The sequence below is a fragment of the Desulfosporosinus burensis genome, assembly GCF_054657535.1.
The window spans coordinates 173,015-230,685 of sequence record NZ_BAAHYN010000011.1 but is presented as its reverse complement, the minus strand read 5'-3'; the positions used below and the strand labels follow the sequence as shown (position 1 = coordinate 230,685).

Annotated in this window: 57 protein-coding genes (2 of these 57 running past the window's edge); 46 read left to right on the top strand and 11 right to left on the bottom strand. The window is 44.3% G+C overall.

Going from position 1 to position 57,671, the window contains the following annotated elements:
• A protein-coding gene (gene hprK, locus ACYQ3Q_RS19855) for an HPr(Ser) kinase/phosphatase (RefSeq protein ID WP_459930235.1) crosses the window boundary here: on the top strand, window positions 1-876 show its 3' portion. It extends 21 nt beyond the left edge of the window; only the last 876 of its 897 coding nucleotides appear in the window; the start codon falls outside the window, past its left edge; it ends in the stop codon at window positions 874-876.
• Complete coding sequence (locus ACYQ3Q_RS19850; RefSeq protein WP_459930234.1) at window positions 877-1,056, top strand: hypothetical protein; 180 nt, start codon at window positions 877-879, stop codon at window positions 1,054-1,056. It begins immediately after the preceding gene.
• A 79-nt stretch (window positions 1,057-1,135) separates the two neighbouring features.
• Here the strand turns inward: ACYQ3Q_RS19850 and ACYQ3Q_RS19845 are convergent, their stop codons facing one another.
• Window positions 1,136-1,852: a C40 family peptidase gene (locus ACYQ3Q_RS19845; protein ID WP_459930233.1), complete on the bottom strand. Its 717-nt coding sequence runs from the start codon at window positions 1,850-1,852 to the stop codon at window positions 1,136-1,138.
• 572 nt (window positions 1,853-2,424) lie between these two features.
• Here ACYQ3Q_RS19845 and ACYQ3Q_RS19840 point away from each other — a divergent pair.
• The 3 genes from ACYQ3Q_RS19840 (at window position 2,425) to splB (ending at window position 5,709) form a co-directional block, all read left to right on the top strand.
• On the top strand, window positions 2,425-2,733 hold the full coding sequence (locus ACYQ3Q_RS19840) for a phasin family protein (RefSeq protein WP_459930232.1): 309 nt from the start codon (window positions 2,425-2,427) through the stop codon (window positions 2,731-2,733).
• Window positions 2,734-2,948: 215 nt separating this feature from the next.
• Window positions 2,949-4,625 (top strand): 2-polyprenylphenol 6-hydroxylase, encoded by a 1,677-nt coding sequence (ubiB, locus tag ACYQ3Q_RS19835; protein ID WP_459930231.1) that lies wholly within the window; start codon window positions 2,949-2,951, stop codon window positions 4,623-4,625.
• 40 nt (window positions 4,626-4,665) lie between these two features.
• Window positions 4,666-5,709, top strand: coding sequence for a spore photoproduct lyase (gene splB, locus ACYQ3Q_RS19830; protein ID WP_459930230.1), 1,044 nt, complete (start codon window positions 4,666-4,668; stop codon window positions 5,707-5,709).
• Here the strand turns inward: splB and ACYQ3Q_RS19825 are convergent.
• The 4 genes from ACYQ3Q_RS19825 to ACYQ3Q_RS19810 form a co-directional block, all read right to left on the bottom strand.
• Complete coding sequence (locus tag ACYQ3Q_RS19825) at window positions 5,706-6,395, bottom strand: LutC/YkgG family protein (RefSeq protein ID WP_459930229.1); 690 nt, start codon at window positions 6,393-6,395, stop codon at window positions 5,706-5,708. The two genes, splB and ACYQ3Q_RS19825, sit on opposite strands and share 4 nt — an antisense overlap.
• A 30-nt stretch (window positions 6,396-6,425) precedes the next feature.
• Window positions 6,426-7,853 carry a LutB/LldF family L-lactate oxidation iron-sulfur protein gene (locus tag ACYQ3Q_RS19820; protein WP_459930228.1) on the bottom strand — a complete coding sequence of 476 codons (1,428 nt, stop codon included), beginning with the start codon at window positions 7,851-7,853 and terminating at the stop codon, window positions 6,426-6,428.
• On the bottom strand, window positions 7,850-8,578 hold the full coding sequence (locus tag ACYQ3Q_RS19815) for a (Fe-S)-binding protein (protein WP_459930227.1): 729 nt from the start codon (window positions 8,576-8,578) through the stop codon (window positions 7,850-7,852). Before ACYQ3Q_RS19815 ends, ACYQ3Q_RS19820 begins: the two co-directional genes overlap by 4 nt.
• Window positions 8,579-9,015: 437 nt before the next feature.
• Window positions 9,016-9,186: a hypothetical protein gene (locus ACYQ3Q_RS19810; protein WP_459930226.1), complete on the bottom strand. Its 171-nt coding sequence runs from the start codon at window positions 9,184-9,186 to the stop codon at window positions 9,016-9,018.
• A 281-nt stretch (window positions 9,187-9,467) separates the two neighbouring features.
• On the opposite strand from ACYQ3Q_RS19810, the gene fadR reads away from it, so the two are divergent.
• The 4 genes from fadR (at window position 9,468) to ACYQ3Q_RS19790 (ending at window position 16,146) form a co-directional block, all read left to right on the top strand.
• Window positions 9,468-10,121: a fatty acid metabolism transcriptional regulator FadR gene (fadR, locus tag ACYQ3Q_RS19805; RefSeq protein WP_459930225.1), complete on the top strand. Its 654-nt coding sequence runs from the start codon at window positions 9,468-9,470 to the stop codon at window positions 10,119-10,121.
• Complete coding sequence (locus tag ACYQ3Q_RS19800) at window positions 10,108-12,495, top strand: 3-hydroxyacyl-CoA dehydrogenase/enoyl-CoA hydratase family protein (RefSeq protein ID WP_459930224.1); 2,388 nt, start codon at window positions 10,108-10,110, stop codon at window positions 12,493-12,495. The genes fadR and ACYQ3Q_RS19800 overlap by 14 nt, the downstream gene beginning before the upstream one ends.
• A 13-nt stretch (window positions 12,496-12,508) precedes the next feature.
• Window positions 12,509-13,666, top strand: coding sequence for a thiolase family protein (locus ACYQ3Q_RS19795; RefSeq protein ID WP_459930223.1), 1,158 nt, complete (start codon window positions 12,509-12,511; stop codon window positions 13,664-13,666).
• Window positions 13,667-14,373: 707 nt separating this feature from the next.
• Window positions 14,374-16,146 (top strand): acyl-CoA dehydrogenase family protein, encoded by a 1,773-nt coding sequence (locus ACYQ3Q_RS19790; RefSeq protein WP_459930222.1) that lies wholly within the window; start codon window positions 14,374-14,376, stop codon window positions 16,144-16,146.
• Between the two features lie 331 nt (window positions 16,147-16,477).
• Here ACYQ3Q_RS19790 and ACYQ3Q_RS19785 read toward each other — a convergent pair whose 3' ends face one another.
• Complete coding sequence (locus tag ACYQ3Q_RS19785; RefSeq protein ID WP_459930221.1) at window positions 16,478-16,657, bottom strand: hypothetical protein; 180 nt, start codon at window positions 16,655-16,657, stop codon at window positions 16,478-16,480.
• Window positions 16,658-16,777: 120 nt separating this feature from the next.
• Here ACYQ3Q_RS19785 and ACYQ3Q_RS19780 point away from each other — a divergent pair, with 120 nt between their 5' ends.
• Both ACYQ3Q_RS19780 and ACYQ3Q_RS19775 read left to right on the top strand, forming a co-directional pair.
• The gene (locus tag ACYQ3Q_RS19780; RefSeq protein ID WP_459930220.1) at window positions 16,778-17,680 is read left to right on the top strand and encodes an MBL fold metallo-hydrolase; all 903 of its coding nucleotides are present in this window, start codon (window positions 16,778-16,780) and stop codon (window positions 17,678-17,680) included.
• A gap of 35 nt (window positions 17,681-17,715) precedes the next feature.
• Entirely contained in the window at window positions 17,716-19,032 is a 1,317-nt protein-coding gene (locus ACYQ3Q_RS19775) for a methyl-accepting chemotaxis protein (RefSeq protein WP_459930219.1), read from the top strand.
• Window positions 19,033-19,129: 97 nt separating this feature from the next.
• Here ACYQ3Q_RS19775 and buk read toward each other — a convergent pair whose 3' ends face one another.
• The 4 genes from buk to ACYQ3Q_RS19755 form a co-directional block, all read right to left on the bottom strand.
• Window positions 19,130-20,221: a butyrate kinase gene (gene buk, locus ACYQ3Q_RS19770; protein ID WP_459930218.1), complete on the bottom strand. Its 1,092-nt coding sequence runs from the start codon at window positions 20,219-20,221 to the stop codon at window positions 19,130-19,132.
• Window positions 20,222-20,722: 501 nt separating this feature from the next.
• Window positions 20,723-21,448, bottom strand: a complete 726-nt coding sequence (locus ACYQ3Q_RS19765; protein ID WP_459930217.1) for an MIP/aquaporin family protein — start codon at window positions 21,446-21,448, stop codon at window positions 20,723-20,725.
• A 406-nt stretch (window positions 21,449-21,854) separates the two neighbouring features.
• Window positions 21,855-22,805, bottom strand: a complete 951-nt coding sequence (locus ACYQ3Q_RS19760) for a magnesium transporter CorA family protein (RefSeq protein ID WP_459930216.1) — start codon at window positions 22,803-22,805, stop codon at window positions 21,855-21,857.
• A gap of 40 nt (window positions 22,806-22,845) precedes the next feature.
• Entirely contained in the window at window positions 22,846-23,148 is a 303-nt protein-coding gene (locus ACYQ3Q_RS19755; RefSeq protein ID WP_459930215.1) for a EutN/CcmL family microcompartment protein, read from the bottom strand.
• Between the two features lie 444 nt (window positions 23,149-23,592).
• Here ACYQ3Q_RS19755 and ACYQ3Q_RS19750 point away from each other — a divergent pair, with 444 nt between their 5' ends.
• The 27 genes from ACYQ3Q_RS19750 (at window position 23,593) to ACYQ3Q_RS19620 (ending at window position 48,747) form a co-directional block, all read left to right on the top strand.
• On the top strand, window positions 23,593-24,822 hold the full coding sequence (locus ACYQ3Q_RS19750) for a sensor histidine kinase (protein ID WP_459930214.1): 1,230 nt from the start codon (window positions 23,593-23,595) through the stop codon (window positions 24,820-24,822).
• Window positions 24,823-24,845: 23 nt separating this feature from the next.
• Entirely contained in the window at window positions 24,846-26,483 is a 1,638-nt protein-coding gene (locus ACYQ3Q_RS19745; protein WP_459930213.1) for a response regulator transcription factor, read from the top strand.
• A gap of 455 nt (window positions 26,484-26,938) precedes the next feature.
• The gene (gene eutM, locus ACYQ3Q_RS19740; protein WP_459930248.1) at window positions 26,939-27,217 is read left to right on the top strand and encodes an ethanolamine utilization microcompartment protein EutM; all 279 of its coding nucleotides are present in this window, start codon (window positions 26,939-26,941) and stop codon (window positions 27,215-27,217) included.
• 26 nt (window positions 27,218-27,243) lie between these two features.
• Window positions 27,244-28,032 (top strand): propanediol utilization microcompartment protein PduB, encoded by a 789-nt coding sequence (gene pduB / locus ACYQ3Q_RS19735; RefSeq protein ID WP_459930212.1) that lies wholly within the window; start codon window positions 27,244-27,246, stop codon window positions 28,030-28,032.
• A gap of 20 nt (window positions 28,033-28,052) precedes the next feature.
• Window positions 28,053-29,723 carry a propanediol/glycerol family dehydratase large subunit gene (locus tag ACYQ3Q_RS19730; protein WP_459930211.1) on the top strand — a complete coding sequence of 557 codons (1,671 nt, stop codon included), beginning with the start codon at window positions 28,053-28,055 and terminating at the stop codon, window positions 29,721-29,723.
• Window positions 29,724-29,746: 23 nt separating this feature from the next.
• A complete protein-coding gene (locus tag ACYQ3Q_RS19725; protein WP_459930210.1) occupies window positions 29,747-30,397 on the top strand; it encodes a propanediol/glycerol family dehydratase medium subunit in 651 nt (216 codons plus the stop codon).
• 15 nt (window positions 30,398-30,412) lie between these two features.
• Window positions 30,413-30,928: a diol dehydratase small subunit gene (locus ACYQ3Q_RS19720; protein WP_459930209.1), complete on the top strand. Its 516-nt coding sequence runs from the start codon at window positions 30,413-30,415 to the stop codon at window positions 30,926-30,928.
• Between the two features lie 12 nt (window positions 30,929-30,940).
• A complete protein-coding gene (locus tag ACYQ3Q_RS19715) occupies window positions 30,941-32,764 on the top strand; it encodes a diol dehydratase reactivase subunit alpha (RefSeq protein ID WP_459930208.1) in 1,824 nt (607 codons plus the stop codon).
• Window positions 32,765-32,769: 5 nt separating this feature from the next.
• Window positions 32,770-33,267: a glycerol dehydratase reactivase beta/small subunit family protein gene (locus ACYQ3Q_RS19710; RefSeq protein ID WP_459930247.1), complete on the top strand. Its 498-nt coding sequence runs from the start codon at window positions 32,770-32,772 to the stop codon at window positions 33,265-33,267.
• Window positions 33,239-33,838 (top strand): BMC domain-containing protein, encoded by a 600-nt coding sequence (locus ACYQ3Q_RS19705; RefSeq protein WP_459930207.1) that lies wholly within the window; start codon window positions 33,239-33,241, stop codon window positions 33,836-33,838. Before ACYQ3Q_RS19710 ends, ACYQ3Q_RS19705 begins: the two co-directional genes overlap by 29 nt.
• Before the next feature lie 2 nt (window positions 33,839-33,840).
• Window positions 33,841-34,125: an ethanolamine utilization microcompartment protein EutM gene (eutM, locus tag ACYQ3Q_RS19700; protein ID WP_009624796.1), complete on the top strand. Its 285-nt coding sequence runs from the start codon at window positions 33,841-33,843 to the stop codon at window positions 34,123-34,125.
• 42 nt (window positions 34,126-34,167) lie between these two features.
• A complete protein-coding gene (gene pduL / locus ACYQ3Q_RS19695) occupies window positions 34,168-34,827 on the top strand; it encodes a phosphate propanoyltransferase (RefSeq protein WP_459930206.1) in 660 nt (219 codons plus the stop codon).
• A gap of 1 nt (window position 34,828) precedes the next feature.
• Window positions 34,829-35,632, top strand: coding sequence for a flavoprotein (locus tag ACYQ3Q_RS19690; protein WP_459930205.1), 804 nt, complete (start codon window positions 34,829-34,831; stop codon window positions 35,630-35,632).
• A gap of 23 nt (window positions 35,633-35,655) precedes the next feature.
• Complete coding sequence (locus ACYQ3Q_RS19685) at window positions 35,656-35,940, top strand: EutN/CcmL family microcompartment protein (protein WP_459930204.1); 285 nt, start codon at window positions 35,656-35,658, stop codon at window positions 35,938-35,940.
• Between the two features lie 7 nt (window positions 35,941-35,947).
• Window positions 35,948-36,922, top strand: a complete 975-nt coding sequence (locus ACYQ3Q_RS19680) for a cob(I)yrinic acid a,c-diamide adenosyltransferase (protein WP_459930203.1) — start codon at window positions 35,948-35,950, stop codon at window positions 36,920-36,922.
• A 34-nt stretch (window positions 36,923-36,956) separates the two neighbouring features.
• Window positions 36,957-38,393: an aldehyde dehydrogenase family protein gene (locus ACYQ3Q_RS19675; RefSeq protein WP_459930202.1), complete on the top strand. Its 1,437-nt coding sequence runs from the start codon at window positions 36,957-36,959 to the stop codon at window positions 38,391-38,393.
• A 35-nt stretch (window positions 38,394-38,428) separates the two neighbouring features.
• Entirely contained in the window at window positions 38,429-39,763 is a 1,335-nt protein-coding gene (locus tag ACYQ3Q_RS19670; protein WP_459930201.1) for a 4Fe-4S dicluster domain-containing protein, read from the top strand.
• A 23-nt stretch (window positions 39,764-39,786) separates the two neighbouring features.
• Window positions 39,787-40,338, top strand: coding sequence for a BMC domain-containing protein (locus tag ACYQ3Q_RS19665; RefSeq protein WP_459930200.1), 552 nt, complete (start codon window positions 39,787-39,789; stop codon window positions 40,336-40,338).
• Between the two features lie 93 nt (window positions 40,339-40,431).
• Entirely contained in the window at window positions 40,432-40,662 is a 231-nt protein-coding gene (locus ACYQ3Q_RS19660) for a hypothetical protein (RefSeq protein WP_459930199.1), read from the top strand.
• A 31-nt stretch (window positions 40,663-40,693) separates the two neighbouring features.
• A complete protein-coding gene (gene sucC / locus ACYQ3Q_RS19655; RefSeq protein ID WP_459930198.1) occupies window positions 40,694-41,830 on the top strand; it encodes an ADP-forming succinate--CoA ligase subunit beta in 1,137 nt (378 codons plus the stop codon).
• Window positions 41,811-42,701 carry a succinate--CoA ligase subunit alpha gene (gene sucD, locus ACYQ3Q_RS19650; protein WP_459930197.1) on the top strand — a complete coding sequence of 297 codons (891 nt, stop codon included), beginning with the start codon at window positions 41,811-41,813 and terminating at the stop codon, window positions 42,699-42,701. Before sucC ends, sucD begins: the two co-directional genes overlap by 20 nt.
• 16 nt (window positions 42,702-42,717) lie before the next feature.
• Window positions 42,718-44,391, top strand: coding sequence for an acyl-CoA mutase large subunit family protein (locus ACYQ3Q_RS19645; protein ID WP_459930246.1), 1,674 nt, complete (start codon window positions 42,718-42,720; stop codon window positions 44,389-44,391).
• Between the two features lie 15 nt (window positions 44,392-44,406).
• Window positions 44,407-44,799 (top strand): cobalamin B12-binding domain-containing protein, encoded by a 393-nt coding sequence (locus ACYQ3Q_RS19640; protein WP_459930196.1) that lies wholly within the window; start codon window positions 44,407-44,409, stop codon window positions 44,797-44,799.
• An 88-nt stretch (window positions 44,800-44,887) separates the two neighbouring features.
• Window positions 44,888-45,295 (top strand): methylmalonyl-CoA epimerase, encoded by a 408-nt coding sequence (gene mce, locus ACYQ3Q_RS19635; RefSeq protein WP_459930195.1) that lies wholly within the window; start codon window positions 44,888-44,890, stop codon window positions 45,293-45,295.
• A gap of 19 nt (window positions 45,296-45,314) precedes the next feature.
• Window positions 45,315-46,862: an acyl-CoA carboxylase subunit beta gene (locus tag ACYQ3Q_RS19630; protein ID WP_459930194.1), complete on the top strand. Its 1,548-nt coding sequence runs from the start codon at window positions 45,315-45,317 to the stop codon at window positions 46,860-46,862.
• Between the two features lie 11 nt (window positions 46,863-46,873).
• Window positions 46,874-48,409 carry an acetyl-CoA carboxylase biotin carboxylase subunit gene (gene accC / locus ACYQ3Q_RS19625; protein WP_459930193.1) on the top strand — a complete coding sequence of 512 codons (1,536 nt, stop codon included), beginning with the start codon at window positions 46,874-46,876 and terminating at the stop codon, window positions 48,407-48,409.
• Window positions 48,406-48,747, top strand: a complete 342-nt coding sequence (locus ACYQ3Q_RS19620) for a biotin/lipoyl-containing protein (RefSeq protein ID WP_459930192.1) — start codon at window positions 48,406-48,408, stop codon at window positions 48,745-48,747. Before accC ends, ACYQ3Q_RS19620 begins: the two co-directional genes overlap by 4 nt.
• Before the next feature lie 36 nt (window positions 48,748-48,783).
• Here ACYQ3Q_RS19620 and ACYQ3Q_RS19615 read toward each other — a convergent pair whose 3' ends face one another.
• Window positions 48,784-48,942, bottom strand: a complete 159-nt coding sequence (locus ACYQ3Q_RS19615) for a hypothetical protein (protein WP_459930191.1) — start codon at window positions 48,940-48,942, stop codon at window positions 48,784-48,786.
• 141 nt (window positions 48,943-49,083) lie between these two features.
• On the opposite strand from ACYQ3Q_RS19615, the gene meaB reads away from it, so the two are divergent.
• The 8 genes from meaB to ACYQ3Q_RS19575 form a co-directional block, all read left to right on the top strand.
• Window positions 49,084-50,037, top strand: coding sequence for a methylmalonyl Co-A mutase-associated GTPase MeaB (gene meaB, locus ACYQ3Q_RS19610; RefSeq protein WP_459930190.1), 954 nt, complete (start codon window positions 49,084-49,086; stop codon window positions 50,035-50,037).
• Between the two features lie 117 nt (window positions 50,038-50,154).
• Window positions 50,155-50,616: a spore coat protein gene (locus ACYQ3Q_RS19605; RefSeq protein WP_459930245.1), complete on the top strand. Its 462-nt coding sequence runs from the start codon at window positions 50,155-50,157 to the stop codon at window positions 50,614-50,616.
• Window positions 50,617-50,804: 188 nt separating this feature from the next.
• Complete coding sequence (locus ACYQ3Q_RS19600; RefSeq protein WP_459930189.1) at window positions 50,805-51,221, top strand: ArsR/SmtB family transcription factor; 417 nt, start codon at window positions 50,805-50,807, stop codon at window positions 51,219-51,221.
• A 212-nt stretch (window positions 51,222-51,433) separates the two neighbouring features.
• Window positions 51,434-53,632: a heavy metal translocating P-type ATPase gene (locus tag ACYQ3Q_RS19595; protein ID WP_459930244.1), complete on the top strand. Its 2,199-nt coding sequence runs from the start codon at window positions 51,434-51,436 to the stop codon at window positions 53,630-53,632.
• A 126-nt stretch (window positions 53,633-53,758) separates the two neighbouring features.
• The gene (hutP, locus tag ACYQ3Q_RS19590; RefSeq protein ID WP_459930188.1) at window positions 53,759-54,199 is read left to right on the top strand and encodes a histidine utilization transcription antiterminator HutP; all 441 of its coding nucleotides are present in this window, start codon (window positions 53,759-53,761) and stop codon (window positions 54,197-54,199) included.
• A 158-nt stretch (window positions 54,200-54,357) separates the two neighbouring features.
• On the top strand, window positions 54,358-55,908 hold the full coding sequence (hutH, locus tag ACYQ3Q_RS19585; RefSeq protein WP_459930187.1) for a histidine ammonia-lyase: 1,551 nt from the start codon (window positions 54,358-54,360) through the stop codon (window positions 55,906-55,908).
• Window positions 55,909-56,197: 289 nt separating this feature from the next.
• Complete coding sequence (locus ACYQ3Q_RS19580; RefSeq protein ID WP_459930186.1) at window positions 56,198-56,560, top strand: metal-sensitive transcriptional regulator; 363 nt, start codon at window positions 56,198-56,200, stop codon at window positions 56,558-56,560.
• A 32-nt stretch (window positions 56,561-56,592) separates the two neighbouring features.
• Window positions 56,593-57,671, top strand: the 5' portion of a protein-coding gene (locus ACYQ3Q_RS19575; RefSeq protein WP_459930185.1) for a heavy metal translocating P-type ATPase. It continues 1,681 nt past the right edge of the window; 1,079 of the gene's 2,760 nt are visible here — the first part of the coding sequence; the start codon lies at window positions 56,593-56,595; its stop codon lies off the right edge, out of view.

Below are 57,671 nucleotides of genomic sequence, written 5' to 3'. Positions count from 1 at the left end.
GTTGAGGAATTTAATTTTGAGGTTCTAGCTGGGCATGTGGGGTTAGACAAAGAAATCACTGAATATAGCTTAAAACGTCCGAGTGCCGAATTAGCTGGCTATTTAAAGCATTTGACTCCTAAGCGCATTCAAGTTTACGGTCGGACTGAATTAGGGTTACTCCAGCAATATGATGATTCGGTGCGTCGCTCAAAGATTGCCCAAGTCATGATTGCAGAAGTACCTTGTGTAATTATTACTCGGAGTTTAGCGCTTCCCTTGGAATTTATCGAATTAGCCAGTGAACGGAAAATTCCTCTTTTGACCACTCATCGCTCTGCCACGCAACTTTTTTATCTCTTAATACGTTACCTCATTAACCAGTTAGCTCCCAGTACGGTTGCTAATGGAGTGTTAGTCGATGTCTATGGAGTAGGGGTTTTGATCACTGGTGAAAGTGGAATTGGTAAAAGCGAGGCGGCTTTAGAACTTATTAAAAACGGGCATTTGTTGGTTGCCGATGATGTTGTGAAAGTTCGCCGGGTTGATGAAGAGAGATTGCTAGGCACCGCTCCAGCACGAATTCGGCATTTGCTTGAGTTGCGTGGTTTAGGAATTCTGGATGTGACGACTCTGTTTGGAGCAGGTTCCGTAAGGGATGAAAAAGTTATTCAGTTAATTGTTCAATTGGAGGAATGGCAGCAAGAAAAAACCTACGATCATATAGGAATTGATCCGCCAAAAACACGAGAGATCCTAGGGATTTCAATTCCTGAGATCACGGTTCCAGTCCGCCCAGGGCGTAATCTTGCTACGATTATTGAGGTAGCCGTTATGCAAAATAGGACTAGGTCTGCTAAGAGCAAGACGCGCCTCCATCTTAGAGACATGAGATGAATGAACATAAAGCAGATTATTGAGGAAAGAGAAGAAACGTGTCCAATCGTTAGTAAGCTTGTTAAGCCCAAGATTTTCCGTAATCGAGTAGAGGGTGGCTCTAAGTATAAAGGGGAAATCGTCGGTTTTGAATGCGGCTCATCGGTGCAAATTGTTTATCAAAATGTCATTATCAGATGATGATGAGTGATTTTTAAAAAGGGTGTAACACGCTTGGAAAACAAGCTTGTTACACCCTGGTCGATGAAAATTTTGTGAGTTATATCACACGTTTGGCACCGAGATAAGCGGATTGCCAATAAGGTCCGAGCGTATAGATGGTCACACCTTTAGAACTTGCAGAGTTGATGAATTCTCCATTACCAATATAGATGCCATCATGATCAACCACTCCATTTTTCGCTAAGGAGAAGAAGACTAAATCGCCTGGCTGAAGATTGCTAAAGGAGACGGAAGTCCCTACTTTGTATTGATCACGCGACACTCTAGGAAGGCTAATGCCGTTTTTAGCAAAAACGTACTGGACGAAGCCAGAACAATCGAAGCCAGCGGGGGTCGTTCCACCGTAGAGATAGTTTACGCCGATATATTGTTTACCGGTCGCAATAATTGCACTTGCCTTCCCTAATTGAGAGGTGGTTTTAGGAGGGGTCGCACTGGTCGAAGCGCTAATGGACCTCGATGGTTGGGGCTGTGCCTTTTTGGCTGGGGCTGTTGGTGTGCTTGTCTTAGCCGAAGCGGGCTGAGGAGTGGGTACTGGGTTCGGGTCTTGGGTATTAGTGGGGATTTCTGGAGCTGGTGTTTCTGGAACATTGGTTACCACTTCTGGCGAAACAGCAGCTGTTTGAATTTCTTTTGTGTTTAGATCGCCCGTCACAGTGGTTGGGTTTGCTGTGATTATTGTCACAAATAAGAATGCAGAAATGATCTGTGCAAGGATATTGGTTTTACTGTACATCTTAGTCATGTTCTTCATCCTTTCGTTCTATTGTTTTTATTAACTTATCAAGATACTGGGGCTTAGTTCGACTTGCAACTAACAACGGAGCTTGTTTCTTGAAGTTGTTTCCTAGTATAACGGATAATACAAGGTTTGTCCTTGGTATATAATGGATGTGAGAAAAACAGATATAGTAAACTTACTTCAGATGGAGTTTTAACTCTAATTGAAGTATTAGTTGAACTTATCCAAGGCTTAGGCCGCCGGCTAAGACTCGAACAAGGATGTTCGAGATTAGAGCGCCGCCAAGGATGGCAAGGCGCCGTGATGGCCAAGTGTCCCTGTAACCAAGGATGGCAAGAAGGGACCAACTTATCTCAACTTAAAAAGTAGGAATTTTGTGGCAGTTAGCTGTCGAATAAATAAGTTTTGCTATTTTTGTAAACAATCATTAGTGTAATCTAGAAAAGTCTGACCGGGTTAATTTTCGAAGTTTGATTTTCGAAAACGAAATGGAAATACGAAATATGAGACTTATCAAAATTCGTACTTCGAACCATGAACTTCGAATTTTTCATATGAACAAAGCTAAAGGAGGAGAGATCGGCATGAAAGACCTTATTAAAAAGGGTTTGGCCCTAGGCTTGGGATTGGCTGTGGTTAGCAAGGAACAGATCGAGAAACTGGTAGATGAATTAGTTAAAAAAGGAGAAGTAACTACTGCAGAGTCGAAGGATCTTGTTCAGGAGTTGTTTGAGAAGGGGGAAACTGAGCGGAAACAAATTAATGAGCGTTTTCGAGGACAGTTTGCTCAGCTCCTCAAGGACCTTAATATACCCACTAAGACAGATCTAGATCATTTGGAACAACGGATAGCGGCTTTAGAAAAAGAAAAAGAGGAATCACTGCCAGAATAATCCCAGCATAAATTTGCGAATAATTATTTGATCAGACTAAAGGTCTGCTAATCTCATTGTTCGAAGTAAGTAGTTCGTGGTTCTTCGAGAGTTGAGGTTTCTGCAAAAAAATACTGTAATAAAATACTAACTCATCTCATGAACGAACCGCGAACTACGAACCTCGTATTTTGTATCTCGTACCACGAACCTCGAATAGAAGGGGACGTTTTCTGATGATTGGGAAAAGAATACGCCATATTAAACGTTATAGAGACGTCGCTAAAGTCCTAGCTCGCCACGGGTTTGGTTATGTAGTGGAAGAGATGGGACTTTTACATATGTTGTCCCTACCCAAACGGCTTTTCACAGACACAGAAGAGATTGATCGATTATCAATGGGGGAACGGATACGCCAGGTAATAGAGGAGTTAGGTCCAACCTATGTCAAAATTGGGCAGATTGCCAGTACCCGAGCAGATATTATCCCGGAAGATATTCTTCAGGAGTTGGAAAGCCTTCAGGATAATGTGCCCTCCTTTTCCTTCGAGGAAGTCGCTCGAATTATCGAACAAGAACTAGGTTCCCCGATCGAGGTGATTTTCTCTTCATTTGACGAGAAAGCGATCGCAGCAGCGTCCATAGGTCAGGTTCATCGTGCTCAGTTACGGACGGGAGAACGGGTAGCTGTCAAGGTGCAACGCCCTCATATTAAGGCGTTAATTGAAACAGACCTGGAAATCCTTTTAGATTTAGCGACGCTGGCCGAACACCGTATGCCTAAGATGGAACGTCTCCAATTGCGTGAGGTGGTAGAGGAGTTTTCGAAATCCCTTCGTAATGAGCTGGATTATACCATCGAAGCCAGAAACGCTGAGAAAATCGCTAAACAATTTAAAGAGGATCGTACGGTTCACATACCATCCATTTATTGGGATTATTCCACGCGTACTGTTCTGACAATGGAGTTTGTGGAAGGGTTAAAGCTTAATCAGTTTGAGATGATAGAAAAGCAGGGATTTGACCGAAAAGCCGTGTCAGAACAGCTGGTTCGTGCTCTCTTCCATCAGGTTTTAATTGAAGGCTTTTTTCATGCTGACCCACACCCCGGAAACATCTTTCTTTTAAGCGATGGTACGATTTCGTTGATTGATTTTGGGATGGTCGGAAGGCTCACCAAAGATATGAAGCATAATTTTGCCTCGATGGTGATCGCTATGATGCGTCAGAATACTGAGAGTTTGATTCAAGCCGTCTTGCGGATTGGGATTGTGCCCGATGAGGTGAACCTTCCGCTTCTGACCCATGAAGTAGATGAGTTGCGGGAAAAGTATTTGGATGTTCCCATGAGTCAAATCAGCTTGGGTGAGGCGATTAGCGACCTTTTTAAGGTCGCCTTTCGTCATCGAATCCGTATTCCTTCAGATTTTACGTTGCTGGCTAAGTGCTTGCTGATTCTTGAAGGGATCGTAGAAAAATTGGATCCAGAGCTTAGCATTTTTGATATGGCGGAGCCGTTTGGACTTCAGCTTCTTAAGGAGCGCTACCGACCCAGCACGATTGCGGGCAGGCTATGGCATAACATTTCGGATTATGGTGATCTTCTAGTAAGTCTTCCGAAACAAATGAAAGATCTCATGCGGGATTTGTTGCGAGGGCGTATTCACTTAGAAGTCAGTGTTCCGGAACTGGATAGTTTCTTGAGGAAATTAGATCGCATCTCAAACCGAATTTCGTTTAGTATTGTCTTACTTTCCTTCAGTATTGTCATGGCGGGTCTGATTATTGCTTCTGCTTTGGCGCCCCAACCCATTTTGCTCTGGCAGATCCCCGCTATTGAAATAGGCTTTATCTTGGCAGGGATAATGATGCTTTGGTTGTTTGTGTCAATTTTTAGATCCGGGAAGTTTTAGAATTCCACCCGTGGGGTAACCTACTTCTGAGGTGAAAAAGGTGACAAAACAATTCGTACCTTCCCGTGTTTTTTATGAACCCGGTGCTCTTAATTATCCTTTAGGGGAAACTTTAGTCGATCGTTTTCGGAAGCTGGGAATTCCAGTGAGTCCCACGGCCTCTCACAATCGGGTGACGGGTATCCCCGGTAAAAGCTCCACTGAAATGTACCGAGAGGCCAAGCGAACCTTAGTGATCGGCGTGCGTCGCAGTGCGACGTTTCAATCCTGTAAACCGTCTGCTCATTATCAGTTACCCTTAGTCACAAGTTGCCCAGGGATGTGCGAATATTGCTACTTGGCAACAACTTTGGGAAAAAAACCCTATGTAAGGGTTTATGTTAATCTGGATGAAATCTTTAAGATAGCCTCCGACTTAATAGAACAACGGCTTCCGGACGTCACCTCCTTTGAAGGTGCGGCTACCTCAGATCCACTTCCTGTGGAAGGGTATACAGGTGCTTTAAAGCAGACCATCGAATTCTTCGGACAAACGGTATATGGCCGTTTTCGATTTGTCACGAAGTATACGGAAGTCGAAGGCCTGCTCGATGCCAAACATGAAGGGCATACTCGTTTTCGCTTTAGCTTAAATTGTGCAGAGGTCGTAGCTAAGTATGAACATTTGACCCCTCCCCCAGAAGCAAGGATTATAGCAGCGGGTAAAGTGTTAGCGGCAAAGTATCCTCTAGGTTTTATTATCGCTCCTATATTCCACTTCCCAGGGTGGCAAGAGGCTTATCAGAGACTGTTGGAGAGGTCTGCCGATGAATTAGCAAAAAATGCTCCGTCCGGTTGGTCTTCAGAGCAATTGACTCTTGAATTCATCTCTCATCGCTTCACGTCTAAAGCCAAAGCCACTATTTTGGAGGTTTTTCCAAACTCCGTCTTACCCATGGCAGAGGAGCAAAGAAAGTTCAAATATGGACAGTTTGGCTACGGAAAATATGTCTACCATCCGGAAGAAATGCTGGAGATGAAGGAGTTTTTCCAAGAACAAGCAAAGTGCTACTTTCCTAAGGCGCAGGTGGAGTATTTTGTCTAGACGTCAATGACAATCACATAAACTTCGATAGGTCCATGAACTCCAATCGATAAATCCATTTCGATGTCGGAGGTTCGGCTGGGACCAGAGATCATCTCGATGGCTGACGGGGGGCTGCCTAAGGCTGAAATCTCTTCCAGAACCTCATGGAGGTTGTCCCTAAGTTTTGATGCTTCAATAAAGCAGAGATGTCGGGGCGGGAGTAGGCTTACAGCGCGCCCTCGTTGGGGGCTGCTATTGGTGATCACTGTTCCAGAAAGTGCGATTCCCCAATCAGCCCCTGTGATGCCAAGCTCAGCTTGGGCAGCGACTGAATAACGATCTCGAGGGTCCGGGGCTGACATAGTATAGCGGGCTAGGGTCCAGTCTAGAGTCGAAAAGACTGATTCCGCTAACGGTGGCAAACTATCCCACGCTAAGAGGGCTAACGGATTGCTTTTGACCCAGGTCAACGGGAGGTCCCCGAACCATTCTTTAAGACATGTCAAGGCTTCGTCTTCTGTTTTGACGATGGCCCCTTTGCCCCCAAGGGCCTGCCAATTGTGGAGGAAGATGGTGGTACGCTCTCCGGGATTCGATAACCGATATTGGGGTACTTGGAAATCAACTGCGGGTGGTAGATCAGTGGGGGTGGGACGTCCTAATTTGGACGCTAGTTGGCTGATGAAATCGTTAACGTGTGACATTGCTCTCACCTCTCATCTCAATTAAGGGACTTAATGTGGCGATTTACGGCTAGCCTTTGAGTCGGCCCAAATTTGCATGAAGGATTTTGGGGCGACCATCGGAAGAGTGCGGCTTTTAGTCCAGTTGGAAAGGGGTGGGGGGCCGCTCGTGATGCGCCCATTCCGAACGAATGGCCATTGTAGATGAGAACCAAGACTAAGTGCCCTGCGTAGGGTCTTTTCACGAGTGAAAAAGTAACGGTATAAGCGAAAAATTTTCTGCTCCATTTTAGGGGTATGTCCACTGTGAGTTTTGCGAGCTCGATGGTGTACTAACAGATCATGGAGTGGAATGTGTACTGGGCAAGCTTCGCTACAAGCTCCACAAAGTGTAGAGAAGAAGGGGAGGTGTCCCCACTTTTCCCAATCTTTTTCCAAAAGTGGCGTGATCACTGAGCCGATCGGGCCTGAATAAACAGAGCCGTAAGCGTGCCCTCCAATTTGACGGTAGACGGGACATACATTAAAGCAGGCCCCGCAGCGAATGCAATTCAAAGCAGGTCGGAAGGTTTTATCTCCCAGAATTTCAGAACGGTTATGATCGAGTATCACGAGATGGAACTCCTCAGGGCCGTCCGAATCGGCGGTTTGCTTGGGGGGGGTGAGGATAGTGGTGTAGCTGGAGAGCCTCTGCCCCGTTGCGCTCCGAGCTAGGAGATTGAGCATCACGTCTAGTTCGCGAAATGAGGGAACGATGCGCTCCATGCCCATGAGCGTGATTTGAACTCGTGGCAGAGTACTAACCATCCTCCCGTTTCCTTCATTGGTTACCATGACGATGCTTCCCGTATTAGCGACGGCGAAGTTGCAGCCTGTGATACCGATATCACCGTGGAGAAATTGTTCACGCATTTTGATACGGACGAAGCGCGTTAGCGTGGGGGTGTCAGAGCTTAAGGCCTGGCCAGCGATGGGTTCGAATAAATCGGCCACTTGCTGGCGAGTCTTATGCATCGCTGGCACTATGATGTGCGAGGGGGGCTCTCCGGCTATTTGGATGATGTATTCTCCAAGGTCTGTCTCCACACTAAGGACACCATCTGTTTCCAAAGCATGATTAAGGTGGATTTCTTCAGAGATCATAGATTTTGACTTAATGACGTTCTTAGCGTTATGCTTACGTACAATATCGCGGACAACGGCGACTGCATCCTCTGGAGTTTTGGCAAGATGAACCTGCACGCCTCGTTTTTCTGTTTGCTGGATCAGCTGTTGTAAGTAATAATCGAGATTTTCAATCACATGCTTACGGATGCTTGCTCCTGCTGTACGCCACTCTTCCCAAGATCCCAGTTCATCAGCAGCTTTATATTTGTTATGTCGCAATCGGTCTGTGGCCCTGCGTGTAGCTTGTCGCAAGAAGTCATCAGCGAGGGCCTTATCCACGCGTTGATCAACGGTAGGATTGTACATGGTCATGACTTCATTCCCTCCCCCAGCAACTGAATAATATGCATAGTTTTGACTGGCTTCTTGATTTTTTCCAAGTAACCGGATATGTTCATAAGACAACCCATATCGATTCCTAGAAGTAAATCCGCACCTGATGCAAGAACGTGTTGGGCTTTTTCAGCGACCATCGCTTCTGAGATTTTAGGCATTTTGACGGAGAATGTCCCACCAAACCCGCAACAAAGTTGGGCTTCGGGTAAGGGGAGAAGCTCTAAGCCTTGAACATGGGCGAGGAGTTTTAGGGGTGCTTCGTCCACTCCCAAGAGTCGGGTTGCGTGGCAGGATGGATGATAGGTTGCTTTGACAGGATACTTCGCTCCCAAATCTGGCTGTTTCAAGACGTCAACTACAAACTGAGTAAATTCGTAGCTTTTTTTAATGAGATCTTGGGCTTTTTTAAGGTAAGCCGGTTCTTTTTCAAAAAGAAACGGGTAATAGTGATGAATCATCGCAACGCATGAACCACTGGGGCTGACCACGGTCTCACTGCGTTCAAAGGAGTCAATAAGAGTACGGGCGACTTCTCGAGCATCATCGATATAACCTGAATTAAACGCAATTTGACCACAACAGGCTTGTCCGTCAGGCACGTCGATGGTATGTCCCAAACGGGTTAGGATTTTGGCCATCGTCAGATCTACGTCTGGATAGAAGGCATTTGTGAGGCAGGTCGCAAAAAGGGAAACCTTCATAATGCGTTTGGCGAGGAAACCACTATCCCTTTAGGGTAGTGGAGGAATCGCCAACCTCCTTTGCATTTTAATAACAACACGCTTCTTATGAAGCGACAAAAGGTAGGAGATTTAATCAATCGTTTGGACTACTGGTTAGTTACAAGCCACTATCCCTTTAGGGTAGTTGGCATTTGACAAAACACCATCCCTTCGTAATTGATGAGTCTCAAGGTAGTATGAATAGTATTTCCTATTAAAGGGGATTTTGATGCGAGAAGTGCAATTTTCCCACATTAAGAAAGAGAAGCTATCGCTTTATTTAAGCCATAGCTTCTCTTTTGAATTTATGGTTGGCCAGCGCTCTAATCTCGAACATCCTTGGTCGAGTCATGTCTCTATTCGAACATCGAACTTCGATCCTCGATCCTCGATCCTCGATATATATGCCAACGGCCTTAGCCAAGAATTGGTACATTGGGTTCGTTGTACCAAAGGGAGATGACAGTAGAAGTTCCTGTGCTCTGGGTGAGGTTGATCACTGTAATCCAACTATTATCCTCGATCCACTGATTGACTTCCTTTTCTAAGATTCGAGGATCCGGTGAACTGAAAATTTTAACCTTCATCGTGCTCGTCCTTTCCATGACTTTCGCTAAGAGAGAGGTATTCTTATCGATTAAGAATTTACATACATCTATCATACGATTGACATCTTGGATGTCAAGTCGTTCACTTCAAGCTATTCTAAAACTCAAAGTTCAAAACTTAAAATTTTATACGAAAAACCAATAAAAGTTCTGAAAAATCTATTTATTTTTTGGAAAGGCTATGTTATCATAGACATAATGAATGACCATTCAGTTGAAAAAACTCATAATTAAGATGTAAGAGGTGAGGTGTAGATTCAATGGATGTGCAGCGCGAGGAAAAATTCCAAAGGATTCTCGATGCTGCTATAAAAGCCATTTCAGAATCAGGATACCATCAATGCCAAGTAACCAAAATTGCTCGTCTAGCTGGAGTTGCCGATGGCACAATCTACTTATACTTTAAGAGTAAAGAGGAAGTGCTTATTCGAGTTTTCCAAGAACGCATGGGTGATTTTATCTCCTTTATGCGGCGTGAGCTCTTGGAATGTGAGACCACAAAAGCGCGTTTACGGACGATTGTTAGGACTCATTTTTCTTATATGGAACAGAATCGCCCTTTAGCCATTGTTAGTCAATTGGAGCTTAGGCAGTCCGATCCACGTATTCGTACAGCGATTAACGTGACAAAATTAGACTATTTTAGCCTTATTGAGGGGGTGATCCAGCAAGGAATTACGAGTGGGGAAGTTCCCAAAACTGATTTGCGGGTGGCCCGTCAAATGATCTTTGGATCTTTAGATGAAGCTACTACTGATTGGGTGATGGCTCGTAGTCCACGAACCCTTATGAGTAGTTTAGAACCTTTGTTAGTTCTTTTTGAAGGCGCACTTCGGTTGCACGATAAACCGAACACGATAAAACGAGGTGCTGTTGAACCGAAACGAGAGGAGGATGGAAATGCAGATTCATAAAGTAGCGGTAATAGGGTCAGGTGTAATGGGAGGTACCATCGCGGCGCATTTGGCCAATGCCGGAATCCCAAGCCTATTGTTGGATATTGTCCCTTCCAAACTGTCGGCCAAAGAAGAAGCAGCCGGATTAACCCTGGAGGACAGGAAAGTTCGAAATAGTATTGCAGAAACCAATAAAGCCAAATTGTTAAAAATGAACCCAGCCCCGTTTTTAGTGCCTGAGTTTGCTGACCGGATTGAGGTTGGAAATTTAAGCGATGATTTAGGTCGTTTAGGTGAAGTGGATTGGGTGATTGAGGTGGTTGTAGAACGCCTTGACATCAAGGTAGATCTCTTCAAAAAAGTAGCAGCCCATGTCCGCCCAGGTACGATTGTCACCTCTAATACCTCGGGTATCTCTTTAAAATCCATGGTAAGTGATTTGCCAGAGAGTTTTACCCGTTATTTCTTAGGAACCCACTTCTTTAACCCCCCGCGCTACATGAAACTCTTAGAACTTATTCCTGGTCCCAATACTGACCCGGAAATTATTGCCTTCCTAGCCCAGTTTGGAGAGAGGGTTTTGGGCAAAGGGGTTGTCATGGCTAAAGATACGCCAAATTTCATTGCCAATCGGATCGGCGTATTTGGCTTAGCAGTAACTCTTCAGGAAATGCTCCGCTCCGGCTTAACTGTCGATGAAGTGGATGCACTTACTGGACCGGTCATGGGACGCCCGAAGAGTGCCTCCTTCAGAACGGTTGACCTTGTCGGATTAGATACCTTTATCCATACGGCTAATACCGTAGCTGTCGGCGTGCCTGCGGAAAAGGAGAATTTTACATTACCTGAATTCATGCAAACAATGCTGACCAATGGTTGGCTCGGAGATAAAACCAAGCAAGGGTTCTACAAAAAGTCCAAGGGCCCTAAAGGTAGAGTCATTGAAGTGCTCGATCCCCAGACTATGACCTATGTTCCCAAAAAAGTCGTGAAATTTGCTTCCTTAGATAAGGCGAAAGCTGCAGGTAGCCTAACTGAAAAGATCCGTACCTTAGTTAGCGGCAAAGATGCTGGGGCAGAGTTTTCTTGGAATGTCTTGAAACCTGTTTTGCTCTATGCGGCAACGATCGCTAAGGATATTGCCGATAACATCTCTGGAATCGACGAAGGCATGCGCTGGGGCTTTAACTGGGAAATGGGTCCCTTCGAACTCTGGGATGCGCTGGGAGTTAAAGCAATAGCAGATCGTGTCGTCGCGGAAGGGGGAACATTGCCTCCCTTAGTTGAAGAATTGCTCTCTAAAGGGAATACGCATTTCTATCAAAAGACCGAGACTGGCCAAGTCTCTTATTTCGAGGCTGGAGCATATATTCCAAAAGCTGTAAGCCCCTATGCTTACTCCATGAAGCAAGCGCATAAAGAGGGTAAAGAGATTTTTGGCAATGCTGGAGCAAGCCTTATGGATCTGGGAGACGGGGTAGCTTGTTTAGAATTCCACTCGCCGAATAATTCGATTGGCGCGGACATTGTTACCATGATTCAAAAGTCGTTGGTGGAAGTGGAGAAGAATTACCTCGGCATGGTCATCGGCAATCAAGGTAAGAATTTCTGTGTAGGCGCAAATCTTATGTTGATTCTCTTAGAAGCAGAAGAGGAAAACTGGGATGAGATCGATCTCATGATTCGGGCCCTGCAAAACGAAATGATGGCTTTGAAACATGCTAAAAAACCAGTTGTCGCGGCACCATTTGGAATGACTCTTGGTGGCGGAGCAGAGATTTGCTTGCACTCTCATGCCATTCAAGCTTCTTCTGAATTATACATGGGGCTCGTTGAACTGGGCGTTGGCTTAATTCCTGGTGGTGGTGGTACCAAAGAAATGGCAGTTCGTGCTATGGAAGGGGTTCTACCAGGTATTCAAGTGTCACCTGATTACTTCTTTGCTAAACGCTTTGAAGCGGTGGCGATGGCTCAAGTTTCGACCAGCGCGGAAAAAGCTCGTCAACTTGGTTTCTTACGTAATTATGATCGCTACAGCATGAATGCAGACCATGTCATCTTAGATGCTAAGGCTCGGGTTATCGATATGGCTCGTAACTTTAGGCCTAATTTACCGACTAAGGTCAAAGCAGGAGGTTCTGGTGTCCGTGCTATGTTAGAACTGGCTCTTTATGGTATGCGCGAAGGAAATTATATCTCTGAGTATGACCAACATCTAGGCAAGAAACTGGCTTATGTCATGAGCGGCGGAGATCGCCCAGCTGGTATGCTTGTGGATGAGCAATATTTATTAGATCTCGAACGAGAAGCCTTTATGAGCTTAATCGGTGAACCAAGAACTCAGGATCGTATCCGCCATATGCTCACCAAAGGCAAGCCATTACGGAATTAAGGGGGGGAAAAGCATGCAAGAAGCGTACATTATTGACTCCAAGCGGACCGCCATTGGTAAAGCGGTCAAAGGTTCCTTAGCACAGGTTCGTCCGGATGATTTAGGTGCTTACGTCATTCAAGATATTCTCAAAAGGGTTCCTTCACTCAAGCTAGTAGATATTGAGGACTGCGTTATTGGTTGTTCCTTCCCAGAAGGTGAGCAGGGCATGAATGTGGCTAAAATCATAGCTCAGCGCGCTGGTTTACCCATTGAAGTCTGCGGCGTAACCGTCAATCGCTTTTGCTCATCAGGGATACAAGCGATTTCCATGGCAGCGGACCGAATTCGTTTAGGGGAAGCAGATGTTATGATCGCTGGCGGAGTTGAGAGCATGTCAGCAGTTCCACTAGGCGGGTTGAAGCCAGCACCTAATCCCTTCTTGGTAGGGAATGCTCCACAAGCTTATGTTTCGATGGGCATTACGGCTGAGAATGTGGCTATGAAATACGAAATTACTCGCGAGCAACAAGATGCCTTTGCAGCTTCCAGTCATCAAAAAGCCTGGGCAGCTCAAAGCAGTGGACGTTTTGATGATGAGATTGTACCGGTTCCTCTGCCGATGTTTGGGAAGCCTGGTGAAAAGTGGTTTACGAAAGACGAGGGCATTCGTGCTGAGACCACAGTTGAATCGTTGTCAAAACTACGGACAGCCTTTAAAGCTGGAGGTACCGTTACGGCAGGGAACTCGTCCCAGACCAGTGATGGTGGAGCTATCGCTCTTCTTATGTCAGAGCAAAAAGTTAAGGAGCTTAGTCTCAAACCCGTAGCTGTATGGCGTGGATTTGCAGTTGCTGGTGTGGAAGCAGAACTGATGGGTATTGGTCCGATTAAAGCTATCCCAAAAGTGTTAAAGCAAGTTGGCTTGACTCTTGCGGATATCGATTTATTCGAACTGAATGAGGCGTTTGCTTCCCAATCGCTGGCGATCATTAAGACGCTGGACATCGATCCTGCAAAAGTAAATGTTAATGGCGGAGCCATTGCCTTTGGACACCCTCTGGGTTGCACGGGAGCAAAGCTAACAGCCACTCTCTTAAGTGAAATGGGCAAGCGCAAGCTGAAATACGGCATGGTAACCATGTGCATCGGTGGAGGCATGGGGGCCGCTGGGATTTACGAGTTACTGTAGGGTCTGTGAAAGTAAGGGGTCATCGCACGTTCACACACGTTGCGTTCCGCACCGCCTATCGCCATTCATGGCGGGCGGTGCACTCGACACATCCAGTGTCAGCGCTCATTTGAAGTGGCTGAAGCTATCACTGCCAACCTCTGGGTAGCGCAGGATGTGAACCTAGGCGTGATAATGCTTCAGCATCGGCACTCGCTTTATCGTGAACTCCACTAAAGTGTTCACTTAGCGATTGTCCCCTTAGTTTCTGGTCGACGGGGCTGGGACGCGGGAGATTGAAAGTAAGGGACATCGTGGGTCTTTGAAAGTAAGGGGCCATCGCACGTTCACACACGTTGCGTTCACTGGCTCGTTGGATGCTGAAGCTATCACTGCCAACCTCTGGGTAGCGCAGGATGTGAACCTAGGCGTGATAATGCTTCAGCATCAGCACTCGCTTTATCGTGAACTCCACTAAAGTGTTCACTTAGCGATGTCCCCTTAATTTCTGGTCGTCGGGGCTAGGGAAGTGAACGGGGGAGGTTCACGTGCTTCCAACATGGACGCGAGAATCGGATACCTTGATAGGGTAACCCAACAAATGCAATTTCAGTGTAAGTCAGGGACTGTTTTCGACTTGCATAACCAAGCGGATACCAAATTAAAGAACCGTCCCCAACTTGCAAAGCAACTTGCATGGACGTCGAATAAGGAGGAGGATATTAATTATGGAATTAGAATTACGCGGAGGCGGTTTTTTACTAGCTGAGGTTTCTCCGGATCAGGTATATGTTCGTGAGGAGCTAAATGAAGATCATAAGCAACTCAAGCGGATGGCACATAATTTTATGACTAAGGAAGTTGCTCCGAAGATTGAGGAAATGGAGGAGCAACATGAAGGCGTCGTTAAGGAGTTTATGCGTCAAGCTGGGGAATTGGGATTACTAGCGTTGGAAATCCCTGAGGAATTTGAAGGTTTGGCTATGGATAAAGCCTCCACAGTCGTGGTGGGTGAGGAAGTTCCTCGGGGTGGATCATTTGCAGTTGCTTATGCAGCGCATACTGGAATTGGTACCTTACCGATTGTTTATTTTGGTACACCTGAGCAAAAGGCTAAGTATCTCCCCGGACTCGCTAACGGTACTAAAGTTGCAGCCTACTGTTTAACTGAACCTGGTTCAGGATCAGATGCTTTGGGTGCAAAATCCACGGCTGTTCTCAATGCAGAGGGAACTCACTATTGTCTGAACGGAACAAAACAATTTATCACAAATGCTGGTTTCGCGGATGTCTTCTTGGTCTATGCTAAAGTAGATGGGAAAATGACCAATTTCATCGTTGAACGCGGATATGCAGGTCTGTCCTTTGGACCTGAAGAACAAAAGATGGGGATTAAAGGGTCTTCCACACGTCAAGTTATCTTAGAAGATGTCCTGGTACCTGTAGAAAACGTAGTAGGAGAACTCGGTCGTGGACATGTTGTTGCTTTCAATATCTTGAATGTTGGCCGTTTTAAGCTGGCTGCTGGAGCAATAGGAGCTGTTCATGCTGTTATGGAAACAGCCCTAAAATATGCCTCGGAGCGTAAGCAATTCGGGTTAGAACTTAACACATTTGGAGCCATTCAAAATAAGTTTGCTGAAATGGCTATTAAGATGTATATGGCTGAGAGTGTTGTTTATCGTACTGCAGGTCTTATGGAGAGTGGATTCCATGGACTCGATCTAACTAGCGATTGCCGTAAAGCGGCGGGTAAGGCTTTAGAAGAATACGCCATTGAATGTTCCCTTAATAAAGTCTACGCATCTGAAGTTTTAGATTTCGCCGTGGATGAAGGAGTTCAAATTCATGGTGGTTACGGATTTATTAAAGAATACCCGATTGAACGCATGTATCGTGACTCCCGTATCAATCGCTTGTTTGAAGGAACGAATGAAATCAATCGACTGCTTGTACCGGCTACACTCCTAAAAAGAGCAATGACAGGGGAACTTCCATTGCTACAAGCAGCTCAAGCCGTGAGCAAGGACTTGATGGCAAGTGGATTGGGTGGGGATGCAGAAGGATTAGCAGGACTAAACCAACTGACGCAAAAGGCCAAAAAATTGTGCTTAATGGCGGCTGGGCTTGCAGCTCAAAATTTGGGTATGGCTTTAAAAGATAATCAATACGTTCTGACTGGCATGGCAGAGATGGTACTCCAAGTCTATGCCATGGAAAGTGGAGTTCTCAGAGCTCAGAAAGTTCAAAACCTTGACGTATCTGATGAGCATAAAGCATTTGTCGAGAAAGCTGCAACTGCTGGAACTTATGCAGCATTTAATATTCTTGAGCAACAAGCTAAAGAAGTTCTCTGTGCAGTCGAGAAAGGGGATTCTCTCAGTACTGTTATGGCAGGAATGCGCAAGCTTGTTCGACGTCCTAACGTAGATATGATTGGATTACGCAAAGAAATTGCTGAATATATTATTAAAAAAGAGGCTTATCCAATTAACTACTAAGGTATGTAAAAGAAAGGGGCCATGCCCCTTTCTTTGTACTATTATAAATATCGGGTAAGGCTGATTCTCGCCGTCCTTGGCGTGAAGGACATTTGGCCATCACTGCACCTTCCATCACGACACCTAGCCATCCATGGCGGTGTTCTAATTTCGAACATTCTTGTTCGAGTCATGGCCAGCGCACCAGTGCAACTAAGGCTACCGCCAACGCCAAGGCTTGGCGCGTGCTGAATTTTCTTTAATTATTATGTGAATCCTTGGGTCATGAAGCTTAGCGCTAGCCTAAGTTTCTTAAGTTTCTTAAGTTTCTGCAATAAAAAAGGCCATCGTCTTAAGACATGGCCTTTTCTGCTAAATTGTTATTATCTTTGATTAGTTGTGTGCATTCATCGCAAAGAACTTTGAAGATTTCCGGATTGTCTTGGCCGGAAAAAAACAGAATTTTTTGGCATTGCTCGCACACGACACGGTACGGTACTGAGTGAGTAAGGGACTTTAGCGCAGTATCCATAGAGATCCTCCTCTAGCATGAATGTGTTAACTTAATTAACATCTATATTATTACCATTGTACAACATTTAATGATCAATAACAATGAATCACTATTCATTCTTTGATTGGAGAGAAACTAATGTCTGAAATAATGGAAGTCGCTCAAAATGTCTATTTGCTAAAAGTCCAAGTTCCCATTAATGTTGATTCAGTCAACCTTTATCTGATCGATGGTGAAGTTCCAACGCTCATCGATGCAGGGACCAATACGCCTAATGTCATCGAAGCGGTTCATGAAGGCATGAAACACGTGGGCATAAAGCGACTGGAACAAGTTTTAGTGACCCATTGGCATGTTGACCATGCTGGAGCAGCAGCAAGTTTTGCGAAAGAAGGGGCCCGGATTTTTGTGGGTTCCAGAGATTACCTAGAATGGTTTAGTTTTATACAGGGACAAGCTTTCGGAAAGTTGAAGGACTGGGCTACCCAAGAGTGGGGAGTTCCGAAAAATGAAATTTCAGGAATGATAAAAGTGTTTGAGTATTTTCGGATGTTAAGCGCCTTGCCTGATGAAGTCAATTTAATCGAGCCTGGTCAGTCGATTATGGCCGGAGACAATTTTTTAAGGGCTTTTTTAACAGCTGGTCACACCGCAGGACATATGTCGTTTTATAATGAGAAAGATCGTCTTCTTTTTTCGGGTGATATGCTTCTACCGGATGAGATACCCTATCCAGGAATTTGGCAGGAAGGGAATCAAGTTGTGAGTGGATTACCGAGTTATCTTGATAGTTTGGCAGTTATTGAAGCACTTCAAGCCCAAACTTATTTTCCGGCTCACGGGGCTCCTCAGGAAGATTCAGTCAAACGTTGTCAAGAAATTCGAGAGCAGTTGTTTCATCAAATTGAAAAGCATCAGCCCGCTGAAAGTGTGTATTTAAGTGCGTCAAATTTCGGCAATCAGAAGATACATCCGGGTGTACTCTTTTTAAAATTACACTATGTTTATGGGTGGGAACAGCTTCAAAAACGTGCAGGGTAGGTACAGGCCTAACTTGCTTGAGGAGGAAAAACTCCATGAAAAGCAACGAGAAATTAATCAAAGAGGGAAAGCAGAATAACATCAGTTTAGTCAAGTATATTTGGAAAACTTTAATAACGGTTGTTCCTATGGTTTCTGCTATGGGTGTTGTTATCGCTTATATTATGAAACTTGAATGGGAGAGAACGGTGATATTATTACTGTGTTTTCTGCTTTCAGGTGTTCTCATAGGAATCGTTGCTTCTTTAAAGAATTATCGTCGTTTTTTGATGCCCATCTATGCTATGCAAAAAGGGATCATTGATGTAGCCCAAGGAGATTTGACCCAACGAGTCCAAGTCATAAAAAATAGCGAATTGGCGCAATTAGGGTATTCATTTAATGACATGATGGAAAACTTTGATAGTATCATTCGTAAAATTCGTGTAATGACTAATTCTTGGGTGATTTCGTCTGAAGAATTATCAGCTAGCGCTCAGGAAGTGACAGCATCAAACACGGATGTTGCGGATAATATAAGCCAAATGGCTATAGATGCCAAACATCAAGCAAGAACCCTTCAACAGATGAAAGATATGGTAATGGAACTAGAGAATGCAGCGCAAATGATTTCAGGTAGGGCTATGTCCGTTTCCGTTGAGGCTGTGAAGTCCGAGCAATATTCTGCAGAAGGATTAAATAGGCTTTCCGTGATTGTGAAGGCGATGGAGGTAACCAATCAATCTGTGAGTAAATCCGTGAGTACGATTGAGAATTTAGCTGATCAATCGAATCGGATCGGTTCGATCACTGAGGCAATTGCCCAGGTAGCTCAGCAAACAAATCTTTTGGCACTCAATGCTGCCATCGAAGCGGCGCGAGCAGGTGAGCATGGGCGGGGGTTTGCTGTAGTTGCGGACGAAATTCGAAAACTTGCGGAAAGTGTGGCCACCTCAACACGAGAAGTTACAGAAATTACCACCCTGATTCAAGGGAGTGTCAATGATGCAGTACAAGGAATGATGAAGACTGCTTCTATGGTGAAAGATAGTGTTTCTACGATTCATAAGGCTCAGGAAACCTTAGCCGATATCGTCAATTCTACCAAAGGGGTATCTAACAATATCTCAGATATTGCGGCCTCTAGCGAACAGATGCTCGGAAGTATGGAGGAGATGACTCGCTATGTCAGTACGGTCATGCAGGTTTCGGAAGAGGCGGCTGGCACAACAGAAACGATTAAAGAGTCAACCACGGAAGTGACAGCGACGATGCAAATTGTTGCTACAGCCGCACAAACCCTAGCGCAAAACGCAACTCAGCTTAAGCAAGAAGTGGAACGATTTAGGGTTTGCAGCTCAAGAAACGTGTAGGGTGAAAGTCGAACAACGCTCTGGAGAAAATTGAAAGGATACAATACTATCTAGTTCTCCAATTAGGCGGGGTATCAGTGATACCAACGGGTTCGAATTATGAAACAAATTCATCGCTACTAAAATAAACTTTAACATCTTCTTCTTGGCACAATACCCTGAGCGCCCCTTGCGCCAAGGCTAACATTTCATCCTCACCCGGGTAGACTATGATAGGCCCGATAAACGAGACTCGTTCCTGGATAGCATCAGTGACTTCTTTTCCAAACGCAATGCCACCGGTTAAAATAATAGCATCCACTTTTCCACAAAGAACGGTTGCACAACTGCCAATTTCTTTAGATACCTGATAAATAAAAGCATCAAATTTAAGACGACAATCCTCATTACCACGTACACATAATTTAGTAACTGTCCGCACGTCATTAGTATTAAGGAAAGCCATGAATCCGCCCTCGCCTACTATTCGCTTTTGCATCTCATCAAGAGTAGCTTCCCCACTGTAACACAGGCGCACCAAGTCACCTATAGGCACTCCGCCGCTTCTTTCTGGCGAAAATGGGCCTTCCCCATCTAGCGCATTATTCACATCCACCACGCGGCCATACTTGTGTACCCCAACTGACACTCCGCCCCCTAAATGTGCCACAATTAAGTTCAAGTCTTCGTATTTTTTGCCAGATTCACGAGCGTACCGTTTGGCAACAGCTTTCTGATTCAGCGCATGAAAAATACTTCTACGCTTTATTTCAGGGAAACCGGAAATACGAGCCACAGGGTCCATTTCATCTATCACAACTGGATCAACAATGTAAGCAGGTACATTCAATAATTCAGCAATTTCATGAGCAATAATACCACCCAGATTGGAGGCATGCTGACCCTGTACTCCGATCCGCAAATCCTCAAGCATGGCCTGATTGACAGCGTAAGTCCCGCCTTCAATCGGCCTTAACAACCCGCCACGTCCGACGACGGCCCCAATACTATTTAAATCAATATCCTTTTCTTGTAACAATTTAAGGATCAGTTCTTTACGGAAAATTAATTGGCCGTAGATTGAGGTATAAGCATCTAACTCCTCGCCGGAGTGACGAATAGTGTCTTCCATTAACTTTTGCTCATCTTGATAAACAGCTACCTTAGTAGATGTAGAACCAGGGTTAATAATCAATAAATTATTGAACAAGATTCTTACCTCCCGAAAATAGATTATGATGCAATTTATATTATTTATATACATCAGTCACTTTTATAATGTTTAGTTTACAAAGATCGGATATCTTGGGAATTTAGTTAATGGCCTTTTGGGGAAAATTCAAATTGATACCATGCCAACGGTTGCCTACCTAATGGATGACCTAAAGGGAATATATTTTAAATATATTCCCTTTAGGTTTTAATTACATTATCAGTGTTTTTCGGAATCTGAAAATCAACTCATACTTTTGTCATCCAATCGTGAGACTCCCACTTCTTGTAAGTGGGAGTGGTACCTCGTGCTCTGCTTCTGTGACGAAAGCCTCCAGTGACGATACGTCACCGAAGTCTCGATGTTCAACTTTAGTTGAACGAGTTCACTTGAAACTTTATTGATCGCTGACGCTCGGCCAATTCACAACAGTCTTTAAAGTAACTGCTCCTTCTTTTTGGCGCTTATTAGACTCAAATATCACAGGACTTTTCTAGCTTAGAGAATTCCAACACCCTTGGCTAAAGCAAATGCAATCGCCCCGCCAATCATGGGGCCAACAATAGGGACCCATGAATATGCCCAATCGGAATCTCCTTTGCCAGCAATGGGGCATATGAAATGAGCAATTCGGGGGCCTAAGTCACGAGCCGGGTTCATAGCATATCCTGTGGGACCACCCAGGCAGGCACCTAATCCGAAAATCAAAAGACCGACCATCAAAGGACCATATCCAGGGGTCATAACTCCTACGTTTTTTGAGAAAATAGCAAAAACCCCGAATATTAACATGATTGTAGCAATGATTTCGAAAAACAAATTTTGCGCATAATTCCGGACAGCTGGAAAGGTACAAAAAACTCCCAATTTTGTGGCCTTATCTTCCGTAAGTTCCCAGTGACCGCGGAAGAGCAACCAAGTAACACAACCACCGGCAACGCCACCCGCTATTTGTAAAAACATGATGAGTATGGCATCAGATACTGAATAGACCCCGTTTAAGAGTTTCGCGAATGTTACTGCTGGGTTAAGATCACCTTGCGCACCGCAGGCAATCGCAACAAAAATCCCCATCATAACACCGACCCCCCAGCCGGCAATGATATTCACCCAACCAGCGCCTTCAGCCTTTGATTTTGATAGGCACGAGTTTGCGACTACGCCGTTTCCAAAAATAATAAGCGTAGTTACACCTAGAAATTCCCCTAAATATGGAGTAACCATAATTAGAACCCTCCTCATTTTACTATTATTTTGTGATCTTTTTTCTTACTTCTGAATAGTCGCTCCTTTCTTCACAATGATTAAATTTAAAATATATTGATATAGTACCTCCAATTTGGATAAATACCTGTACATTAATTTGCCGGTATATATTACATTATTGCCTTACCAAAGCGACGCATTTTCAAGTAATAGCCCATAAAATTCCATAACTGTGATTATTACATATAAAGTAGGATTCATTTGTCCGAGTAGATTGACAAGTAACTGAAAGTTCTAATGAAGATGCAAAAAGTGGCCCAAAGCCCTTCGATATAAGGACATTGGACCACACTTAGTAAGTGAAACTCCTCGTAGCAAGCTGCGGAGAATTAGACCTCAGAAATTCAAGACATATGCAGGAGCATCAGAACATTCCTTTTTTTCGTAGAATAATACCCATAGTACTACTTGTGATAAGTGCTAGCAAAAGAACTATCCAAAATCCTGTTTGTGTACCCTGCCAAGGTACCTTGAGCGTCATGCTCCAAAAACTTGAGATCATAGTAGGAATAGCTAATAAAATTGTTACAGAAGCTAAAAATTTCATGATCTGATTTAAATTATTGTTAATGACCGAAGAAAATGCATCCATCATACTACTCATTATGTAACTATAAGTCTGAGCTAATTCCAAAGCTCGCTTATTTTCTATAATAACGCTTTCCAAAACATCCTCATCCTCTTCATGCATCTCTAGTAGATATCGCATTTGTGGGTCAGATCTCATGCGGAGGATTGTTTCCGCGACTATCACATTGCCACGTAGGGCTGCGGTAAAGTAGGTTAAGCCTTTTTCAAGATCAAGAAGTTGGAATACTTCTCGATTATTGGTTGATTTGCGTAGGCGAATCTCAATCGCATCTGTTCGCTGGCGAATATGCCGAATAAATTTCAAAAAGACTGTATCGGCATGATACAAGATTTGAAAGAATAATTGAGTCCTTTTAGTGGTATCAAATAGAAACCTACTGCCATCGATGTTATTTGGAAGTACTTGTATCAAGTCTTCACTTATGGTTATGGTTAATTCAGGTGTTAAAATAATACTGAGCGGGCTGGTCTCATATCGATCAGCACCATGAGAAACAGGAACACTAATAATGGCGAGAATACACTTTTTGCCCAAAATAATCCTAGGACTGTCATCTTCATCAACTGCAAAACGGAAAAAATGCTCCGGTATCTGGGCTGTAGCTGATATTTGTCGGATTTCACCCGATGTTGGGTTGACTAGTTTAATCCAAACTCCTTTAGCCAAGGGATCCCATGATACTTCTTGGAGCTTATCTTCTAGCGTTTTATAGGTTGTCAGCATAAAATTCTCCTTTTTAGAACCAAGCTTTGTTGTTAGAGTTCTATCCTTTCTGCACCCAATATTGTGCTTTGGAAATACCCTCAAGGTCAATATTCTCGACGATTCCGACGATAGCTGCATCAACTGCACTATTATCATTTCCCATAACATGGCGGGCAGAACTACCGGAGGTTACTAAAACATTCTCTCCATTTCCTGCACCTACAGTATCTACAGCAACCTGCAGGCTGATTGTATTCATGCCATCTAAATTTAAAGGTTGAACCACTAAAAGTTTACTTCCTACTAAGCTCTCATTCTTAGTAGGGGCCACGACAGTTCCTACAACTTTGCCAAGCCACATGGGAATCCCCCCCATAATACTAAACATAGTATTTTTGTTTCTATGCTAGTTTTTCTTAATAAACTTAGTTTGACAAGTTTATACTTTTTCCTTTGGATTATTTTGTGACAACATAGAATATTATTGTTTTTGTGTAACTACATAGAAAACACTAAAGATTTTCCAAGTACCCCTCATCTTAAAGGGCATTCGCTGCAAGAATAGACGAAGTTGTAGCAATGAGGGCAAAAAAGTTATATAGAGAGTACGTAAGGCAGAGAGACTCTGACTTTGAAAGTGTTATCGAACATCCAACGAATAATATTAGTTTGCTATAATATAGCAAATTATTGCTTCTTGCAGGAAATAGTCTGTGCTATATCAAATACTCCTTCTTATAGAAGGAGTAGTAATAAATGGATATCTCGTAACTAAAATGCTATAGTTTTACGAGGGGGGATTCAGATGGAAGCTTTGAGCCGATCTGTCTTAGGTCAAATTGTGAATATCCAGATTTTGCAGGAAATCCAAGATCATTTTTCGGAAGCAACCGGATTGGCAGCAGTAATTGTCGACGTTGAGGGGAAACCTATTACTGAACCAAGCAATTTTACCAAGTTTTGTACATATATCCGTTCTTTTCCTCAGGGGCTATCAGGCTGCACTAGTTGTGATGATCGAGCTGGTCGAGCGAGTAGAAAGAACATTGACAAGCAAAAGCCTGTTGTGTATCTATGCCATAGTGGATTAACGGATTTGGCTGCACCTATCATTGTACAAGACCAATACATCGGCGCTTTTCTTGCTGGGCAAGTTATTTTAGAAAAAGAAGATTATGATGCCAAAGCAGAAATGTTTCGCTGCGTGTCTGGTTTGGGTATGGAGACAGAAGTTTTGTCGGAGTTTTTTGATGTCATAGAAGTTGTACCAGAAAAAAGGCTCAAGGCCGCAGCCGATCTCATCTATATTATGACAAATTATATTGTGGAAATTGGAATTTCCAATATTTCTCAGAAACAACTCGTGAAAGAAGTAAAAGCCAAAGCCCACTTGGAAGCCACGTTGCGTGTTACCGAATTAAAGGCACTACAAGCTCAGGTCAATCCCCACTTTTTATTCAATGCGTTAAATACCATTGCTCGGTTGGCTCTTTTGGAAGGAGCCAGCAGAACTCAGGAAATCGTCTATGCCTTATCTGATTTACTCCGGGACAATTTACAGGATATTGACGTTCTGCGAACATTGGAAGAAGAAGTAAAATCCGCCAAAGACTATCTATTGATCCAAAAGGTGCGTTTTGGGGATCGTATTCAATCATTCATCGATATAGATCCTCAAATATTGAAAATAATGATTCCGGCTCTTACCTTGCAGCCAATCATCGAAAATGCCATCATTCATGGACTTGAAAAAAAGGTAGATGGCGGGCAGATCTTTGTTAGTGGACGGATCGAAGGAGAGCAAATTATTATTATTGTGACCGATACCGGAGTCGGAGTACCTATGGAACGCATTCGCAGTATCTTCCGTGCTGAAAAACGAACTATAACTCATGGGCAAACGACTGGTCTAGGAATCATTAATGTTCATAAACGTATTCAGCATCATTTTGGTCCTGAATACGGTCTAGAGATAGAAAGTAAAGTTGGTGAAGGCACCAGTAACTACATTCGTCTCCCAGACTGCCGGGCATAAAATGTATCAAGAGGAGAATAAGAATGTATCGATTGTTGATTGCAGATGATGAACAATTAGAACGACAAGCCTTACGGTTTATAATAGAGAAAAATTTCACCGACATTCAAGTAGTTGGTGATACTGGGGATGGCGCTAGTGCTATTAATATTGCTATAAGTGAAAAACCAGATATTGTGTTGATGGATATCCGCATGCCTGGAATAGACGGTTTGGAAGCTGCCAAAAGTATATTGGACTTGCTTCCAAATGTAAGCGTTATCATGCTTACAGCAATGGACGATTTTAATAGCGCTAAGCAAGCCCTAACAATAGGTGCTGAGGGATACTTGCTAAAACCGGTACGCCCTAATGATTTACTGTCCACTTTACGGACTATCATAAGCAAAATTAGCGTGATACAGTTAAAGCAACAGGAAGAAGCACTCTTACGTAAAAACGTAGAAGACGCCATGCCATTTATCCAAATGTCTTTTGTATATGATTTGATTTCAGGTAACATTATGGAACTGGAACAATTTTGGGAACGATCGACGTTTCTAGGGATGAAAGTTGATCCTGGGGTCGCATTAGTTGTGGATATTGATAATTTTAAGCAACTCACCTATAGTGATTCTGAACTGGAAAAACAAATGTTAAAACAGCGAGTTTATCAGCTGATTTGCAGTGTCGTGGGTGATAATGGCTTGGTTACTCCCTTTAGCAGTGACAATTTGATTATTTTATTAGGATTTAAGGAAGTAGATACACCAAGAATTATAAAAAATGATGTGCATAAAATAGCGACAAATATAAGAGATAGTATTCTTCGATCTATGAATACTAGTATTACGGTTGGAATTGGACGTTATTACAATAATCCATTGGATATACAGAAGTCTTACCGCGAAGCCTTGAATGCCCAGCGGCAGAGGTTTTATCTTGGGGATAATCAAATCATTCATGTTGAAGATATACCTCATCTAAGTACAGGACCCTTCAATTATCCTTTTCATTACGAGCGGACAGTATTGGATAAGGTTCGTTGTGGGGATAGAAAACAGGCTAAACAGGCACTGAGTAAGTTATTGAGTGAAATATTTGTGAGTAACGCTAGTATTGAGACCGTGAAAGCTTGTGTCCTCGAATTATTGATCGTATTATCCCGAGCGGCAGTAGAAGGGGGTGCTAATTTAGACCAGCTCACCTTGTTAAATTTTAATAGTATCAATGTTTTAATTGGGTGTTGTTCTAAAGAACAGGTGGAACAGTGGATGTTGGAATCCTTAGATTGCGTTATGGACAATATGTTGGAAAATAGAAGCAGCATTAATATTCGAGTTGCGAATAGTGCGTGTGATTATATAAAGGAAAATTGCCATAGAAATATATCATTAGAAGAAGTTGCAGAAACTGTACATTTAAGTCGCTTTTACTTTAGTCGATTATTTAAGCAGGAAAAGGGTTGCAACTTTGTAGATTTTATAACGAAAGTTAGAATTGATAGAGCAAAGTTGATGTTGCAAAATCCAGATTATAATGTAGTACGTATCGCTGCAGAGGTAGGTTATCAAGATGCTAGTTATTTTTGTCGCGTATTTCGCCAAGCGACTGATTTGACACCTAATCAGTATCGTAAGGAGATGCGTCAAAAAAAGACTGGCAATGAAGGAAAAGGATAGAGAAAAATATTGTAAGTAGTAGCAGATTATAAAAACGCATAATTCAAACGAAAAGGACTGTGGTCAAACAGTCCTTTTTTGCTTTTCTGTAAAAAAAACAGTGGATAGAAAACAATAAAGTCTTATAAAAATAGTTCGGTCCAATATATAGGATAAATATCTACAACGAACACCGCAAATATATCCAGTGGGTAAGCAATATATGCTGAAGTAAAAATGGATAGAAAAAGCTACTATTTATATAGCTTTTAAATCTCTCCCTCCCAGGTTTGCTAGTATGTTTTCCCTGCCGGCTATAGGGATGGTCACTTAAATATACGCACCTGGAATCGATAGGGTGAAAGTAAAGTCTCGTTTATTGCAGGGGGGTGTCAAAGAACTAATATTTTTTATTCCAGCCCATATTGGAGAAGGAGTAGTTTGCTTTTTTAATATTTTGAGGAGGGGAGGTTCAAATCATGAGTGAGGCCTTAGGTATGATCGAAACCAAAGGATTGGTAGGGGCTATTGAAGCAGCTGATGCGATGGTAAAGGCAGCTAATGTCGAATTAATCGGCTATGAAAAAATAGGTTCAGGTTTAGTGACGGTGATGGTTCGGGGCGATGTTGGTGCTATAAAAGCAGCAACAGATGCTGGTGCCGCCGCAGCACGGAAAGTGGGCGAAGTTGTTTCCATTCACGTTATTCCTCGTCCACATACAGATGTGGAGAAAATTCTTCCCAAAGTCAAATAGGAATTAATTTGGAGGTGTAAGTTTTTATGCAAGAACAGTTAATTGACAAGGTCATGGACGAAATCAAGAAACGTATGGAAAGCCAAGTTCCTGACGAGACGGGACAGGAAAAAACCAAAGCGGTCGTAAACATAGGCATGACTGAGTATGTCGGTACTGCAATCGGCGATACCATTGGACTGGTTATAGCCAACGTTGATCCCATGTTGCATGAAAAGATGAAGATAGATCCAAAATATCGTTCTATTGGGATCCTTGGTGCCCGTACTGGAGCAGGTCCTCATATTATGGCCGCAGATGAAGCAGTTAAAGCTACTAATACTGAAATTATCAGCATTGAATTGCCCAGGGACACAAAAGGTGGAGCCGGACACGGTTGTTTGATTCTTTTTGGTGCTGAAGAAGTTTCAGACGCTCGCCGGGCAATTGAAGTAGCCTTGAAAGAACTTGATCGCACCTTTGGGGATGTGTATGCCAATGATGCAGGACATCTTGAAATGCAGTATACTGCTCGGGCAAGTTTTGCTGTCAATAAAGCTTTTGGCGCACCAGTTGGTAAAGCTTTTGGCCTGATTGTCGGCGCTCCTGCAGCCATCGGAGTGCTAATGTCTGATGTTGCTGTTAAAACAGCAAATGTTGAAATAGTTGGATATGCCAGCCCTGGGGGTGGTAGTCACTCTAACGAGGCAATTCTTATGGTGACTGGGGATTCTGGAGCAGTACGCCAATCGGTCTTAGCGGCAAAAGAAGCGGGTCTGAAACTGCTGGAAGCAATAGGTGGTCCAGCTCCATCAGTAACGACACCATATATCTAAGAGTAGGGAGGGGAGAAATAATGAAAAGGTCAAAACGATTTGAGGTATTAGCTGCCCGCCCTGTCAATCAGGACGGTTTCGTAGAAGAATGGCCAGAGGTGGGTCTAATAGCCATGGGCAGCCCCAATGACCCGGAGCCTAGTATAAAAATTGAAAATGGGAAAATCGTCGAAATGGACGGGGTATCTCGCAGTAACTTTGATTTTATTGAACAATTTATTGCGGATTACGCCATTGATGTGACCGTAGCCGAAAAGTCAATGGCTATGGATAATAACGATATCGCCAAGATGCTTGTAGATATTAATGTCTCAAGAGACGAAATAGTAAAGCTTGTTCGTGGATTAACAGCGGCTAAACTTGTAGCTGTTTTCAACACTATGAATGTCGTCGAAATGATGATGGCCATGCAAAAAATGCGGGCCCGTAAAATTCCCTCTAATCAGTGCCATATTACTAACATTAAGGACAATCCAGTACTGATTGCTGCGGACGGAGCGGAAGCAGCAATGCGCGGATTTGATGAAATGGAAACTACAGTGGCGGTCGTCCGGTATGCACCCTTCAATGCCCTGGCGCTTCTGATTGGTGGTCAGACTGGTCGGGGCGGTACATTGATTCAGTGTGCGCTGGAAGAAGCGACAGAGTTGGAGCTTGGCATGCGTGGTATTACTGCTTATGCGGAAACCATTTCGGTATACGGTACAGAAAATGTGTTTGTTGACGGTGATGACACACCTTGGTCAAAAGGCTTTCTTGCTTCGGCCTATGCTTCGCGGGGTCTGAAAATGAGGTTTACTTCTGGTACCGGTTCGGAAGTGCAGATGGGTTATGCAGAGGGTAAATCCATGCTATATTTAGAAATTCGTTGCATTATGGTTACACGGGGGGCTGGTGTCCAGGGATTGCAGAACGGATCTGTAAGTTGTATTGGTGTACCGGCTGCTGTTCCATCGGGTATTCGTGCGGTGTTGGCAGAAAATCTGTGCACCACGATGCTGGATCTGGAAGTTGCATCCAGTAATGACCAGACATTTACTCATTCCGATATTCGGCGTACTGCTCGTACGTTAATGCAAATGCTCCCCGGCACTGACTTCATCTGTTCTGGTTTTGGAGGCATTCCCAACTATGACAATATGTTTGCTGGTTCGAACTGGGATGTTGAAGACTATGACGATTGGAATATCATTCAGCGTGACTTGAAAGTCGATGGTGGACTAAGACCAATTTCCGAGGAACAAGCTATTGCAGTTCGTAATAAAGCTGCCCGGGCGTTGCAGGCTGTGTTTAAAGAACTCGGCTTCCCGGAAATCAAAGATGAAGAAGTCGAAGCCGCAACCTATGCACATGGTAGTAAGGATATGCCTGAACGCAACGTAGTTGAAGATTTAAAAGCCGCTCAAGAATTGATGAGTCGAGGCATTACTGGTCTGGATATCGTTAAAGCATTGGCTAAAAACGGTTTTAGTGATTTAGCTGACCATATACTGAATCTTTTAAAACAACGTATTTCAGGAGATTATCTCCATACATCTGCCATTCTTGACAAAGACTTTAATGTTATAAGTGCAGTCAATAGCCGGAATGACTATCGTGGTCCAGGAACTGGTTATCGCATCAGCGATGAACGTTGGGATGAAATTAAAACCATCAGTCAGGCCATTAAACCGTCTGATTTTGACGTTTGAGTCAGGAAGAGAGGTGTATTGTAATGGAATTAAATGCGCAAATGATTCGTGAAATTATTGTGCAAGTGGTACAAGGGATGCAAGGAAGTGAACAATCCAAAAGTGCAAAACCAGTGGTCGCTGGGCATCCGATGACTTTGGTGGAAAAAGGCGAAGCACGCCTTGGTACGAGGGCTGATGAAGTGGTGATTGCTTTAGCTCCAGCCTTTGGCAAATATCAAAATAAAACCATCGTGAATGTTCCTCACGGCGATGTACTGCGGGAAATGATTGCTGGTATTGAGGAACAAGGTTTACATGCCCGTGTGATCAGGGTAATACGTACTTCTGATGTGGCTTTTGCCGCCCATGACGCTACTAAGCTGAGTGGCTCGGGAATTGCTATTGGGATACAGTCCAGAGGAACGACAGTAATTCACCAAAAAGGTTTGCCACCATTGAGTAATCTGGAACTATTTTCCCAGTCGCCCTTGCTGGATTTGGAAGCTTATCGGGCTATTGGCGGTAATGCTGCTAAGTATGCCAAAGGAGAATCCCCAACTCCGGTGCCAACTAAAAATGATCAGATGGCACGGCCTAAGTTTCAGGCAAAAGCAGCAGTGCTTCATATTAAAGAAACGGAACACGTGGTTCCTGGAACTAAACCGGTCGAACTTGAAGTGAATTTTAATTAAGCGGAGGTGATAGAAATGTCTCAAGAAAAATTGATAGAAAATATGGTCCGTGAAGTATTAAAGTCGATGTCTCAAGCACCACAAACTACATTGGCTCCTTCAAAGGGTACATTACAAGGATTAAATCCAGACCATGATTACCCTTTGGCTGCCAAACGACCAGAATTATTGAAAACTCCTACGGGTAAAAAGCTCTCAGACATTACGCTGGAGAACGTGTTAAATGGTAAGGTAACGCCCAAAGATGTGAGTATTGCTCCAGAGACACTTCGAATGCAGGCTGATATTGCGGATGGTGTTGGGAGAACCCAGCTTGCCAATAATTTGCGTAGGGCGGCGGAATTAACGGCTATCCCTGATAACCGTATACTTGAAATGTATAATGCTCTTCGTCCCTATCGGTCGACTAAAGCGGAATTAATCCTTATTGCTGAAGAAATGGAAACTAAATATAAGGCAACCATAAGTGGCGCTTTTGTGAGAGAGGCTGCAGGGGTTTACGAACGCCGTAATCGTCTCAGAGCGGAGTAGGGTGGGATTTTCATGACTATCGTTGCGGGTGTGGATATCGGGAATTCCACAACGGAAGTGTGTTTAGCTAGTATTGATTCACTAATCTTAATTAAGTATTTAGCTAGTAGTATTATTAAAACTACTGGTATCAAAGGTACAGTAGCTAACGTACCTGGGATTGTCATTGCTTTAGAAGAAGCGTTAAAAAAATCTGGGCTTAAGATGACTGATCTGGATGAAATACGGCTAAATGAAGCAACTCCGGTAATTGGGGATTTGGCAATGGAAACCATTACCGAAACAATTATTACCGAATCAACGATGATTGGTCACAATCCATCGACACCTGGCGGGGTGGGCTTAGGTGTCGGAACAACAGTGTTGTTAAGTCAACTGGTTGGTATTATTGCAGGAGAGAAGGTCCTTTGCGTTATTCCCGCAGGCATTGATTTTCAAGAAGCAGCTGATGCTCTTAATGAGGCTATGACCCGAGGGATTGATGTTCAAGGAGTCATCGTTAAGCAAGATGATGCGGTGCTGATTGCTAATCGGCTCAAGAGAATCATACCAGTAGTGGACGAAGTGACCCTGATTGATAAGGTTCCCCTTGGAATGATGGCAGCAGTGGAAGTGGCTGAAGCGGGGCAAACCATTACAACCTTATCCAATCCATATGGGATTGCAACTGTGTTTAAGTTATCTGCTGACGAGACCAAGATGGTGGTCCCTATTGCCAGGGCTCTGATTGGCAATCGATCGGCAGTCGTTGTGCGTACACCAGCAGGGGATGTCAAGGCCCGGACTATATCAGCTGGATTTATCACTGTCTTTGGAGAAAAAGGTAAGGCTGATATCGATGTTGATGCTGGTGCTGCAAGAATAATGGCAACAGTGGAACGGGTACAACCAGTTCTTGACGTACAGGGAGAAGCTGGAACCAACGTTAGCGGGATGCTGGAAAGAGTTCGCCAAGTGATGAGTGAACTTACATCCCAACCTCTTGGAGAAATGAAAATTCAAGATCTGCTGGCAGTCGATACATTTGTACCCCAAAAAGTGCAGGGTGGGTTAGCTGGAGAATTCGCGCTAGAAAATGCGGTGGCTTTGTCGGCTATGGTAAAAACGAGCCGCCTTCCCATGCAACAGATAGCCGACCAGTTAAGCAAAAATCTCGGCCTTCGAGTTGTGATTGCGGGAGTGGAGGCCAATATGGCAATTCGTGGTGCCCTTACGACTCCGGGTACAGATAAACCTCTTGCAATTCTTGATATGGGCGGTGGCTCGACGGATGCGGCCATTATCACCAGGGATGGACGGGTATTGTCTATCCACCTAGCTGGAGCAGGTGATATGGTCACGATGTTGATCAATTCCGAATTAGGACTCAATGATTTTGATCTATCAGAAGACATCAAGAAATACCCTCTGGCTAAAGTTGAAAGTTTATTTCATATAAGGTTAGAGGATGGGACGGTGCGGTTTTATGAGCATCATCTTCCGCCTGAGGTTTTTTCCCGTGTGGTAATTTTAAAAGCAGGTGAAATGGTTCCTATTCCCACAAATCATCCCTTGGATAAGGTTCGTCATGTGCGTCGAGAGGCCAAAAAACGGGTGTTTGTAACAAATGCCTTGCGGTCTCTAGCGCGGGTGGCTCCAACAGGCAATATCCGCCATATCGATTTTGTTGTTTTGGTAGGTGGATCAGCCTTGGATTTTGAAGTGGCGGATATGGTGACTGATGCCTTGGCTGAGTATGGGATTGTATGCGGACGGGGAAATATTCGGGGCTCAGAAGGTCCTAGAAATGCCGTGGCTACTGGACTGGTACTATCCTATCTTGGCGGAGAGGCGTGAAAAGAATGCTACCCGACGGAGCATCAGTTAAACCTTGTGTGCTGATTCATGTTTCCCCCCACCTTGGCTGGGAAGAGAAAATCAGAGAAGTGCAAGCAGGCCTGGAAGAAGAAGGAATACCCTGCTTTGTGGTGCAGGCTAAGGAATCCGATGTAGTTGCTCTGGCTTATCAAGGGGCTTGCGCTTCAAAACTTGAGGTGGGATTAGGTATCGGGGCAGATGGTTTATGTATTCATTATTGCAAGTTGCCTGATCAGCACCCTCTATTCGCCCTAAATGTTCCGGGAACACCTGTACAATGGCGTCATTTCGGCTATAATGCAGCTCGTTTAGTAAAAGGCATTCCCTTTAAAGAACAGCCATTGGAAGATCTCGCTCCCCAGTTTGTGGATTCAAGTTTACTATATAACTTAGTTTATGGAATCGTTCAGAAAGTTCTTCGAGAAACTGACCAAGGCCATGGGGAGGTGAAACATGGTCAGAAATGCGATTGGGTTAATTGAAACAGTTGGATTGGTTGCGGCCCTTGAAGCGGTTGATGCGGCACTCAAAGCAGCCAATATTGAGTTAATCGGGTATGAACTGACTAAAGGCAGGGGAATGGTGCTTGTCAAATTAAGTGGTGACGTTGGAGCCATTAAGGTGGCTGTTGAAGCCGGTAGGATAGCTGCTGGTAACGTTAATAAGGTAGTGGCTACTCATGTTATACCTCGGCCTCATCAACAGTTGTCTTGTGTTTTAGCCACAAAGGAAACCCCAAATAGGAAAGTTCAGGCAGCTTCGGAAATGGTCATTGATATTCAAGTGGCTACGAATGAGGGCGAGAATATTGAAGAACATGGGGTGCAGCTCCAGATACTACAAGAAATAGAAGGGGGAGAGGAGCTGGAAATAGCCCCTATCGAACTGAATAATGAAAATCCAGAGCCCATTGGAGTTGTTTCTAGTGTCGAGCAGGGCAAAAATCCAGCTGTACTTTGCAATTTTTGTAGAGATCCAGCTTGTCACCGCAAAAAGGGTGATCCCAAGGTAACTTGTATTCACTATGGAAAAAATAATGAGGAGGCTGAATAGATATGCGCGGAGAAGCACTGGGAATGGTAGAAACAAAAGGTTTAATTGCAGCAATTGAAGCTGCTGATGCTATGGTTAAGGCAGCGAATGTTATATTAGTTGGCTATGAAAAAATTGGTTCTGGTTTGGTGACTGTTTTGGTAAGAGGAGATGTTGGGGCAGTGAAGGCAGCTACAGACACTGGCGCGGCGGCTGCACAAAAAGTCGGTGAGCTAGTTTCTGTACATGTTATTCCACGTCCTCATACAGATATTGAAAAGATTCTTCCTAAGGTTGAGGGTATATAAGACTAATTTTTATTACAAATATCGGCAGAATGAGGTGAGATGATGGATAGGACTATGATTGAGCAAATTGTGACACAAGTGTTAACCGTTTTGTCAAATCCAGAAGCGACAGGTGCGGCGATAAAGGGCATTCCTGTAGGTATATCCAATCGCCATATCCACCTCTCTGCCTACCATGTTGAAATATTGTTTGGTAGAGGTCATACTCTGACAGCGAAAAAAGATCTGAAGCAGGTTGGCGAATTTGCCGCTGCAGAAACAGTTACTCTTGTAGGACTAAAGGGTGTGATTCAAGGTGTTAGGGTGCTCGGACCGGCACGGAAGATTACACAGGTAGAAATATCTTGTTCTGACGGATTTAATTTAGGCATTTTGCCACCCTTGCGTGACTCTGGTCAGATTGTTGAGTCAGCTGGTCTAGTTGTAGTTGGTACCTCTGGCGCAATTACCCTAAAAGAAGGGGTGATTTGTGCAGCCAGGCATATTCATATGAATAATGATGACGCCCAGCGGTTTGGTGTTTCCGATGGAGATCGTGTTATGGCTGAGGTTGACGGTCCGCGGGGATGTATCTTTAAGAACGTTTTGGTACGCGTACATCCCAGTTTTCGATTGGAATTTCATCTCGATACCGATGAGGCTAACGCCGTTGGACTGAAAAATGGCGATCAAGTAAGGTTGCCACAGTGCGTGGAGGTGTAGCATGGATAATGAAAAATTGGTGCAATTAGTTACGGCTGAGGTATTGCGCCAATTAGGACAGGTGCCTTTGGCTACTCACGACAAAGCTATCCAGCGTCCCCAGCAGGCTTTGGCTATTTTTACCGGGGGAACGATTGGACTTGAGCAAAGTTTAGCAGAACTGCAAAAAATCCAGGCTCTAAATATTGAGCTAACGGTCGTTCTTTCAGCGGCTGCTGAAGAAATTGTGGGGATTAAGCGAATTAAAGACTGCTTGGGTAGTGACATAAGCGTGGTAACTACCCAGTCTTCCTATCCAGGTAAGTTATTGCGGGAGGTCGATATCGTCCTCGTCCCTGTACTCACCCAAAATACGGCTGCCAAGTTGGCTTATACATTGTCTGATACCCTAGCTACAACTCTCATAATGCAAGCCTTAATGCTGGGCAAGCCCGTAATAGCGGCTATAAATGCAGCAGACCCTCAGGATAGCTGGCGGGTAAAGGGAAATATGGGGAAATGCCCTCCAGGACTATTGCAAGCGTTGCGAGAGAATTTGCGAAAAGTTGAAGGGTATGGAATTAGGCTCGTGCAAGTTGATGACTTAGCAACGGAAAGCCAAAAAATAATGGATTGTAGGCTTAAAACGTCCCTAAGTGTTCCACATACAAAAAAGAGTGTGATGGACGCTGCGACCATAAAAGTTGCTGCAGGTAATGGCCTAAAGAGTATTACTGTTTCGCAAGAAACGATTATCACTCCTTTGGCCCGGGATGTAGCTCGAGATTATGGTTTAGAGATTGTGCAGGATCATATTTATAGGTAGCAACAGGAATGGGAGGGGAGTTTATGTGGGTGGGAATGGTAATAGGATCGTTGGTGGCTACGCCTAAGGATGAAAGCCTTATCGGCTTCAAGTTACTGTTCGTGCAACCTAAGAAATATTATCAAAAACAAATTAGAACTCCTGTTGTGGCTGTGGATACCATCGGTGCTGGTACAGGTGAGACTGTCCTCGTTGTAGAGGGCAGCTCAGCCCGGCATTTGATCGGCAAACCTCATGGGGCGGTAGATGCTGCTATTATTGGGATTATTAATAATATCGAGTTAAATAAATATTTACTCGAGGAGTAATATATGTATGAAAGTTTATACGAAAACTGGAGATGAAGGACAAACAAACTTGTTGAGCAAACAACGGGTTTTTAAGGATGATGCGCGGGTAGAAGCCTATGGCACAGTAGACGAGGCAAATTCAGCCATGGGCTTAGCAAAGTCCCTTATCAAACCATCATGGGCTATTGATATCATTCATCAAATTCAGGTAGAATTAATTTTCTTAAATGCAGATCTGGCGACAGATACCATGTCTGCAGTTGACTATCGAATAACCCCGGAGCATGTTGAGGGGCTAGAATCACTGATTGATTTCTTAGAGCAAAGACGCATTCCGCAAAGAGGCTTTGTAACGCCCGGGACTACCTCAGCCAGCGCAGCTCTGGACCTGGCACGAACCATTGTGCGCCGAGCAGAACGCTGTGTTGTTAGACTTAAAAGAACAGGGGAAGTGACTGTACCTGTTTCACTATATTTAAATCGCCTTTCAGACTTGTTATTTGTCTTAGCCAGATGTGTAGAGCAAGAAGAAATAGTCGGCACTGTTACTAGTAAGGTACTATCTGTGTTAAAGGGCGAAAAAGCAAATAGTGTAAAGGAGGATCAATGTAGTATGTTAGCAAAGGCAAAAAAAATGATAGCAGCAGCGGAACAAAAAGCCCTTGAAATTGGGGTGCCTATGGTTATCGCAGTCGTTGATATTGGTGGGAATCTGGTTGCTCAACACCGTATGGATGGAGCACTACTGGCCAGCATTTCAATATCTCTTGATAAAGCATACACTGCAGTTGCGTTGAAAATGCCTACCGATCAAGCGGCCACCTTAGTAACGCCAGGGCATCCCCTATTTGGTCTCAATACTGCGGATGGGGGGAGATTAATCGTTTTTGGCGGTGGATTTCCTATTATTGAGGCCGGAAATATGATCGGCGGATTGGGCGTAAGCGGTGGCAGCGTAGATGAGGATATGATGGTTGCTAAGGCCGGTATGGCTACTTGATGAGCAGTAGCCCCTGCTGTAAGGAGGAGAATATATGAGTGTAGATCAAGCCCTGATTATAAAAATAACATCAGAAGTTTTAGCCAAGATGCAGAAAGAAAATGTCCAACCTTGTCAGGATAGTGGCATTTTTACTACGGTTGATGAAGCAGTGGCAGCAGCTCGGCGCGCCTATAGAGAGTTAAAAACTCTGTCACTTGAGAAACGGGAAGAACTAATAAAGGCAATGCGAGATGTGTCTTTTGAAAATGCCACTATGCTGGCTCAGATGGCCGTACATGAAGCAGGTATGGGTCGGGTAGCTGATAAAACTATAAAGAATCAGCTTGTTGCCCTTAAAACTCCTGGGACGGAAGACTTGCGCACTGAGGCTTGGAGTGGTGACTGTGGGTTGACTTTAGTAGAAATGGGGCCTTATGGTGTCATTGGCGCTATAACACCGACGACTAATCCTGCAGCAACGGTTATTTGTAATGGCATTGGCATGATTGCTGCAGGTAATGCCGTATTTTTTAGTCCCCATCCCACAGCAAAAAATACATCCAAGAAAACGATAACCCTTTTAAATGAAGCGATTGTCAAGGCTGGTGGTCCCATGAATCTATTGACATCGGTAGCTGATCCTTCTATTACTGCAGCGAATGCTATGATGAAACATCCGGGAATCAATATGCTGGTGGCAACGGGTGGTCCTGGGGTTGTTAAAGTTGTATTATCTTCTGGTAAGAAAGCCATTGGTGCAGGTGCTGGGAATCCACCAGTAATTGTAGATGAGACGGCTGATATTGAAAAAGCAGCTCGGGATATTATTGCAGGATGCTCTTTTGATAATAATTTACCATGTATTGCAGAAAAAGAAGTCATCGCCATAGGGTGTATTGCTGATAAGCTGATCACTTATATGCAAAAATACGGAGCATATTTGATTTCAGGCTCAAGGATTGATCAGTTGCTGGAAGTTGTCATGACAGCAACAGAAGAGAAGATGGCAGAAGGGTGTACGGAAAAACCGAAAAAAAGATATGGTATCAATAAAGAGTTTGTTGGTAGAGACGCAAAGTATATATTAAGTAAACTCGGCATTGATGTGCCTGATACTATACGTGTTGTTTTGTGCGAAACCCCAGCGGATCACCCTTTCGTTATCGAAGAATTAATGATGCCAATTCTACCAGTCGTACAAGTGAAAAATATTGATGCAGCGATTGAATTGGCGGTGAAAGTGGAGCATGGTAATCGTCACACAGCTATGATGCATTCTAAAAACGTTGATAATCTGACTCGGTTTGCCAAGGCCATTGAAACAACAATCTTCGTGAAGAATGCTCCTTCTTATGCAGGAATTGGCGTAGGAGGGGAAGGTTTTTGTACTTTTACAATTGCCGGACCGACAGGAGAAGGTTTGACGTCTCCCCGTAGTTTTACCCGCCAAAGGCGATGCGTTCTGGTTGATGCGTTTTCCATCATTTAGATTGAGAAATCGGATAAGTAGGGAGTCGATAGAAAATGCGTGACGAGATTGTTGCAGCAGTTAAGGCGTCCGGCGTGGTGGGAGCTGGAGGAGCTGGCTTTCCCACGCATGTCAAGATAAATGCCAGTGTTGACATAGTGATTGCCAATGGTGCAGAATGTGAGCCATTATTGAGGGCAGATCAGCATATTATGTCTGATCAAAGTACGAAACTAATCTTGGGATTGAAGACTGTCATGTTGGCCACTGGAGCACGTCAAGGATATGTTGGACTGAAGCGTAAATATGAGGAAGCAGTCAGCAATCTTGAAAGAGATATAAAAGAAATGAGCGAAAATACAATCCAGTTATTCTCCCTCCCGGACATTTATCCGGCAGGCGATGAACAGGTGCTTGTATATGAAGTGACAGGTAGAATCGTGCCAGAAGGTGGCATTCCACTCCAGGTGGGCGTGGTCGTTGCCAATGTTGAAACATTGGTGAATGTCGCCCATGCTCTCGAAGGTAGGGCTGTGACTGACAAATACGTTACTATTGGCGGTGCCGTAAGAAAACCGGTAACCCTTAAAGTGCCTATTGGCATGAAAGTGCAGGAATTGATTGATTTGGCAGGTGGATCCACTGTGGAGCCTTATGTCGTAATTGACGGTGGGCCCATGATGGGAAAGGTGATTGATCCAAATTCGCCTGTTACCAAGACAACAGGTGGTATCATTGTTTTGCCGGCAGATCATTCCTTGGTGACAGTCAAAAATACACCTTGGCAGATGATTGTTAATAGGGCAAAATCCGTTTGCTGTAATTGTTTGGCTTGTACAGAAGCTTGTCCCCGTCATTTGCTAGGGCATAGCCTAGAGCCACATCGTGTCATGCAGGCTATCGGCAGAGGGCAGATTGGTGAGTCTGAGATCTATTCACGAGCATTTCTCTGTTCTGAATGTGGCGCTTGTGATACATATGGTTGTACGATGGGGTTATCCCCTCGCAGAGTCAATGCAGAAATCAAAAAGCAGTTGACTAAGCTAGGGATAAAAAATCCCCATCACTCTAAACCACAACAGGGACGAACAAATCGTGAATATCATCTGATTCCCACTAAACGACTGATTGCTCGTTTGGGGATTTCCACCTACGATGTCAAAGCTCCGCTTAGTGTACAAGAGATGATTGTGAGGGAAGTAAAGTTACCCCTTTCTCAACATCTGGGAATACCTGCCATACCTATCGTTAAGGCAGGAGATAACGTTGTAAGAGGGGATCTGATCGCAGTTATTCCTGAAGGTGCAAGTTTAGGGGCAAATTTGCATGCCAGTATTTCGGGACAGATAGTCATGGTTGATAATAATTGTATCGGCATTAGTAGGGTCTAAAGCAACAGGGGGTGATGAAAACTATGAAGCGAGCTATAGGCTTACTTGAACTAAAAAACATGACCAAAGGGATTTTGGCGGCAGATGCAATGCTAAAGGCTGCCAATGTTGAAATGATTATCGCTCAGCCCATGTGCCCTGGCAAGTATGTCGTAATGGTAGCAGGGGATGTGGGAGCCGTGCAAAGTGCGGTAAAAAGTGGGCGAACAGCTGCTGGAACAGACAATGTAGTGGATGAATTCATGCTCTCTAATTTACATGCTAGCGTTTTTCCTGCTTTAACAGGTTGCACCGAAGTACATGAGATAAAGTCCTTAGGGGTTATTGAAAGTTATTCAGTAGCTTCAGCCATTGTGGCTGCCGATACAGCTGTAAAAGCTTCAAATGTAGAATTAATTGAAGTTCGTCTAGCGAGAGGAATGGGCGGTAAAGCCATGGTGACTTTAACGGGTGATGTAGGGGCGGTAACTGCCGCTGTCCGGGCAGGCAGTGAGGCCATTAAGGCTAGTGGATTTTTAGTGGATCAACTAGTACTGCCAGCGCCTCACAGCGCTTTGCATAAATCTTTATTTTAATGGAATAAAACGTGATGAAAAGGATAAGCAAGTTAGTGCTAAACTGTAAGTAAATGGTATTAGGAAGAGCATTTTCTAATCCTTTCTTGCAGTTTGTCTGCTTCATATGAAGTACCCTCTGGAGATGTTCAAAATGCTGAGTCGGGAAGTTCTCCAAGCGTGATGCTTGAAACGCTTAAAACGCTTTGTAACGTCATTGTAACATTATGTTCCAACAAAATAAAAGGAGATCTAAACAAAAAGAGACGAGGTGTTGCTATTCTGCCTCTTTTTGTCGAACTCGAAATTGGCATGAATCTTGCTGGTAAGAATGTATGCGGATAATTCTGAATAATTAGAGAAAGGAGTTAATAAGTTGAAACTTTACGAGTACATGGCCAAAGATATTCTTCAAAATAATGGAATTCCTGTCCCGAGGGGGGCTGTTTTTACAGGGGCTGAAGGCGTGGACGCTTTTATTGAAAAAACGGGACCAGTGGCGATTAAATCCCAAGTACTCTCCGGAGGGCGCGGTAAGGCAGGGGGCATAAAGTTTGCCACAGCACCCCAAGACGCCATTTCTAAAGTACAAGCTTTGCTTGCTACGGAGATTAAAGGATGCCAAGTAGAGAGAGTCTTGATTGAAGAAAAGGTATGTATTGAACGAGAAATCTACCTCGCCATTACCATTGATGGGGCAAAAAGAAAACCTGTTCTTCTGGCCTCGATCGCAGGGGGGATGGATATTGAGCAAGTGCCGGAAGAACAGATGATTAAGCGTTTTATTGATATCACGATTGGTATCCAGCCTTATGCTACTCGCGAAATTACACGTCAAATGGGCTTGAAGGGCCGGGAAGCTCAACAAATTGGGGATATTATGCTTAAACTCTACCAGGTATTTCGTAAATACGATGCTGAATTAGTAGAAATTAATCCCTTAGTCGTTACCTCAACGCAAGTCCTAGCAGCGGATGCCAAAATGACCTTAGACGATGATGCTGTCTTTCGTTACCTACCGGAGGTTCCCTGGGTGGAAGAAAAGACAGCTGTGGAAAAGAAAGCTGCGGATTTAGGAATATCGTATGTTGAACTGGATGGAGATATTGGAGTTATGGCCAACGGTGCCGGGATTACGATGGCCACGCTTGACTTGCTCAAGCATTTTGGGTCAAGTGCCCGTAATTTCATGGATGCCGGAGGCGGGTCTAGCTTGCAAGCTACGGCAGCATCCTTGGAAATCTTGCTTTCCACGAAACCTAAGGCGCTCTTGATTAATATTTTCGGCGGAATAACCCGTTGTGATGAAGTAGCAAGCGCGTTTGTACAAGTGAAGAATACCCTTGATCTTAAAATACCGGTGGTTATACGTTTAATAGGCACTAATGAAGATTTAGGGACTGCGATTTTAAAGGAACAAGGCATCGAATCATTCAAGAATATCGAAGAAGCAGTAACAAAAGTAATCTCTTTACAGAATGGAGGAGGGGCTAATGTCCATAATTATCAATGAAACGACCAGAATAATCGTACAAGGGATTACCGGAACCCAGGGTCAATTTCATACCGGGCAGATGTTAGCCTATGGAAGCAAGATAGTAGGAGGGGTATCCCCCGGCAAGGGCGGGCAGGAGGTTCACGGAGTCCCAGTATTTGATACGGTTGAAGAAGCGCTGCTTGTGCAACAAGCGGATGCCTCCGTTATTTTTGTTCCGGCCAAGCTTGTCAAAGATTGTGCTCTGGAATCCCTAGACGCTGGGATTAAAACATTAGTTATTATAACCGAACACGTACCCTTGCATGACACCCTAGAAATTATGGCGTACGCAGAGAAGAAACAGGCAGAAATTATAGGACCTAACACATATGGACTGATTTCACCAGGTCAATCCAAGATAGGAATTATGCCTAATAACATTTTTACCCCCGGTGAGGTTGGTGTCGTGGCCCGCAGCGGGACTCTAAGTTACGAAATTGTCTACCAATTGACCAGCGCAGGAATCGGCCAATCGTCCGTGGTAGGCCTTGGCGGGGATCGAGTGGTCGGAATGTCCTTCATTCAAGTCTTAGAAAAGTTCGAGGCAGATCCTAAAACTCAAGCCGTAGTTTTGGTCGGTGAAATCGGAGGAAATGCTGAAGAAGAAGCGGCCCATTACATTAAGGGCATGAGAAAACCCGTAGTTGCCTTTTTAGCCGGCAAAAGTGCCCCTCCGGGCAAACGAATGGGACATGCCGGAGCAATTATTGAACGGGGTAAGGGAACCTTTGAGAGCAAAGTTGAAGCGCTAACAGCTGCTGGTGTCAGTGTGGCGAACTTGCCATGGGAGGTTGGACCCCTTGTCAAGCAAGTTTTAGCACAGGGGAGTGAAGAAATCTATGGATAAGAGTAAGGATATGGATATGGGTAAAGGTAAGGAATTAGAAAAAATTGCCCAAGAAAAGGCTCGTTGGGAGAACAAGCATTTTAGTGGAAAAGCTTCTAAATCGCCAGAAAGCCGAGGGGGAAGCGTAGAGTCCGAGGTCGAGTTTCAGCGGCTTTATTCGCCAGATAACCTTAATCTCGACTATTTAACAGATTTGAGCTTTCCAGGGGAATTTCCGTTTACTCGTGGCGTTCAACCCGACATGTACCGGGGCAGGTTCTGGACTATGCGTCAATATGCCGGCTTTGGAACTGCGCAAGAAACGAACACTCGATTTATTTATCTGCTTAAACAAGGCCAGACTGGCCTCAGTGTTGCCTTCGATTTGGTGACCCAAATTGGTTATAACTCTGACGACCCTCTTGCCCAAGGAGAAGTGGGTAAGGTTGGTGTCGCAATCGATTCCTTGGCCGACATGGAAACGCTATTCAAGGACATACCATTAGATCAAGTAAGCACATCCATGACGATTAATGCCCCCGCTGCCATACTGCTGGCTATGTATATTGTGGTTGCCGAAAAACAGGGAGTAGACCCCTCTAAGTTATCCGGAACCATACAAAATGACATTTTAAAAGAATATATGGCTAGGGGAACCTATATTTTTCCCCCGGTACCCTCTATGCGTCTGATAACCGATACGTTTAAATATTGTGCGGAGCATCTTCCTAATTGGAACACGATTAGTATCAGCGGCTATCACATACGCGAAGCTGGTTCCAATGCAGTTCAAGAGGTGGCTTTTACCTTGGCGGACGGAATCGCCTATGTCCAAGCCGCCCTAGACGTGGGGTTAGAAATTGATAGTTTTGCTCCCCGTCTGTCCTTTTTCTTCAATGCCCACTCCAATTTCTTAGAGGAAATTGCTAAGTTTAGAGCTGCCCGCAGAGTGTGGGCCAAGATTATGAAAAACAGGTTCCAGGCTAAGAACCCTAAATCACTGATGATGCGTTTTCATACCCAGACAGCTGGTTGCACGTTAACGGCCCAACAACCCGAGGTGAATATAATGCGAGTGGCCTTTCAGGCCCTGAGTGCCGTGCTCGGTGGAACCCAATCCTTGCATACCAACGCCTGGGATGAGGCTTTAGCTCTGCCAAGCCAGGAATCAGCCCTGCTCGCTTTACGAACCCAACAGGCCATTGCCTACGAAACTGGGGTTCCGGATACAGTGGATCCCTTGGGCGGTTCTTATTGCGTGGAAACGTTAACAGATAACCTAGAACAGGCCGTCTGGGCCTACCTCGATAAGATTGATGAATTAGGAGGCGCCGTACGGGCCATAGAACTTGGTTTTCAACAAAAGGAAATCCAAAGTAGTGCCTATCGTTATCAAATGGAGATTGAAAGTCAAGAACGAATTATTGTAGGAATTAACAAATTTGAGAAAATGCAAGATCCACCACAAGGGTTACTCAAGATAAATCCGAAAGTCGAACAAGAACAAAAGCAAAGATTAGCCGCAGTCTATCGGAAAAGAAATCAAGAAGACGTGGAGAAAGGTCTAATCAGGCTAGAAAAAGCCGCAGAAAGCACGGAAAACTTGATGCCCTATCTAGTGGATTGTGTCAGGGATTACACTACGTTGGGTGAAATCTGCGACGTATTAAGAAAAGTATTTAAAGAATACAGGCAAGAGAACACCTTTTAATCAGGAGGAATCGTCATGGAAAAAGGACAACGTATTAGGGTATTAATTGGCAAGGTCGGTTTGGATGGTCACGATCGCGGGGCAAAAGTTATTGCTCAGGCTTTGCGGGATGCTGGTATGGAAGTTATTTATACAGGTCTACGACAAACCCCAGATCAAATTGTCGAGGCAGCAATTCAAGAGGATGTTCAAATCATTGGGATAAGCATCTTATCCGGTGCCCACAATTATCTGCTGCCGAGAATCATTGAGCTTTTAGCCCGGGAGGGAGCGCAAGATATTCAGGTGATTGCCGGAGGGGTTATTCCGGAAGATGACAAAATTATTTTAAAAGAAGCGGGAGTAGCAGAAATATTCGGAACGGGAACCTCCACGGTGGATATAGTGAAGTTTATCCAAGGTGTTTAACTGCCACTAAAGACTCTCCTTCTTAGAGTGTTCTTTTCGCCGTCACGGCATCTCGCCATCTTGGCTACAAGAGGAGGATAAACGTAATATGCAGCAACCATTAAAACTGGATCATCTGGGGATCGCCGTCGCTAACTTAGCTGAGGCCATAAAGGTATATGAAGCTTTAGGACTAAGTTGTAGCCATATAGAAACGGTACAAGAGCAAAAGGTTAAGACGGCTACCTTACCTTTAGGCGAAACCAATCTGGAACTATTAGAGCCTACGGAAGCTAACAGCCCAATCGGCAACTTTCTCGCATCCAAAGGGGCCGGACTTCATCACGTAGCTCTTCAAGTCGATAATATTGAGGAAAAAATACAAGAATTAAAAAGTTCAGGTTTTCGATTAATTGATGAGACCCCAAGAATTGGTCTGGGGGGAAGTAAAGTCGCTTTTATACATCCTAAGAGTACTTTCAGTACACTAATAGAACTCGTTCAGCGCCAGAGCTAAGCTAAAGGAGGTGGGAACTTTGGATATCTACGATAAACTTAGGGAACTAACAGCCCTACAAGAGGCAACAAAACTAGGGGGCGGCGTTGAGCGTATCATTAGGCAACACGAAAACGGCAAAATGACTGCGCGGGAGCGCATTGATGTACTCCTTGACGTCGATAGTTTTATTGAGACAGATACCTTTATTAAAGGAGAAATGACCGATTTTACGAAACCAGACGTGGTCAATGTAGGGGAAGGCGTCGTTACGGGCTATGGCACAATTCATGGTCGCTTGGTGTATCTGTTTTCCCAAGACTTTACCGTTTTCGGTGGGGCTTTAGGGGAACTTCATTCACGAAAAATTTGCAAAATCATGGACCTCGCTCTAAAAAACGGAGCTCCTGTTATCGGGCTTAATGACTCGGGAGGAGCGCGTATCCAAGAAGGGGTTAGCGCCTTATCCGCTTACGGGGACATTTTTTATCGCAATACCTTAGCCTCTGGGGTTATCCCACAAATCTCGGTTATATTGGGGCCATGTGCCGGTGGTGCTGTCTATTCTCCGGCGATTACCGATTTTACGTTTATGGTGGAAAAGACCAGCCAAATGTTTATTACCGGTCCCCAAGTAATTAGATCGGTGACAGGGGAGGAGGTAACCACTGAGGAACTAGGAGGAGCTATGGCCCATAATCATACAAGCGGCGTAGCCCAATTCCTTGGCCATACGGAAACAGAAACCTTGGAAATGGTTAGGCATTTATTAACATTCTTACCTCAAAACAACATCGAGGAATCTCCTTTATTAGAGGGCCTGCCACCTGAAACAGAAGGTGACGCCCTGCTGAACGTGGTACCGATTGAACCTAATAAACAATACGATGTCCGGGATGTCCTCTATCTTCTAGTCGACGGCGGTGACTTCTTTGAAGTTCATCAATATTATGCGCAAAATATCGTAACTTGTTTTGCTCGTTTCGAGGGAATGTCTGTAGGGATTATTGCTAATCAGCCCGCATTTCTAGCTGGCTGCCTTGACATTGATGCTTCTGATAAACTATCCCGGTTTGTACGTTTTTGTGATTGCTTTAATATACCCCTCGTAACGTTCGTAGATGTTCCTGGCTTTCTGCCAGGGGTTGATCAAGAATACCGTGGAATTATCCGTCATGGAGCTAAAATTCTTTACGCTTATTCAGAGGCCACTGTCCCTAAAATTACGATTATTCTACGTAAGGCTTACGGTGGGGCTTACGTCGCCATGTGTAGTCGCTCATTAGGAGCAGATGTAGCCGTAGCCTGGCCGACGGCAGAAATCGCGGTTATGGGACCGGACGGTGCCGCCAATATTATCTTCCGGGACGAAATTATGAAGTCGGCAGACCCTAAGACCACAATGAAACAAAGGACCGCCGAATACAGAGAAAAGTTCGCAAACCCTTATATTGCCAGTGCTAAGGGTTTGATCGACAATGTTATTGACCCGCGTGATACCCGAAAAACGATCATTCAAAGTCTTAACATGCTGAGCTCCAAGCGAGAATCGCATCCACGCAAGAAGCATGGCAATATTCCTTTTTAGGGGGTGGAAAGATGTTTCGGAAAATCTTAATTGCTAACAGAGGGGAAATCGCGGTCCGGATTATTAGAACCTGCCAAGAGATGCAAATCAAGACAGTAGCCATTTACACTGAAGTCGATTCACGCTCTCTCCATGTCCAGCTAGCGGACGAAGCTGTGAAGTGTGTTTCCAGCACTGGATACTTGGCTATGGATTGGATTATCCAAACAGCCTTGGACATGGGGGCCCAAGCGATTCACCCAGGCTACGGGTTTTTGGCAGAGAACCCAGTTTTTGCGGCTAAGATTCAGGAAGCTGGACTCGTTTTTATCGGTCCGGATGCGCAGACCATGGCCTTAATGGGAGATAAAGCTAAAGCTCGAGAAACGATGGTTTCTTATGGTTTTCCCGTAGTTCCAGGAGGCACAGGGGTTGTCAGGAGTGCTGAGGAAACACTCAAAATGGCCCGGACACTGGGTTACCCAGTACTTATCAAGGCCGTTGCCGGAGGTGGCGGCCGTGGCATGCGCCTCGCCCTTCAAGAGGATCAACTTCTTCAAAACTTGGAGAGCGCCCGCTCCGAGGCAAACTCCTGTTTCGGTAACCCGGATGTTTATTTAGAAAAATACCTCGAGGGATGCAGACACGTGGAAATGCAAATTCTAGCTGACAACTACGGACAAGTAGTCACCCTAGGTGAACGGGACTGTTCTATCCAACGGCGGCACCAAAAACTGATTGAAGAATCACCATCTCCCGCTCTTACACCCGAGTTAAGGGCTCAAATGAGCGAGGTATCCCGTGACGCGGTTAAAGCTGTACATTATCGTGGTGCTGGTACCTTTGAATTCCTGTTAGACAAAAACTTAAATTTTTACTTTATGGAAATGAACACCCGTATTCAGGTGGAACACACGATAACAGAATTAGTTTGTGGTCTAGATCTGATTAAGGAGCAGATTCGGATTGCAGCAGGAGAACCGTTAAGGTATGACCAATCAGATATTCGGCTTACAGGTTGGGCCATGGAATGCCGCATTAATGCAGAAGATCCTGATACTTTCATGCCGTCACCCGGCAAGATTGAGTATTACCGTCCGCCAGGAGGGTTCGGAGTCCGAGTCGATAGTGCTGCCTACTCTGGATATACAGTTTCCCCCTATTATGATTCCCTCATCAGCAAACTTGTCGTTTATGGTCAAACACGAGTAGACGTCATAGCCCGAATGCAGCGGGCCCTCGCTGAATTTAGTATTCGCGGGGTAAAGACAACGATCCCTTTTCACCAACGAATCTTAGCAGACCAGGACTTTCAAAGAGGAGAATTTACAACGGACTTCATTCAGCAAAAACTTGATTCGGATGATCTTAGCAGCCAAGAATCCCCGACCCACCCTAATCAAGACGATGAAGAAAGAGATACCCTATTAGCAGCGGTACTTAGCGCAGCCATTGAAACTTATGGAAACTCAGAAAATGAGCGCTACCAGATTATTAACATTCAACCTACGGGTAAGAGGCGTTCATCATGGCGTATGGCTGGTTTATGTGGAGGTGGTTTACAATGAAAAAATTTCTGGTACGGGTAAATGATCAAGAATTTGAAGTGGAAGTTGAAGAGCTAACGCAGAAGGAATCAAAGAAAGCTCCGATCTCACAAAGTCCTGCTAAACATCAAGTAACGCGCAGTGGAAGTGGGAAGGTTTTGGCACCCATGCCTGGGGTAATTACAGAGGCCCACGTAAAGATTGGGGATATTGTTAAAGCGGATCAAACTGTTGTTACTTTAGAAGCCATGAAAATGGAAAATAGAATTTCCGCCGGTAAGGCCGGGCAGGTATTGGATATCAGAGTCAGTGTCGGTCAAAATGTTTCCGCGGGTGACCTTCTCGTCGTAATTCATTGAAAGTGCTGGATATTAGGTCTACAGCTAGCTACTTGGTTAGCCGTAGTTGTTATGTTTAGGTTTTTGGACGCACGGAACAGGTACAATGACTAGTGAAAAACATTTACCGACTGAACAACAGACTTCTACTCCATTTTCTTCATAGACTGTATCCACAATTACTTCCATTTCCATACCCACTTTTAGTTTGCGCATATCACTGCTGCAGCATTGATATGCGGTTTTGTTAGAGGGTTATCAACTCCTTTATTCCTGTCAACATGTTATTATAACGATCATGAGCTAACGCCGTCATGCTTATCAATGTAGGAATACAGCAAAGGCAGGGATGGGATTTTGAAGCAAGATATAATTGATCAATGGTTAGAAAAGCTTTTTCAGCAAGACCGCCGGGCTATTGCCAAACTCATCTCTTGGGTAGAAGATAACCTAGATCGCCCCAAAATCATGACCAGTGTACTATCTCGTACCCGTGGCCGAGAACATTTTGTTACCGGTATAACCGGCCCTCCCGGTGCTGGAAAAAGTTCGTTAGTTGAAGCTTTAACCCATTTATATCGCAGACAAGAAGAACGTGTAGGGATTATTGCGGTAGACCCTAGCAGTCCGTTAACCGGAGGAGCAATTTTGGGGGATCGGATACGGATGCAAGCCCATGGTACAGATCAAAATGTCTTTATTCGCAGCATGGGAGCAAGAGGGCATCTTGGCGGAGTGTCAGATTCTACGGCAGACGTTCTCCGGATTTTAGAAGCAGGTGGTTATACTACCCTGCTGCTTGAGACCGTTGGGGTAGGCCAATCCGAGATTGAAATTATGCAGCTGGCCGATACTGTGGTGCTAGTTTTAAATCCAGGAACCGGGGATGGCATCCAAGCAATTAAAGCCGGTATTATGGAAATTGCTGATATTTTTGTGGTCAATAAGGCTGATATGCCTGGAGCTGAACGCCTGAAAAATGATATTTTAATGATGATAGAGATGAGCGGAGTACCCCAGGCTTGGCGGCCACCGGTGATTATGACCAGTATCTTGGATAATCAAGGGCTTGATGAACTGAAGATAAAAATTGATGCTCACCAGAGCTTTCTGCTGGAGAGCGGCCAATTAATCCAGCGTCGTCAGGAGCAGCTCCAGCGGGAAATATGGCATCACCTAGAAGAAAAAGCAAAGTCTATCTTTAATACTCTCTGGCCTAAGCTTCCCCAGAAATGGTTAGAAAACGGTCAACAAGATCCTTATCAATTAGCCGAGAGAGTCTGGTATAAAATGAAGAAGGATGAAAGTTAAGTCGAATATTCACAATATTTCTACGCATAGAATTGGAGTTATTGCAAACAATATTAGCAAATAGGGAGGTGCTATATATTGCAGTTGCAATTATCACAGAAGGAAAAATCGCTGTTGATGGATCAAAGAACCCATGAGGAAACTTGCGTCGACAAATATACGAAATATGCTAACCAGGCACAAGATACTCAATTAAAACAACTTTTCAATTCTTATTCAGCTCAGGAGCAAGAACATCTAAATACCATAAATCAAATCTTAAACGGTCAGGTACCCAGTGTAGGAGGACAACAAAACCAGGGTCAACAACAAGGCCAGAATCAACAACAAATGACTGGTGGAACTCAAACCACAACGACCTCTTCGGTCCCCGGGAACTATAATCAAGAGGATGCTAAACTTTGTAAAGACATGTTAATGACTGAAAAGTATGTGTCAGGAGCCTATGACACAGCGGTTTTTGAATTTAGGGACAGTAATATCCGTCAGGTTCTAAATCATATTCAAAAGGAAGAACAGCAACACGGAGAAGGGATATTCCAATATATGCAAAACCAGGGAATGTATCAAGTACAATAGTTTCATATTATTAGAACTGTTTTTCTTTAGCTTTTGGCGCGACTTTTTGGTAAAAAAGTCGCGCTTTTAGTTTGCTACAGCTCTTTAGTCGTTTAGTCGTCTATGAATAAAAAAATATCTTGATATCTAGAAGATTTCAGCTATAATAAACATATGAACATATAATCATATGTGAGGAGAGTTTTATTATGGGCCAATCAACGGAAAAACCTCAAGGTAATTCCTCGGGATTTAGTGCAGATTCCTCAGACAGTCCTGTCTGTGAGATTTTGTGCATCCATAGTGATTTGATCGACTCAGTACGAAAAAAGTTGATTCCAAGCGAACAGGTCCATCCTTTGGCAGAGTTATTTAAAACTCTTGGTGATCCGGCCCGAGTGCGCATTATGGATGCTTTAGCAAAAACTGAATTCTGCGTCTGTGACTTGGCGGAACTCTTAGGCTTGAGTCAATCTGCCACATCACATCAGTTGCGTGTGCTTCGAAACAACCGCCTTGTGAAGTACCGTCGAGAGGGCAAGATGGTTTATTACTCGTTAGATGATAACCATGTTATGGCCCTTTATCGAGAAGGGCTTGAGCACATCTTAGAGGGGCGTGTCTAAGCGAGGCACGATGTACGATGTTCGAGGTACGATGTACGATTCAGAAGGTATAATTCAGACCGGAACTTCAGAGCTTCGAATCACGAGCCATGCAAACGGATTTCTAGGTTTTATTAAAGAATACGAACTACGAACTACCAATAAAGAATAACAATAAAGAATAACAATAAAGAATAAAACCATGACAACTATGGAGGAATGACGGCATGGGTATGACAGCAACATCTACGAAAAACTTGGAATTCAATCATCATGAATCTATTCTTGAAGAACAAAAAGGGCATGACTCAAAAAGTCAAAAGCAAGTTAAGTACCGCTTGGTCGGGTTGAGTTGTGCAAATTGTGCGCTTAAAATCGAGAAGGCCTTTGGCGAGGAGATATCGATTGGACAGACAACCCTTAATTTTGCCACTCAAACTGTATATTTACCTCCTGCTTCTTTAGAGCTTGCTCAAGGCATTGTGGACAGAATTGAACCAGGTGTAAAACTTAAGCCAATCATTGCCAAAGGAAATCAGGGCTTAAATCAAGAAGATCAAGAAGAAGGTCTTCAAGCAACTCGTTGGAAAAAAATTCGAATGCTCGTTGCCAGCGCTTTACTGGCCATTGGACTAGTTTCTTCTGTGCTTAGCCTCAATTTCCCAGCGGTGATGGAATACGTGATTTATTTAACAGCCTATTTTCTCGTCGGTTATGAAGTGTTATATATTGCTCTTAGAAATATGTTTAGGGGGGCGCTGTTTGACGAGAATTTCCTGATGTCCTTGGCCACGATTGGCGCGATTGCTATTAATCAATTGCCTGAAGCGGTTGGCGTTATGTTATTTTATACCGTTGGCGAATATATTCAAGGCTTGGCTGTTAATCGTTCGCGGCATTCGATTCAGGCCTTAATGAACATTCGGCCCGATTATGCCAATCTAATTCACCAGCTTGATGTCTTGAAGGTTGATCCGGAAGATGTTCAAGTCGGACAACAAATCTTGGTCCGACCGGGAGAAAGGATTCCGCTCGACGGAGAAGTGGTGAAGGGAGCCTCGTTTGTAGAGACATCCGCTCTAACAGGAGAGTCTGTTCCACGCAAAGTTGAAGTTGGGGATGTTGTCTTATCCGGTATGGTTAATTCCAGTGGGATTCTTACGGTTCGTGTGACTCGGCCTTATGCAGAGTCGTCAATGCAAAAAATCTTAGACCTGGTAGAAAACGCAAGTTCCCGTAAAGCTAGGACGGAAAAATTCATCACAACCTTCTCTCGATATTACACTCCGGGAGTCGTCATAATTGCCATAGGAATTGCGATCCTTCCGCCACTTTTTGGTGGGGGGACGTTTAGTGAGTGGCTATATCGAGCTCTCACGATTCTAGTCATTTCCTGCCCGTGTGCCTTGGTAATTTCGGTCCCCTTGGGTTATTTTGGCGGGATTGGAGGAGCTTCTCGACACGGAATTCTGGTCAAAGGGGCGAATTTTCTAGAAGCATTGACCCAAGTAAGAACGGTCGTTTTTGATAAAACAGGAACACTCACTCAAGGGGTTTTCGAGGTAGTACAGATCCTTCCTGCGGATGGATTTAGTAAGGAACAGCTCCTGGAAATTGCTGCTACGGCGGAAATCCACTCCAGTCACCCCATTGCCAAATCTATTCGAGACAACCACAAATTACCTATTGAGGTCGGGATCCTTGATGATTACAAGGAAGTAAGTGGGCAAGGAGTCCAAGCAAAGATCAAAGGGCAAGAGGTATTGGTAGGCAAGGCTGCATTTTTATTAGCAATCGGAATTCCAGTACCGGAAGTTCATAATTTAGGGCATGCTGGAACATTGGTTCATGTCGCAGTTTCTGGTCAGTATGCTGGATATATTCTCATTGCAGACCGGCTAAAACCTGGTGCGAAAGAAACGATTCAAGCCTTAGGTGAAGCAGGGATCAAAACTGTCATGCTGACGGGGGATCTCCAGAACGTTGCTGCACGAGTGGCCGAGGATTTAGGGGTCTCTGAATTTCATGCAGACCTACTTCCAGAGGATAAGGTAACCTGGCTAGAACAGCTCATGGTCCAAAAGGATCGCAAAGGGAAGGTCGTCTTCGTTGGCGACGGGATTAATGATGCCCCTGTCTTGACAAGGGCGGATGTCGGAGTTGCAATGGGTGGTTTAGGCTCCGATGCAGCCATCGAAGCCGCTGATGTGGTTCTCATGGATGACCAACCGAGCAAACTGATTGAAGGAATGGAAATTGCCCTATTTACTAAGAAGATCATTTGGCAAAATATTTTCTTCGCCTTAGGGATTAAATTGGGCTTTATCATCTTGGGAATTTTCGGTGTCGCTACAATGTGGGAAGCAGTGTTTGCGGATGTCGGTGTCGCCCTGCTAGCTGTGTTAAATGCCACCCGTGTGCGCAAAAAATAAATATTTATGTTGATGACTGAGTGTTTCTCGTCTATGATAAGGGTAGGGTCAGCTGTAGTTACTAGAAAGAAGTTTTTAGAAGCTGGCATAGGTAAATCTACTTAACGTGTGAACCAGGGGGTCATCATGATACATTGTTCATCTCTAGGAAAAACGGCTTTGTTAATTGCCATGGCCGAAGGAAATGAAACTGAAGACTACGTGTTAGGTGCTAGAAAAAAAGGTTTTGAGGTTGTGGCGGGAAAAGTCGGTTCTATGGATGTCCAAAAGATCATTGCGGCAGTAGAAACGGCAGCTAAACGTGGAGGGCTTACAGATGATAGCTATCGCTCTCAGCACGCCTTATATCATGCTATTCTTGATGCTCTGCAAGGGTTAGGCCGAGGGCCGTTACAACTCGGAAATATTTTGCGCACGGTTGGACTCCGCTTTGCAGTGGTTAAAGGGCCGCGCACGTTGGAAGATGTCGATGATCTTTGGATCGCAGTTAGCATGTATGGTATGATCGGCGCACCGATTAAAGGACATGAACATGAGGTGTGCGGATTAGGGGTCAATCATTTATAATCGGCCAGCATGTCTTACATTAAGTGGAAGTATGGAATAGGTGAATTTGCAATAAAATAGAGTATGCTCAGAGACATTAGATGCTAGAGGGCTAAGCTGTAAACTTAAGTTTATGGCTTAATCCTCTTTTTCATTGCTCTAAACGAGGAGGAGTCAAGATGAGCGTAGTTTTAGCTGAAAAAATGAAGGTAATCCTGGATGGAGAAACACTCTCGTTAGAGCAAGTCGTTGCTGTGGCACGCTACGGTGCCAAGGTGGATTTACAACCTATAGCTAAGGAGAAAGTCCTCAAATCCAGATTGTTTGTGGATCAGTTAATTGAAGGGAATAAAACGGTTTATGGAATTACAACAGGCTTTGGAATGTTTAGCAACGTTTTGATTTCCAAAGAAGATGCTAAGAAACTGCAGCGTAACCTGATTATGAGCCATGCAACCGGTGTGGGCGAGCCGCTAGCTCCAGAAGTCGTGAGAGCCATCATGCTTCTTAGGGCAAATGCTTTAGCCAAAGGATTTTCCGGCATACGGCTTACCACCCTTGAAACGTTACTCAAGGTGCTTAATGCGGAGATTATTCCAGTTGTACCGGAGAAAGGGTCCCTTGGCGCAAGTGGAGATTTGGCGCCGTTGTCCCATATGGTCTTGGTTTTGCTCGGGGAAGGGGAAGCCTTTTATAGAGGAAGGCGAATGAGCGGCCAAGAGGCTTTAGCCCAGGCGGGGATAGAACCTGTGGTTCTGGAAGGAAAAGAGGGACTAGCCCTGATTAACGGAACTCAGGTTATGACTGCAATTGCTGCTTTGGCTGTGTGGGACGCCGAAATATTATGGGAGTCGGCAAATATTACCGCTGCTTTATCTTTTGAAGCCCTGGAAGGGATACTTGATGCCTTTGATCCGAAAATCCATGCTGTGCGTCCTCATCAGGGTCAAGTCAATGTGGCGGAACAAATCCGCTTACTTACCGAGGGAAGTACGTTCGTAGCGGGAGAACAACGTCCAAGAGTTCAGGATGCTTACGCACTCCGTTGTGTAGCCCAAGTGCATGGCCCGTCAGGGGATGCGGTGGCTTATGTAAAGAAAGTTGTTGAAACTGAGATGAATTCAGCGACCGATAATCCGTTAATCTTCCCAGACCAACAGGAGGTTCTCTCAGGCGGAAATTTCCACGGCCAACCCCTTGCTTTGGCCATGGATTTTCTAGGGATTGCAGTAGCGGAGCTAGCTAATATTGCTGAGCGGCGATTGGAACGCTTAGTGAATCCAAACTTAAGTGGACTACCGGCGTTTTTAACGCCTGATGGGGGTCTGAATTCAGGGTTTATGATCGTGCAGTATTCTGCTGCCTCTCTCGTATCGGAGAACAAGATTCTGGCTCATCCAGCCAGTGTGGATTCGATTCCATCCTCTGCAAACCAAGAGGACCATGTGAGTATGGGAACGATAGCAGCCCGTAAAGCCCGCAGTATTATTGAAAACACGTCTCATGTATTGGGGATGGAACTGTTAGCCGCTTGTCAGGGGGTCGATTTAAGAAATGGAAAAGAGGACCTTCGACTGGGCAAAGGGAGTGAAGGCGCTTACAAGCTTGTCCGTTCTAAGGTAGGGATGCTTAGAGAGGACCGCGTGATGTATCCGGATATTGCAATCGCGAAAGAATTAGTGTCTTCCGGGAAGCTTGTTAACCAGGTTCGGCTCAAACTAGTAAAGTGAAAAATGTGAATATTTGATTGGTTTAAATAAGTTTTGAAAGGATACAATAAGAAAACAGTAGAGTTAAACGGTTCATGTTTTTATAAACATGAACCGTTTTTGTTCAAGTCGGATTACCATGTAAGGCGACCGTCTGCGCCTGAAGGCTTCTCCGCTATGCTAACACGTGCGAAGACAGTGTCTGCAAGAAGGCTAATACGTGCGAAGACAGTGTCTTCGTGGGCGTTAGCCAAGTTTACTTAATATTTATAAATAATGCATTGACATATAGCATAGGGGGGTATACTATATGGAGAGAGGTGACGATATGAAATCAAATGAAAATCAAGTTCATACATGTTCTGTATGTCAAGGTGAAGGGGAAATTCAAGGAGACCGAATGAGTCCTCATGACGAAAAGACGATTAAAGAGCTTGTCAATCGGATGAATCGCATCGAAGGTCAAATTCGGGGAATTAAAGGCATGATCGAACGGCATGTCTATTGCGATGATATTTTAAATCAGATCTCTTCTGCTCAATCCGCTTTAGATGGGGCTTCGCGCTTGCTTTTAGAAAAACATATGAAATCTTGCGTCAAAGAGCAACTTCAGGCTGGAGATGAACAAGTTATCGATGAGGTCCTTAAAACAATCTTTCGCATGATTCGCTAATATAAAGCCCGTTTTTAGGGGAGGGATATGGAATGTCGGAAAATGTCCGTGAGAAAAAAGAGATTAATGTCTATGGCATGTCCTGCCAGCATTGTGTTAACCAGGTTACTAAACTTCTGGAAACGTTTCCGAGTCTGGAACAGGTCAAAGTAAGCTTGGAGGATTCGAAAGCGACCTTCGTTTGGGATCCCACTCAGGTCAATGTGGAAGATATTGGACATGAACTAGAAGAAGCTGGCTATGCAATGGAGAAATTGGCTGATGAAAAGACAGTTCTATTAGAGCCTGATCAGAAAGTGCCAGATCAGGCAAAGCTTGATGAAAAGCTAGTTCAAAAAAAGCCAAATATCCCGCATAATCAGCAAACGTTAACATTTGCCACGCCAGAGCAAAAACAACAGTTTAAGATAAGTGGGATGACCTGTGCAAATTGCGCTTTGACGATTGAAAAAGGCCTTAAAACTATGCCAGGGGTCAAAACAGTTGCTGTCAATTTTGCTTCTGAAAAGCTAACCGTAGAAATAGATTCGAGCGTGGTTAATGAGGATGCCCTTCTTGCTAAAATTAAGGATCTTGGGTATGCTGCCCAAAGTGAGGACAGCGGAAAACAACAATTTAAAGTGGGCGGGATGACCTGTTCAAACTGTGCCTTAGCCATTGAAAAAAAACTTAAGAGTACTCAGGGAGTTCAAACTGCTGCGGTAAATTTAGCGAGTGAAACTGTGACGGTAGAGTTTGATCCAGGTGTTGTAACAATCAGCGAGATCTTTGAGCAAGTGCGGGAGGCAGGGTATACTCCGATCGAGAACAAAGACGAGAATCAAGGGGATCTAACAGCAATCAAACAGCGCAATTGGCTCATCTTTAGTGCCATTCTTTCCCTGCCGATTATGCCGATTATGTTTCTGCCCATGTCGAGATCGTTGATGTATACGATGCTTATTCTGGCGACCATTGTCCAGTTTACGGCTGGTTGGACGTTTTACCGTGGCGCTTATCACGCGTTGAAAAACCGCTCAGCCAATATGGATGTTTTAGTTGCTATAGGAATTACAGCCGCCTACGGATATAGCTTAATGACAACCTTGCATATGTTTTTCCCAACGCTCTT

Bases quoted from the DNA above. Each gene is read 5' to 3' on its own strand.
- ACYQ3Q_RS19850 (WP_459930234.1), top strand. From the start codon at position 877: ATGAACATAAAGCAGATTATTGAGGAAAGAGAAGAAACGTGTCCAATC.
- ACYQ3Q_RS19845 (WP_459930233.1), bottom strand. From the start codon at position 1,852: ATGAAGAACATGACTAAGATGTACAGTAAAACCAATATCCTTGCACAG.
- ACYQ3Q_RS19840 (WP_459930232.1), top strand. From the start codon at position 2,425: ATGAAAGACCTTATTAAAAAGGGTTTGGCCCTAGGCTTGGGATTGGCT.
- ubiB (WP_459930231.1), top strand. From the start codon at position 2,949: ATGATTGGGAAAAGAATACGCCATATTAAACGTTATAGAGACGTCGCT.
- ACYQ3Q_RS19825 (WP_459930229.1), bottom strand. From the start codon at position 6,395: ATGTCACACGTTAACGATTTCATCAGCCAACTAGCGTCCAAATTAGGA.
- ACYQ3Q_RS19820 (WP_459930228.1), bottom strand. From the start codon at position 7,853: ATGACCATGTACAATCCTACCGTTGATCAACGCGTGGATAAGGCCCTC.
- ACYQ3Q_RS19815 (WP_459930227.1), bottom strand. From the start codon at position 8,578: ATGAAGGTTTCCCTTTTTGCGACCTGCCTCACAAATGCCTTCTATCCA.
- ACYQ3Q_RS19810 (WP_459930226.1), bottom strand. From the start codon at position 9,186: ATGAAGGTTAAAATTTTCAGTTCACCGGATCCTCGAATCTTAGAAAAG.
- fadR (WP_459930225.1), top strand. From the start codon at position 9,468: ATGGATGTGCAGCGCGAGGAAAAATTCCAAAGGATTCTCGATGCTGCT.
- ACYQ3Q_RS19800 (WP_459930224.1), top strand. From the start codon at position 10,108: ATGCAGATTCATAAAGTAGCGGTAATAGGGTCAGGTGTAATGGGAGGT.
- ACYQ3Q_RS19795 (WP_459930223.1), top strand. From the start codon at position 12,509: ATGCAAGAAGCGTACATTATTGACTCCAAGCGGACCGCCATTGGTAAA.
- ACYQ3Q_RS19790 (WP_459930222.1), top strand. From the start codon at position 14,374: ATGGAATTAGAATTACGCGGAGGCGGTTTTTTACTAGCTGAGGTTTCT.
- ACYQ3Q_RS19785 (WP_459930221.1), bottom strand. From the start codon at position 16,657: ATGGATACTGCGCTAAAGTCCCTTACTCACTCAGTACCGTACCGTGTC.
- ACYQ3Q_RS19780 (WP_459930220.1), top strand. From the start codon at position 16,778: ATGTCTGAAATAATGGAAGTCGCTCAAAATGTCTATTTGCTAAAAGTC.
- ACYQ3Q_RS19775 (WP_459930219.1), top strand. From the start codon at position 17,716: ATGAAAAGCAACGAGAAATTAATCAAAGAGGGAAAGCAGAATAACATC.
- ACYQ3Q_RS19765 (WP_459930217.1), bottom strand. From the start codon at position 21,448: ATGGTTACTCCATATTTAGGGGAATTTCTAGGTGTAACTACGCTTATT.
- ACYQ3Q_RS19760 (WP_459930216.1), bottom strand. From the start codon at position 22,805: ATGCTGACAACCTATAAAACGCTAGAAGATAAGCTCCAAGAAGTATCA.
- ACYQ3Q_RS19755 (WP_459930215.1), bottom strand. From the start codon at position 23,148: ATGTGGCTTGGCAAAGTTGTAGGAACTGTCGTGGCCCCTACTAAGAAT.
- ACYQ3Q_RS19750 (WP_459930214.1), top strand. From the start codon at position 23,593: ATGGAAGCTTTGAGCCGATCTGTCTTAGGTCAAATTGTGAATATCCAG.
- ACYQ3Q_RS19745 (WP_459930213.1), top strand. From the start codon at position 24,846: ATGTATCGATTGTTGATTGCAGATGATGAACAATTAGAACGACAAGCC.
- pduB (WP_459930212.1), top strand. From the start codon at position 27,244: ATGCAAGAACAGTTAATTGACAAGGTCATGGACGAAATCAAGAAACGT.
- ACYQ3Q_RS19730 (WP_459930211.1), top strand. From the start codon at position 28,053: ATGAAAAGGTCAAAACGATTTGAGGTATTAGCTGCCCGCCCTGTCAAT.
- ACYQ3Q_RS19725 (WP_459930210.1), top strand. From the start codon at position 29,747: ATGGAATTAAATGCGCAAATGATTCGTGAAATTATTGTGCAAGTGGTA.
- ACYQ3Q_RS19720 (WP_459930209.1), top strand. From the start codon at position 30,413: ATGTCTCAAGAAAAATTGATAGAAAATATGGTCCGTGAAGTATTAAAG.
- ACYQ3Q_RS19715 (WP_459930208.1), top strand. From the start codon at position 30,941: ATGACTATCGTTGCGGGTGTGGATATCGGGAATTCCACAACGGAAGTG.
- ACYQ3Q_RS19710 (WP_459930247.1), top strand. From the start codon at position 32,770: ATGCTACCCGACGGAGCATCAGTTAAACCTTGTGTGCTGATTCATGTT.
- ACYQ3Q_RS19705 (WP_459930207.1), top strand. From the start codon at position 33,239: ATGGTCAGAAATGCGATTGGGTTAATTGAAACAGTTGGATTGGTTGCG.
- eutM (WP_009624796.1), top strand. From the start codon at position 33,841: ATGCGCGGAGAAGCACTGGGAATGGTAGAAACAAAAGGTTTAATTGCA.
- pduL (WP_459930206.1), top strand. From the start codon at position 34,168: ATGGATAGGACTATGATTGAGCAAATTGTGACACAAGTGTTAACCGTT.
- ACYQ3Q_RS19690 (WP_459930205.1), top strand. From the start codon at position 34,829: ATGGATAATGAAAAATTGGTGCAATTAGTTACGGCTGAGGTATTGCGC.
- ACYQ3Q_RS19685 (WP_459930204.1), top strand. From the start codon at position 35,656: ATGTGGGTGGGAATGGTAATAGGATCGTTGGTGGCTACGCCTAAGGAT.
- ACYQ3Q_RS19680 (WP_459930203.1), top strand. From the start codon at position 35,948: ATGAAAGTTTATACGAAAACTGGAGATGAAGGACAAACAAACTTGTTG.
- ACYQ3Q_RS19675 (WP_459930202.1), top strand. From the start codon at position 36,957: ATGAGTGTAGATCAAGCCCTGATTATAAAAATAACATCAGAAGTTTTA.
- ACYQ3Q_RS19670 (WP_459930201.1), top strand. From the start codon at position 38,429: ATGCGTGACGAGATTGTTGCAGCAGTTAAGGCGTCCGGCGTGGTGGGA.
- ACYQ3Q_RS19665 (WP_459930200.1), top strand. From the start codon at position 39,787: ATGAAGCGAGCTATAGGCTTACTTGAACTAAAAAACATGACCAAAGGG.
- sucD (WP_459930197.1), top strand. From the start codon at position 41,811: ATGTCCATAATTATCAATGAAACGACCAGAATAATCGTACAAGGGATT.
- ACYQ3Q_RS19645 (WP_459930246.1), top strand. From the start codon at position 42,718: ATGGGTAAAGGTAAGGAATTAGAAAAAATTGCCCAAGAAAAGGCTCGT.
- ACYQ3Q_RS19640 (WP_459930196.1), top strand. From the start codon at position 44,407: ATGGAAAAAGGACAACGTATTAGGGTATTAATTGGCAAGGTCGGTTTG.
- mce (WP_459930195.1), top strand. From the start codon at position 44,888: ATGCAGCAACCATTAAAACTGGATCATCTGGGGATCGCCGTCGCTAAC.
- accC (WP_459930193.1), top strand. From the start codon at position 46,874: ATGTTTCGGAAAATCTTAATTGCTAACAGAGGGGAAATCGCGGTCCGG.
- ACYQ3Q_RS19620 (WP_459930192.1), top strand. From the start codon at position 48,406: ATGAAAAAATTTCTGGTACGGGTAAATGATCAAGAATTTGAAGTGGAA.
- ACYQ3Q_RS19615 (WP_459930191.1), bottom strand. From the start codon at position 48,942: ATGCGCAAACTAAAAGTGGGTATGGAAATGGAAGTAATTGTGGATACA.
- ACYQ3Q_RS19605 (WP_459930245.1), top strand. From the start codon at position 50,155: ATGGATCAAAGAACCCATGAGGAAACTTGCGTCGACAAATATACGAAA.
- ACYQ3Q_RS19600 (WP_459930189.1), top strand. From the start codon at position 50,805: ATGGGCCAATCAACGGAAAAACCTCAAGGTAATTCCTCGGGATTTAGT.
- ACYQ3Q_RS19595 (WP_459930244.1), top strand. From the start codon at position 51,434: ATGACAGCAACATCTACGAAAAACTTGGAATTCAATCATCATGAATCT.
- hutP (WP_459930188.1), top strand. From the start codon at position 53,759: ATGATACATTGTTCATCTCTAGGAAAAACGGCTTTGTTAATTGCCATG.
- hutH (WP_459930187.1), top strand. From the start codon at position 54,358: ATGAGCGTAGTTTTAGCTGAAAAAATGAAGGTAATCCTGGATGGAGAA.
- ACYQ3Q_RS19580 (WP_459930186.1), top strand. From the start codon at position 56,198: ATGGAGAGAGGTGACGATATGAAATCAAATGAAAATCAAGTTCATACA.